We start from the raw sequence: 57,671 nt of genomic DNA on the forward strand, positions 1-57,671 counted from the left end.
GTTTATCGATGGTATACACATCGAGGAGGACTCTAATTCAATAGATCGCGAGAAGGTCGCCTGATGCTCTCTCATACACCACATTTGACTATATCTCCACTCCAGATGTTCTGAAGCTACTTGAATGCCCCAGTCTTTGGCTAGAATAAGATAATTATCGTTAGTTCAATCTTCAGGGTAAAGAGGTAATGGGCAAAGATGCCCAAAAAGATCAAAGATTTGAAGCGGCTATTGCAAAAGGCAGGGTTTGTGTTGCTGCCCAAGCGGGGTAAAGGAAGCCACTCTTACTGGATTCATGAACTCTTGCCTAAGCCAGTTGTTTTGTCTGGCAAGGATGGTGGAGATGCAAAGCCCTATCAAGAGAAGCGAGTAGCCGAAGCCTTAGAGACTATAGATCAGCTTCACAGGGAAGATGATAAATGAAGTACAGCATTCTTATTCAGTGGTCTGACCCTGATCAGTCTTATATTGCAAGCTTGCCAGAGTGGGGAAGATTTGCATCAACTCACGGCGATACCTATGAAGAGGCGTTAGAAAATGCCAGGGAGGTTTTAGAGGATCTCATCTACGCCTATGAGAAGACGGGGAAACCATTACCGTTACCGAAAGTTCTACGGGCTGCGTAATAGAAATGTGATTTTATATTTTGGCTGCACGAAAGATGCAAAGCCTAATATATTGCTGCGTAGTTTTTTGATCGTATTTATATTTATGATTAGATAATTATTTTTTTGATTTTTTAGTCATGTTATTTCATGCTTTCTTGATTTTTGACTCATTCTTGACAAAGGATATACTGTTTCTTGCTATAAAACCCAAAAAAATACACCAAAAACCATGGAATTCAACTTTAAAGAATATAAATATGGGATGAGTAGGAAAGAGGCAGAAATAGCTTTAGGAGAATTTTTAAAGTTGGACAATCCTGCCAAAATATTTGCAGTAAAAGGAGATTGGGGGGTTGGGAAAACACACTTGGTAAGAGATTTTCTATCACACGTTCAGAAAAGCTACTACTATGGTTCGGTTTTCGGAGTTTCAACTGTTGAAGATTTAAAGATGCAACTATGGAGCAATTTCAACTCAAATAGTGCAGTTAATCATCAGAATAAAAAGTGGAGTCTTAGAGATATACTTCCAAGGGCTAATAAGAACTCCAAGGATTTAGGGCAGCTAGTGGAAGCATTTCCTAAAATGGAAGATTATGGAATTGGTTTTACGCCAGCATTAATTACACTATTTAGTAATTTTATAATCAACAGTTCGCTCCAAGATAAATTAATATGTATTGATGATATAGAGAGAAGAGAGCAAAGTCTTTCACTGAAAAATATTCTAGGATTTGTTGAGAATTTAGCAAAACATAAAAACTGTAAGATTATTATTATTTATAATGAAAATAAAACAAACGAAGATCCAGAATCAAAAACAGTCTTGTCAGAATATAAAGAAAAAGTGATTGATTTTGAAATAAAATTAGATCCTAGCTTTGATGAAAACTTTTTTATAGGTTTTGGTGAAGGTGATCCTGACAAAGATTTAGTATTAGATTATTTCTCTAAAACAAGCACTAAAATTAATAACATTAGAGTACTTAATAAAATAAAGCTGAACATAGACAAGCTTAGACCAAGCATCAAAGATTTCTTGCCAGAAGTTCGAAAAAAAATTATCGATGAAGTTATCTTTATGACGCTGGCAAAATTTGACATTAGATTTCAAGTAGACCTTGATGCTTTAATGTCAATTGGTAGTTTTCAAAATACCTTCAATCAAGGTAGAGAGCCTGAAAGAGAACTGTACCTAAATGCTATTAATTTGGGGTACACTGGGACGATTGTCAGCGATGAAATATTTCGATTAATAGAAACATATATTTGTAATTATAAGACGATTAATATAGAGGGTAAAAAGCTTAATGATATAGAAGAAAATCATAAAATCGATCAAAAGTTAACTGAGGCTTATGCACCATATTCAGAATCTTTTGAGGCTTGTGAAAAAGATCTTCACAAGAGCTTAAATGCTTTTCTTGAAGAAAATAATAAATTCTTGAGCTTTCAAAAGATTGTAGGCCTTAAAGATATTTCTTGTGCTGTGAATCTAGACATTGAACACTACTGGAATAAATGGTTTGAATATCATATTAATCAAGCAAAAGATCTGGAGGAATTATATGATCTTCAGTCAATTCTTGAAGCAGGTGAATTTATCATAAATAGTAGTCTCCATGCCGATCTTTATCATAAAATTTCTCGCTTTTCGAAAGAGATAAGTATTGATTCAGTTTTGATTAAAATTGTAGAAGAACGAGGATGGTCTCAACGAGATGCTCACTATTTAGATAGTCAGACCTTGGATCAGTGGAAAGAATGGCTTCTAGTTAGGGATCCTGATAAAGTCTATATGATTCGCAAAGGTTTAGAGATGCCAGGTAAATCTTCTCAAACTTTAAAGCAGGCTATCATTGAACTAGCTCAAGATAGTGATTTAAATAAAATGAGAGCTGAGAAACTATATAAAATTTCTCTATAGAGAAACTTAATTGCGCCACCTTAAGAAACTGATATATCAATTGATTTTGAAACAGTCTCAATCTTAGAGGAGTAAATCAAAATCTATAGGCTTGAACAGTAAATCTCAACGAAGCCTTATCTCTGTAAGAGCTAGTACCGATGCGGGAAGCCTGAGGTTATGTCAGCTAACAAAAGTTATGTTTGAGCAATCCCATCGCCAGGCCGGAGATTTAATCGCTGAACGATACCGCCTTCTTTCTGTACTCGGTAAAGGAGGGGCTGGCATTACCTATGCTGCAGAAGATATTTATACCCAACAGGAGTTTGCCCTCAAAGAACTATCTCTAAAGGGCATGGGAGACTGGAAACAGCTAGAACTGTTTGAGCGCGAAGCCAAGGTTTTGTCTCAGCTCGATCATCCAGCCATTCCCAACTATATCGACTACTTTCAAACCGATACAGAAGAAGATCGGTGGTTCTATATCGTTCAGGAATTAGCCCCCGGTCAATCCTTAGCAGACTTGGTGAAAGAAGGATGGCGGGCGAGTCAAGCTGAAGTGCGTCAGTTAGCCTTACAGATTCTGGATATTCTGAAATACTTACATGAGCTAACCCCACCGATTATTCATCGGGATATTAAACCGCAAAATATTATTCGCAGTGAAGACGGTCAGATTTACTTGGTGGACTTCGGTGCCGTTCAAAATGTCTACCACAATACGATGGTAGGGAGTACGGTGGTAGGCACCTATGGCTATATGGCCCCTGAGCATTTCCGGGGGAAAGCCGTTCCCGCTACTGATTTGTACTCTCTCGGGGCAACGCTGCTGTTTCTGTTGACCCACTGCTCCCCTGCTGACTTGCCGCAAAAGCGGCTCAAGATCGATTTTCGCCAAGCCGTGCAGCTTAAGCCAGACTTCGCAGATTGGCTCGATCATCTGCTGGAACCTGCTGTGGAGGATCGGCTGGCCTCGGCCCAAGAAGCGATTGATTGGCTGAAAGCTCCTCCGCACCGTTCGCCCCACTCAGCCATTGCCCCACCCAAAGCCAAAGCCCTGCGGCGACAACCGATGGGCAGTAAGGTTAAGCTACAACGCACAAGGACCCATCTAAACGTTGACATTCCCCCTATTGGTTTACGGGGAGAAACCTTGGGAATTGGCTGTTTCGCTGTGTTTTGGAATGGGTTTATTTTTGTATGGACTGCAGGTGCCCTTGCGGCTGGCGCTCCTTTTATATTTCCCTTATTTTCCATTCCGTTTTGGATTGTCGGTCTCGGCATGGCAGGGGCAACCATCTTTGGGATGGCTGGACGCACCCAATTAGTTATTAATCCACAAACCTTTGAGTTAGTTTGGCAAGTCAAGTCTTTAGGGCTTCGATATCGGCGCAGTGGCCGCACAGAAGATATCGAAGGTATTAGGCTGACCACGGCTTATACCAGTAATGATCGCCCTGTTAAAGGCTGCACTCTACTGGAAGGCGTTAACTCCCATAAATTTGGCACTATGCTTAGTCCTAGTGAAAAAGCCTGGCTAGTGGAAGAAATTGGTGATTTTTTGATGTCTCAACAGGGCTGAATGATTAACTGGAAAACGGCTGATTGCTCTAGCGCACTCATCTATATATTGCGCTCAAGACACAATGGAAGCATTGCGTTGTTAACTTAGCGCTTTATGATTACGCAAATTTCACACCAGATTGGCGACCTTATCGCTGGACGGCATCGTGTTCAATCTATTTTGGAACAGGGTAGCACTGGCATCCCCTTCGATCGAGAGGTGGAATAGAGATTCATAATCTCGAACTCCAACACTCGTGTTTAGAAACACATTCAGACGCTAGTTTTGAGTTTTATATTTAATAAATCTCCTGCATTTATCTAGAAAGAATATAAAAAGTGAAAACGATAACTAAAGAAAGTGAAGATCTCGAGAGCTTCTAGAATAAAACATTGACGAATTCAGTCATTTCATTGGCTTAAAACATTAGCTTCAAGCCATACCAAAACACCTCTGTAATTGCAACACAGAGAATGCCAGAGCCATAATATCAAGCAAGAAAGCGAGCATTATTTTTTTCTTGCTTCATTCACTCAATTCCTAAGGCCGAAAATATTTTTCAGATATAAATAAAAATATATTACGCTTCCCTTTTTATTTAGATAGCCTGCGTAGTAATTTGCACTTGTGCTGCAAGGAAAAATGAGTCTTTTTAAGCAGTACTTGAATTTTATTTCGAAATACACAAGATCTAATTTTTCTAGTGTTCACTCCGTAAAATGAAGGAGCATTCATGAGTATTTTTACTGTCAGCAATACCAACGACAATGGTTCGGGTTCCCTCAGACAAGCTATCGAAGAAGCAAATGCTACGCCAGGGGCGGATCAAATTGAATTTGATCCGCTGTTAAAGGGACAAGAAATTACTCTTACAAGTGGTGAGCTAGACATTAGCGATGACCTAGATATTAGTGGTGGTAAAAACATCACCATTAACGGCAATCATTCTGCTCGTATTTTCACAATTGATGATTTTGATCCAACCACTCAAATCGAAGTCAGCATCGATCGATTAAAGCTAACAGGGGGAAGCTCTAGTGAAGGAGGGGGGGCTATCAACAATGCTGAAAACTTAAAGATCTCTCGTAGTAAAATTATTGACAATGAAAACACGAGTTTAGAACCCACGGATGGCGGCGGTGCGATTCGAAACGCCGATACGGGTCGCTTAGAAATAGACCAAAGTTTAATTGCCAAAAATCAGTCCAGTGCCTTTGGGGGTGGCATCACTAATTTTGGTGAATTGGAGGTCAGTGACAGCATTATTTTTGGTAATGAAGTAACTGGCGGTGGCGGTGGGGGCATTGATAATCGCGGTAGCTTAGCTCATATCTCAGGTACGATCATCGCTAAAAACGTTAATACCGTTAATCCTGCCGGTGGTTTTGGGAATGGAACGCCTGACAGTACAACGATAGTCGAAGACTCATTAATTACAGGGAATCAGGCCACTGACGGTGCCGGATTTTTTGTGAATGCAGGGAAGGTCGAACTCATCGACAGCTTAGTTGTCAAAAACCAAGCTCAGAATAATGGTGGCGGTGCAGCACTCGCTGAGGGGGCGATTCTAGAAATAGATAGCAGTTTGATTGCGTTTAATCGTGCTGAACTCAATGGGGGGGGGCTTGCCAACCTAGGGGGAAATGTCACCCTTGTCAGTAGTAAAGTTTTTGGCAATGAAGCTCTGACTGGAGACGGAGGCGGCATCTTTAATGACGGTGGTTCCCTAGATTTGAATTCGAGCTTTATTGTGGCCAACACCCCCAATAACGGAATTGGGTAGTTTAGTTGGATAGTTTAGTGAGATGATCTCAGTCCCCTATATTTGGGAAACTCAATAAATTGGGGGACTGAAGATATTCATACGGATGTACCTTATCGTTCAGTTAAAAGTTGGAAGGCTTTGGAAAGCGAAGAAAAAAAGACACCCTCTTCTGCCTCAAGAGAGTGTCAAGCTAGCGTCGTTTTGCCAAACTTAGTCCCGTTGTAAGACTTCTTGAATCTCTTGAAGAGTAGGACCGCCAAAGAAAATAACATTCCAAAGGATCGAGAATAAAATCGGTGCCAACACTAGGACAAGCCGGAGGTCTAGTCCAGCAATCACCTGGGGAGCGACTGCCTCATAGATGTCACTACGGTTGATAAACTGCATGGATGCGATCGCACCGATAAACCACACCAATGGCACTCCCAAGGTGTGAACGGCCAACCACCGAACCGTATAAATGGGATATTTCTGTTGCTTCTGAGGACGCTGAAGCTGGGTTCTAGCTGTCATATCTAATTTCTCCTAGTTATTAGCGTCAGGATTGAGTTTGAACTGGCGAAAATCATTGATTTGCTGTTTGCCAGCATACCGATCCGTCACAATTTGAATCTGAGACTCAGATTGAGAGAAATATTCATTAGGGCGAGGTGTCCCAAATACATCGTAAGCAAGCCCAGTACTGACAAAGAACCAACCCGAGATAAAAATAGCTGGAATATTAATAACATGGAGCTTCCAGAAGGATAAATCGGTGATTATCTCGCCAAATGGACGTTCACCAGTTCTACCTGACATAACCGTCTCCTAACTTAATTGAGAATAATTCTTACTCAGAATACTACTATTGATATTAATTTTCAATAAAGAAAAGGATAGAATTTCTGTTATATCTAAGAAGTCAGATAAGTAAAAGCTATAAATGGCAGTACTCTAAACTGATTGGCTCATAAGCTCATCCTCACTTTTAGCCATTAGATAACCAATTAATCGGTAACGATTATTATTTCTATTGAGAATTGTTGTAAATTTGGAAACATACTGAACCAACCTATAGCTCAGTGAAGCCGTGCAGTCATGATTGGCGTCTAAAGCTGGATATGACATTGATACTCCCTGTTTGAATTATCAAGTCGAGGACTTCTAATTCATAGATAGGTCTCGCAAAACATTGATCCCCGCTTAGCGAATCAGCGATTACCCCAAGTCCTCAGGCAAATTACCCCATTAGAATGGTGCATGTATACTACTAGTTCACTCAAAGCAGAATTAAATGAGAAAGGCTGGCGACTCACCCCACAACGGGAAATTATCTTGACGGCCTTTCAAGACTTACCAAAAGGTCAACATCTCAGCGCAGAAGACCTCTATGAGCTGTTACTGAAAAAAGGAACACCCATCAGTCTCTCGACGATATATCGCAATACCAAGCTGATGTCCCATATGGGGATTTTACGGGAATTGGAATTTGCGGAAGGGCACAAGCACTATGAATTGAATCAACCCTACCCCAACCACCACCATCACCTTATTTGCGTGAAATGCAATCAAACCATTGAATTTAGGAGCGATTCGATCCTGAAAGTGGGTAAAACCAAGGCAAAGCAAGCAGGTTTCCACCTACTAGATTGCCAGTTGACCATTCATGCCATTTGTCCCCCCTGTCAAACCCCCACTTACTCTGAATAACAATATCCTTGCTGTTCTGGGAGCATTAACGTTACGCTCATTAATAATGAAGATGTAACGACTATTTATGAAAGAGCTAGATACTCAAACAACCATCAAGTTATTGAATCAGATTATGGAGTTTGAGTTAGCAGGGGTAGTCCGGTATACCCACTACAGTCTGATGGTCACTGGGCCAAACCGATTACCGATTGTTGAGTTCTTTCAGGCACAAGCGAGTGAATCGCTGCTCCATGCCCAAGAGGCTGGAGAGATTCTCACGGGTTTAGAAGGGCATCCCAGCCAGCGCATTGCGCCCATCGAAGAGACCAACCAGCACGCAGTGCAAAATTTATTAGAAGAAAGCCTTTACCATGAACAAACGGCATTATCCCTCTATAAGCAGCTGTTGGATGTGGTTCAAGATGCAACGGTCTATTTAGAAGAGTTTGCTCGTACCAAAATTGGTCAAGAAGAACTTCATACTTTAGAAATTAGGAAAATGCTACGAGATTTCAGCTAGCCTAACGGGCAATCGCTGCAACCGTATTGCCATCTGCCACCTGACTTAAATTTCTAGGGCTTTTGACCCTCCTTCCTCTAGGGTTTTTAAGAGCTTTTTAAGCTGAAACCACACCAATAATCCACTAGACACCACCACCACTGTGGACATGGCAAAGCCAATCGCCCAAGTCACCGCAAATGTCGTTAAGGCCGAGCCCACAAAAACCCAGCTACAAACGCAGATACCCAAATAGGGGACAAACAATCGGACCTCGTAAACCTTGCTCAGGGGCTGGGAAGATCGTCCTTCTGACCATTCCTTGGTTTTTCGCTTGATAGAAACCTCAAACGCTTTGCCACAAGCCAGGCCACAAACTGCGGCAATCCCAATTAAGAAATAAGGCGGATCAGGAATTTCAAAAAGTACGTGCAAGGATAACACCCTGTGTAGAGAACAATGTAACGGAACATTCCATACTTCATCTGAGCCTCCCTTATTATAAATAATTCTCATTTAGCTCAGGAAGCAATACATCAGGATATGTTTTAGGGATCCCTCAAGAAGGAGAGAGTCAGGCAACGTCAAGCAAGCCAATGATGGTGAGGCTAAAACGAACGAACAAGAATAGAAATCTCTTTGAAATTCTAGAGGATTGACCTCGATCACTTACTTAATCGGGGCACTCGATTATCCTTTTCAATTCAGCAGAATTCTTCAAGTATTTCCTCTGAAGGAAAGACAAAAAGGCAGATCTAAAAAGACTTGGCAAAAATAAATATTCATAGAAATTTTGCATAAATCTCTGAGTTTACTCTGACAGCTTATTTAGAAGTTTAGGAAGTAACTTAGCAGACACTAAGGGGAAGTTTTATGACGGATCGTCGACAGGATTCTTATGCCGTCCGAGTTGAAGCAGCGGAACTGGCTAGAAGTCGGAATCACCCTAACCATCAAGCGAATGGCGATGAGCAACGATATGCGGGCGACCAATACTTCATGTCTTTTACAAAGGGATTACCTCACAATCCTGATACTGGATTGTTAGAAGATCCACAAGATTTTGTAGAATTTCGTCGTGCCATTGATGACGGCTTTATTGACCCTTTTTCTGATAGAGTTCGCCACGGTGCTTTATTTGTTGTGGGTGCTGGTGGAGTAATGCCTGACCCAGCCCCAACTAATGATTTTCGACAGTGGGAAGCACCCACAGCAGGGGTCGTTTTCGAGTTAGAGGGACCGGATGCCCAGGCGGTAACCATGCCCCCCGCGCCTCCCTTAGTGGATGCCAGTGGCAATGTGAATCCAGAGCTAGTTTTTGAAATGGCAGAAGTTTATGAACTCGCCATTCTGCGAGATCAGCCCTTCAATGACTTTGAGACTGGAACAGCCAATGCTGACATTACCAACTCAATTGCCCGCCTAAATGCGCTTAGTTATATAACCAATGGTCAACCTGGACGCCCTCGGAAAGTCGATAGTGCAGGCGAACTTGATCCACAAACGGTATTCCGAGGATCTTCTCCAGGGGTAGAGGTTGGTCCTTATCTGTCTCAGTTTTTACTGATCGGTAATACTGACCGTAATGGCAACGGTAGCGTCGATCAAGGTTTGATTACGTATGGTGTGTTGCACATCGATCAAAAAGTTCCCCTTGCCCAACCTGGGGAAGACTATATGCGGGAAATGGATGACTATGTCCTTGTTCAGCGCGGCATTAGGCCAGGTCCAGAAAATTATGTCCCAGATGGCGGGGCCTCTTCTCGCCCATTACGCCGCTTTATCTCAACGCCCCGAGATCTAGCCACCTACGTGCATTATGATGCGCTGTACGAAGCCTATCTCAATGCTTGTATTATTCTGTTGGAGATGGGAACCCCGTTCGATCCTAGCTTTGATCACTTGTCTGGTGTAGGGGCAGCCGCTAGTAGTGCGTCTACTCGACGGAATGCAGGTGGTTTTGCCCTGTATGGTGGCCCACATATTCTCAATCTGGTAACCGAAGTGGCAACACGTGCCCTAAAGGCCGTGCGTTTTCAGAAGTTCAATAACCATATTCGCCTACGGCCAGAAGCATTGGCCGCTCGCCTTGAACTCGTTCGACTCGGCTTACCTGCTCCTCCAGCGTTGATATCTAGTATGGGAACGTTTAGGGGAATATTAGAGAACAATAGTGGGGGGACATTAAATGCGATCGCAGCCCTTCCAGGTGTGGGGGCAGGCAGTTATTTCTTACCGATGGCATTCCCTGAAGGCTCACCGATGCACCCTGCCTATGGTGCTGGCCACGCTACAGTGGCCGGAGCCTGTGTCACGATACTCAAGGCATTTTTCGATACCAGTGCAGTACTGGCCGAATCAGGTGGAACGGTGACCTTTAAGCGATTGAGTAGCGGTGATACTCCAATTGCCTTTCGTGCCCCTGCTATATCTAACCCGCCTGGAGGGACGCTTGATGCCTCTACTCCAGATGAGTTTCTGACCTTAGAAGGTGAGCTGAATAAGCTTGCAGCCAATATTTCTATTGGTCGGGACATGGCAGGAGTTCATTACTTTACTGACTACTACGATAGTTTGCGCATGGGTGAGGAAATTGCGATCGGTATTCTAGAAGAGCAGGCCTTAACCTATTCAACGGATCCCTTTGTATTATCTTTGCCCACTTTTGATGGCGACGTTAGGAGGATTGGCAGCCGATGATCAATCGTCCTACTCGTCGTCCCTCAAGAATACGACCGCCACTGCGAGGGCGATCGGCGGCTGTCCCACCGTTGGGAGCTGAAGGATATGTTAAGCCTGTTGTTCGCTTGCGGCCACCAAGGCCCGGTGGATTTGTGGGCAAGCCCCCTCGCCGGTCAGAGTGCGATCAGATTCATCCTAGTTTTATCGCGTTTTACCACCAATGGTCCGGTCTTTTCAGGGTTTTGAATCGACCTTGGCAGTGGTTCGTTGGATTAATCCTGATTGTTATCCTAGCCGTGTATATCGGCACAGTAGTGGGTTAGCTCTATTCCCTGTTTTGATGGAAGCAGACATTGTCAGGTGGGAATTACTTCTCGTTTATGAGGATGTTCTGGATGCGATCGCTCTCCCGTATCAGCTCAAGATTCTTGTAGCCCAGGTCACAAGCAATCCCCTTGTGGGGATAGGGCCATAGCCAATTATGGGTGGGCGATCGATTGGAATGACCATCCACTTCCTTTCCCAAGCAAGGGATAGCAGGATGCGACACATATTCATCTATCGCAAGATTTTCTAGCTTGATGTGAAAAGGCCAAAAAAAGGAAGGTTATTGCAAAAAAGTGTAATTTTAAGGCTGAACAATCTAATTGTCAGTGTTTCAATTGCTAGCATCACTGTAGCTAATTAATTATGCGGTCTATTTGCTTTTTCTATAGAAATAAGCCAATTTTTTAGGGGTAGAACTCTTACAGAAAAGCATGCAAATTTGTTGGTATGGGAGCTTAGATTAGCTGAGATTATTCTCTGTGTAAAAGTACAAAAAAGTTGAGCTATATTCACATAGAAGAGTATGTCAGTATGTTGGAGTCGATTTAGTATAAAGAGAAGCTTAAGAAGAGCCTAATTGAGATTGTAGTGACAATAATAGAAGCCACATTCAGATAATCTTTAGAGGATAAATCTTTATGGCATCACGAAGAGGCTTCTTTGCTAAACTTTTTGACTTGTCCTTCTCAGAATTTATAGCTGTCCAGATCGCAGGTGTTCTCTATGGAATAGGGATTGTATTGATTGGCCTTATTTGTATCGTTTTGACGTTTGGAGGCTTAAGCCAAGGGATAGGACCTGGCTTAGGTGCATTAATAGCAATGCCTATCATTTTTTTGCTGTATGTGATCTTTTTTCGAATTGCCTTGGAATCCTTTATTGCTACAATTCGAACCGCTGAAAATACCAGTCGAATTGCAGGTTCAATCAACCGTTAGCCATTTGTATATCAGCTATCTGTGCTAAGAACTCTAGCAATTGTGGGGTAAAAAGCAATGCTCAGCTAGTCAATTCGTATGAATGGGCTGTTTGATATATTTTTAGACTTTCTATTGGAGTTGATACGGTATCCAGTCTTGAAATTGTCTAGCTGAGTTATGCTGAAGATTGTTTTATGGGCGTTGAGTAATGCTAGCGTGATTATCAAGAAGATATGTGTACTGCTGGGTAGACATTCTCATAGCAGACATCATTCAACACCATACAATCGCCTTTATGCAGTACTCGTTTATCCTGGTTGAGCCAGAAGTTCCAGAAAACCTGGGGGCAGCAGCCCGAGCGTTGAATACGATGGGACATGCGGATTTGCGGTTAGTGCGTCCTCGATGCGATCGCAATGCAGAAAAAGCTCAAGTTCTCGCCCATGGCTCCCAACATATTCTCAATGCAGCCCCCATTTATGAGCATCTCGCAGAGGCATTACACGATATCGAGCTAGCCTGTGCTACAACCGCTCGGCATCGTTATGAAAAATATCACTATATCTCTGCTCGGGAGTTGCCTCAATACTTACAAGCGAAAGGGGGTAGCGTGCAGCGGCTGGCTATCATCTTTGGGGGAGAACGCTCAGGTCTCAATCGGCAGGACATTAATTGCTGCGATCTGATCACAACCATTCCCCAGGAGATTGCTTATCCCTCTCTCAATTTGGCCCAGGCCGTAATGGTTTATAGTTATGTGCTGGCGGACGTACAAGCTGCGGTTCAGATCCAAGATCAGCGTCTTAATCGTCAACCCATGCCAGTCGAAGAATATGCTCATCTTAAGCAATCAACACTACAGTTGATGGGGCGAATTGGTTTAGCAGAACGCTATCAACAGTATGTGACCCATAGCCTAGCCTTGTTGGGTTATGAAGATCTCTATTTACTCCACAATATTCGGGCTTGTATTGACCGTACGTTAGATCGTTTGGAAGTTAAGCACAGTGGTCCCGATCATGCCGAATCCTGAGCATAGTGCTGAGCCATCTCCAAACGCAGCAACGGTAAGCTTCACGCCAATTGCCTATATTCGCTCTTGTTATCCCGAACGATTTGGTATTCCTAGACAAGCAGGACTCGTCACATCGGCCACCGCAACCATAGCTTTCCCCAATACGGATCTTCACTGGCATGCTTTAAGAGGAATTGAGAGTTTCTCCCATCTTTGGGTGATTTTCTGGCTTCATGGTCAAAACTTTACTCGATTTCGCCCCTTAGTGCGGCCGCCTCGCTTGGGAGGGAACAAAACCATGGGCGTGTATGCCACCCGCAGCCCCAACCGCCCCAACCCTATTGGTCTCAGTGCAGTTCCCTTAGATGGTGTAGAGCAAACCCCTGAGGAAATTTTGCTGCATATCCACGGGGGAGATTTTTTGGACGGTACGCCAGTATTAGATATCAAACCCTATGTGCCCTATGCAGATGCGATCTCATCCGCAACCAGTGCTTGGGCAGAAGATGTCGATCCCCTGTTGCCCGTTGAATGGAGTCTAACGGCACTGGCTAGCCTGGAAACCAGTCAAGGGATTCAGGTAGAAGCAGTTAAACAGGTGATTACAGATGCGATCGCACAAGATCCTCGACCGGGTTATGAACGAGGTAAAGATGGCAAACCCAATCAAGAATGGAATATGCGCCTAGCGGGGTTTGATATTTTTTGGAAAGTGGAAACTGGAGTCGCAGTCGTCACTCGGCTATATCAGATCCCCAATTACTCAGCTCCCCAATCACTTAGAACGCCGTAGCTGGTTACGTTGCACCTGTTCAATCACAGTATTGGCATAAAACTTGCGTGCCAAAAATAATTCACCATAAAAGAAACTCTCCTCCAAAGTAATTTTGGAGGAGAGACTATCATTCAAAAGAAAACAGAATACCCCTAATTTAGAATAGCGACCTCAGGTTCTGTAGTGGTTTCAGCTACCGAGACGTACTTCATGATGTACTCCACTGTTTTAGGCGTAATCCAGCCATGACTTGCAAGGATTTCTCCCAAGCGTTGGTCTGAAGTTAACTGTTCCTGTAATGCCTGATCAACCTGGGTTTGGCTGACTAAGCCTGCCTCAACCAAATGCTCTCCAAGCTGAGCATACACTTCAATATTTTGACCATTAGCCCAGTTGCTATTGACTCTATCAAGCACGAATTGAATGGTCCGCTCTTTTACCAACCCCTGACTCTGTAAGATTTCACCTAAACGAACTGAATCTGTCATTTCTTGTTCTGCTAAGGCTGCTTCAAGTTGTTCTGAAGTGAGGAGTCCAGCATCTAGAAGATGACGACCAATGGGTTGAGATGGTGCTAACTGCTCAGTAAAGAATTTCAATAGTGGCTGTACATGAACATCTTCTTTCCATTCACTAGCAATATCCTCAATTACATGATGCTCTGAAACTAAAATACCTTTACAATAGCGTCGAATGATTGGATGAATCCCTGAACTTAACTCAGCTCTCTTAAGATCATCCTTATGAATTCGCTCGACAGCGAAGGGATCAGGGCTTGCATTGATAATATCTAGGCCAAATTCAAGAGTAATCGTATAGTAATGATCATTCTGATTTAAGTCGCTATCTTGAACATAATCAACAGGTATATCTTGAAGGTATTGAGCAGAACCTCCATTATCAGGAATATTGATTACATCACAGAGATATCCAGTTTGTTGCCATAATCCAGAACTTCTATTCACCCGCTCAAGAATTATGTCTGTCATACTTGTAGGATTGATATCACACACTTTATAGGGAAGAGATTGATTATAATACTTCTTCTCTAAGATGTGATGAAGTGCTCGAATGTTATACCGGAAACCATGAATAAAACCAGATTGTTTCTTCTTAAAATCACGCATGTGCATCAAGACACCAGCAAAATAAAGCTCTGGGATATTGCTGGATTCCCATTCACAAGTTTGATTAGGAAATCTCTGATTTATAGTTAACTCAGGCTTGCATGAATCATCAAATATTGAGTCATCAAATTGGAAGCCAGCACATACTATGACACGATCGTAGACAAGAGATTCTTTTTCCCCATCAGCATGAGTATAATCGAAGTCAACAACAAATTCGCCATTTGAGTAATCAATTCTCTCAATAAAAGCATCAAGCAATACATTTTGAGATTTTAATTGATATGTATCTAGCAGATTATTGTTAATTGCTCGTAGATGACCTACATACTTCGTTTTCCAAGCCATAGAAATAGGATTTGGGCTTGCGATATGGATTAGAGAGGCAGTCCCAACTAAGTTGTCAGCAGTTTCGAATCCTGAATTGCCTTTGCCAATAATGAGAACACGTTGATTCGCAAAGTCATCAGGATCAACTGAAACATTGGCATAATTCTCTGTATATTCAATACCAGGAATATCTGGTATGTAGGGCTTTGAAGTTCCAGAAGCAACAATTAATCGTTTTGCTTTATATATATTACCTTGGCTATCTTTAACAATGAATCGTTTATTTTTCCTGATTTGTGTAACTTTACAGTTATATGTGATGTTTAAATTAAAGTATTCTGAAAAGTCTCCTAAGTATTTTACGAAATCACTAGTATTAGGGAAGTACTCTTTACTATAGTTCTTAAAAAGCATGTCTTTACTATCACTGAGTAAAGAGTTCCAATCCCATCTTAAATTAATTTCCGTATCATCATAACCTGTATATCTCTTATTTATTGAAATAAGCTTATTATGACGTGGATATTCTTTAAAGAAAGTGCCAGCAGCATTTCCTGCTTCCAAAATTTTGTAATCTCTGCCAGTTTTCTCAAGGAAATATCCTAGTTGTAGCCCTGCAGGGCCAGCACCGATAATTAAATAGTCATGTTCATCTGGTGAATTCTCCACCATACGTTTATGGCTTTGTTCCCTGGCATACATGAGTAATTCATTTGTAAATTCGGTAAAGACATCAAATACTTCATCAACCACTGCATAGGCTTGGGTAAGTTCTCTATCTGATAATTTAAGATTTTGAATAAAGAATTCAGATTCAGTTGAATCAGCAGCATGCCCTGATTCTGCCTCTAGATGCTGATCACCAAAATATCGATATGTTTTTTTAGTGGAAGATTCTAACTCCTTTGCAACGGGTGCTATATGAGATGCTGAAATTTGGGCAGTTGCTTCAATTACTTCAATAACGATAAGTTTCTGAATAGGGGTTGCATTCGAAGCACATTCAACCAGCTTCCGACATAATCGTCTCGTTCTTTGAGTTTCTCGTCCCCAGACAAATCGGAGAACATCCGTAAACCGCATTGATTTGTCTAGTCCCAATTTACGGAGATCTCCTAAGAACCATACCCAGTGGTGATCATCTTCATATGTATGCTTATTGATTAAGTGTTGTAGTTCATCATCAGTTGACTCATCTCTTAAAATGCATTTATTAAGTTCACCAAAACTCATAATAAAAGGAGCTGCACAGGGAGCAAACGAAAGTCTTAATTTAGGATCAATTGTCTTATCTTTAAGAAAATCAAAAAAAGGCAAGGTGGCAAACTGGTGTTTCTTTTCATCAATATATGCAAGGATATCTTTCATTAATGCAGTTCTCCCGAATAACAGCGTGACAATATAAACTACACAGAATTAACTTTAAAGAATGACTCTTTGCCTCAATAAAATTCAAGAAATAAGTTCAAGAATTAGAAAAATCTTAAGGACAAAAATCCTAAAAATTCTCAAATAGGATCATGATCTTTTAATCTATTTGAGAATTCATTAAAGATCAAAGATAATCATTCAATTATTAATTAAATGCCCCAATAAATAAAATATAAAATATAATTTTTAGGGCATCAATATACTGAATTTATGTGATTTATATCTTAGAACCATCCGTATTAATACCGATAAATTATAGTTGGTTATTTTTTGACTCCGAAAAATTACGTATGGATATTTTGAGATTGTAACAAAATGTAAAAGCATGTTATCGCGTCATAAGAATAAAGCCATATCTTGTATAGTTCAAAACAAAATAAACAAGACAAAAATCATATAGCGGAGTAAGATGCTTCAAAAGCATGTCAATGATAGTTCTTCCTAAATTTTATTAATGTTAGTGATTTTATTATGAAAGAAATATAATTTTCTAGTAAAAACAAAAAAATATTATGCAACAAAATATGACTTTATATATTAAATAATAACCTGTTTTAAAATTCCATTTATTGCTTTTTTGAATTTAAAGCTTTAAAGTGACTTTATACACAGTAATTCTCATTTATATAGAAGATATCTATAATAGCTAAAAGCTCCAATTAGCAAAAATTCTATAATGTAGACTGACACTTGCTCATCTGCAATCTTCTATACTATTATTTCTTCATGATTTTGCAAAAGCATTTTGTATTAGCATAGTTATTTTAGTTTGCTTCAGTTAATCTTAAATATCTAATTTTATTTTCAAAAATAATTATTTTTCAGAGGCAAATAGTACTAGTTTTAATCATTTAAATAATCTTTTAAATACAATTTAAAAACCTTTGTATTTCCTAGAATGAGAAATTTAAATCTCATTCTATTATTGATATTCAAAAACTTCATAGAATACACTTGAAGAGGAGTAAGATAAAAAATCTAAATTGAGATATTTATAGACAAATATCTATCTATTATTAGTCCAGCTAATAGATCATATAATTTAAATGCTCTTGAGATGGGGGATCTATATTATGCTGTAAGCATTAAATATAATATCCTCTAACAGGATATAAAAACATTAATTTTAAATAGTTTAGGTAGTTATTGTGATGCATGATTTTCCTGGATATTTACTTCAAAAAGAAATTTATTCTGGTGCTAAAACAGTTGTTTATCGGGCACTAAGGAAAATTGATCAAAACTCGATAATCCTCAAGACTATTCAATCAGAGTATCCTTCTATCACAGAAATTACTCAGTTAAGATATGAATATCAGGTGACTCAGAATCTTGATATTTCTGGGGTTGTTAAAGTGTATTCCCTAGAAATTAACAAAAGAAATATTGGAATAGTTAAAGAAGATTTCCATGCTTTAACGCTCAAGAGTTTCTTTAAAGAAGAAGATGTTTCTCTTTCTGATTTTTTAGAAATAGCAATCCAGCTATCACAAACACTATGGGAAATTCATCAAAATAAAATTATACATAAGGATATAAATCCTTCAAATATTTTAATTAATCCCCAGACTAGACAAGTAAAAATTATTGACTTTAGTATTGCATCTTTCCTGCAAACAGAAAGCTATCAAAGAGGCAACTATTCTATTTTAGAGGGCACTCCAGCTTACATGTCTCCAGAGCAAACAGGGCGAGTAAATCGTGTACTAGACTATCGCTCAGATTTATACTCTCTAGGCATAACTTTCTATGAATTCTTAGTAGGTCATCTACCATTTCAAACCTCTGACCTGCTAGAGCTAATTCATTGTCATATCTCTCAATATCCAACACCTCCTGAACAGATTAACTCAGATGTCCAGACAGCAGTGTCTGACATCATTATGAAGTTAATATCGAAAAATGCTGAAGACCGCTATCAAAGTGCTTTGGGATTGAAGGCAGACCTTGAATATTGTTTAAATCAGTACAGAAGTAGAGAATATATTCCACATTTTACTTTAGGCAAGCTAGATCGAAATAGTCAATTTCTAATTCCTCAAAAGCTGTATGGTCGCTCTGCTGAAGTTTATAAGCTACTTTCTGCATTTGATAGGGTTAGTAATGGTGTAACAGAATTAATATTAGTAAGTGGCTATTCTGGAATAGGGAAGACCTCAATAGTAAATGAAATTCATAAACCTATTCTCAGTAAAAGAGGTTACTTTATTCGTGGAAAATTTGAACAGCTACAGCGTAATATCCCTTATTTTGCATTCATACAAGGCTTTAGATATTTTTTAAGACAATTACTTACAGAGTCTTCTGAAAAAGTATGCTATTGGCAAGATTGCCTTCTTTCATCTTTGGGTAAAAATGCTCAAATTATTATTGATAATATTCCTGAACTAGAGTTAATTATCGGTTCTCAACCCCAAGTTCCAGAGCTCGGCCCTACTGAAGCACAAAATCGTTTTATACAAGTTTTTCAATCTTTTATTCGAGTATTTTCAAAATCAGAACACCCACTTGTGATTTTTGTGGATGACCTGCAATGGGTAGATTTAGCATCACTTAAATTGATAGAATTTTTGGTCACTAATCCTGATAATCACCATCTGTTATTGATTGGGGCTTATCGAGATAATGAAGTGAATAACTTACATCCTTTAGCACAATCTATAGATAATTTAAGTAGCCATAAAAGTATATTCAATCGTATTATCTTACAACCTTTAGATTTTTATGCTGTTCAAAATTTAGTTTGCGAAATTTTGAACATGAATTTTCAAAAAGCTAGAAATATCATAGAGATACTTTATAGTAAATCCGCAGGAAATCCTTTCTTCTTAAGTCAAATCCTACAAACTCTTTATGACGAAAATTGTATTTTCTTTGATTTCAAAAAAAGAGAATGGAGATGGAATTTAGAAAAAATTTACTCACTGAAGATTTCTGATGGAAATGTTATTGATTTAATTGTTAGAAATCTTGAAGCTTTACCAGTAGCCACTCGAGATATTTTAAAGTTAGCAGCATGTATTGGAAATCAATTTAATCTTAAAACGCTATCTATTATTTCTCAGTTAACTGATCATGAAACTGCTTCAAATCTTTGGCTTGCACTTCAAAAAGGATTGATTTTACCTTTAGGTGAGAACTATAAAATTCCATTAGTTATGGGGCAGAGTAATATTGATGATGGAGATGATATTAAGTACCAGTTTTTGCATGATCGTGTTCAACAAGCAGTTTACTCTTTGATACCTTCTAAAGAGCGTGAGAGAGTGCATTTAAGTATTGGAGAGCTGCTATTAGAGAACAAAGAAGAAAGTCTTAGGAATAGTAGCAAAGAATTATTCGATATTGTCAATCAAATGAATTTAGGAGTTAGTCTTTTAATTGATCAAGATAAGAGAAGTCGGTTAGCAAAATTAAATTTTGCTGCAGGTCAAAAAGCTAAGTTTTCAGCTGCTTATGAAGCAGCAAAAAGATATTTTGATCTAAGTCTTGAATTGCTTCCAGAATCGAGCTTAGAAGATGATTATAATTTCACTATGAATACATATCTTTCTGCTTTAGAGTTAGCATATATAAATACTAACTTTGATCAAGCTAATAGACTTTTTAATAAGATATTAAATAATGCGAATAAGCAAGAAGATATTGTTAAGGCATTTGAATTTCAAATTCCTTATTACTTTACACAGAATCAACCTTTAAAGGCTATTGAAATAGCTCTATATGCATTAAGACTCATAGGAATACATCTCCCCAGCAAGCCAAACAGTATTCATATATTGGTAGGTATTATAAGAGTTAATTTATTCCAAAAGAATAAATCCATATTAGATTTATCTAAACTACAGATGATGGATAATGCTAGGCACCTCTTAGCTATGAAGATTTTGATGGCAGTTGTCCCAGCAACCTTTGTTGCAAATCCTAAGCTTTTCCCAGTAGCAATATCAAAAATGGTAGAGCTTTCTCTCAGATATGGTAATTCACCATATTCTATATTTGCTTATAACAGTTATGGAACTCTTCAATGTGGACCATTACAAAATTTTGAAGCTGGGTATAACTATAGTCTCCTCGCTCTTGATTTACTGAAAAAATATAATGCTAATGAGTTCTCAGCTAAGGCATATATGGTTTTTAACGTTTTTAATAGACCATGGAAAGATCACATTAATAAAACAGTTAAATCTCTGCCTATTGGCATAGAAATGGGAATTGAATATGGAGATATTGAATATGCATTGCACTGCGCTTCATTCTGCAGTATTTTTAATTTCCTGAGTGGGGCTAATTTGGATTTTGTTGCAGAAAAACAATATCAATATAGTGAGTTTTTACTAGCTAATAAGCAAGAGTTTCAGCTATACCATAGTAATATCTGGAGACAAGTTGTTAATAATCTTTTAGACAAAAATCATGCTAGAGGAAAATTAGTTGGTGAAAATTATGATATTGAAATAGACTTACCTTTTCTTCTAAAGTCTAAGAATGATTTATGTATCGTAGCAAGCTATTTAGCAAACTCAATTATTTCATATATATTTAATGATTATCAAGAGTCGTTAAACTCAGCAAAACACAATAGAGATTTTATTGATAGTGTCCCAGGATTGATATATGTAGCAATTCATTATTTCTTCTTGTCATTGGCTTTTTTATCTCAATATAGAAGCTTGGATATGAATACTCAAAAATCAGCTTTAAAAGAAGTAAGAAGATACAAAAAAAAGCTTAAGAACTGGGCTTACAGTTGCCCAGAAAATTTTCTCCATAAATATCAACTAATAGAGGCTGAAGAAGCACGGATCCTTGGCAATGGGAACGATGCAATGGAGTTCTATGATCTAGCTATTAAGTCTTCTTCTAAATATGGCTATTTACATGAAGAGGCTATTGCTAATGAGCGTGCATCCGAATTCTATTTTGAAAATGGACGAGAAAAAATTGCTCAAGTGTATTTAGTTGATGCTTATTATGGATATGCTAAGTGGGGTGCAATCAGTAAAGCAAATCAACTACAAGAAAGATACCCAGAAGTTTTTTCAAGATTACAAAGATCTTCGCAATCTACCTGCTCAATTCAAACTACTGCGAGCTTTACAACAACAACTAGTTTACTCGACTTAGATTTAGCCTCTGTCCTTAAAGCATCTCAAGCTATATCAGAAGAAATTATCTTAGATCAGCTACTAGAGAAATTAATGAAAGTTTTGATGCAAAGTGCAGGGGCACAAGCTGGATTTTTGATCCTTCTTCGAGAAGAACACTTTATTATTGAAGCTTCGGCTACTGATCAAATTAATACTATTCGACAGTCAATTTCTGTCTCATCTAGTGGTCAAGTTCCGGTTTCTGTAATTAATTTTGTGGCTCGTACTTTAGATCCCATCATTTTGGGTAATGCTGTACTAGAATCAAGTTTTTCTAATGATTCCTATATTCAACATCATCAAACCAAGTCCTTATTATGTTTGCCTTTGCTTAACCAGGGGCACTTAATTGGCATGATCTACTTAGAAAATAATTTAGCTAGCGATGCTTTTCGAAGTGATCATTTAGAAACGTTGCGTTTATTATGTGCTCAAGCAGCTATTTCCCTTGAGAATGCCTATCTTTATGAGGATTTGCAGCAGTCACAAGCTCGAGAGCAAGCTGAACGAGAAATTAACGAATTAAAGTCCCGCTTTATATCAATGACGTCTCATGAGTTTCGGACGCCTTTGACAGCCATTCTAGGAACCACAGAATTGATCAAGCATTATGGTCAAAGTTGGGATTCTGAAAAACAGCATTCCTATCTTGACCGTATTCAAAAGAATGTTAAGCATATGACTGGACTTTTGGATGATGTCTTGGTTCTAAGTAAAGCGGATGCAGATAAAGTTGAGTTCAATCCAATAAAAATTAACTTAGATGGATTTTGCTGTAACTTAGTTGAAGAATTGCAGCTAAATACTAAGCCCAATCAAACTATTGAGCTTGCTATTCAAGGAGAGCATCTTAATCCCTATGCAGATGAAAAGATCTTGAGGCAAATCCTAAGTAACCTATTGTCAAATGCTATAAAATACTCGCCTGAAGATTCGATAATTGGGTTTGATGTGGTCCTATCGGATGATGAAGTCACTTTCTTCGTTCAAGATCAGGGAATTGGTATTCCAGAAGCCGATCAACAATATTTATTTGAGTCTTTTCACCGAGCAACTAATGTAGGGCAAATTCAAGGTACGGGTTTGGGCTTAACGATTGTCAAGAAATCTGTTGAGTTGCATAGAGGGACGATCACATTTGAAAGTATTGTCGATCAGGGAACAACCTTTATTGTAAAGTTGCCCATTACGGCGAAAGCTTTAGGTCTATCAGATTAACCCTTGGCCGCTTGCTCGAAGGCTTGAGCTGCTTTTTGAGTGGCATCAACCTGGAAGAGCTGTTTGGCAATGGTGGGCGATAGGGTAAATGTATCGAGTCCTTGGGTTGCTAGTTGGGTAATATCATCGATGCTGCGGAGACTGGCCACCAGTAGCTTAGTTGAACTATTGATTCCCTTGAGTCCTTGCTGCATCAAGGCAATTTGCTGCCGTCCATTCTGACCTAGATCCGTCATCCGGCCTAAGTATGGAGCAGCAAAATCTGCATGGAGGGCTGCCGCAATCAGCGCTTGATGCACTGCATAGACTCCCGTTAGCGTCACACGAATGTTTTGGCGGAGCAATTGGGTCGCTGCCTCTGTTCCCACCAGTGTAATCGGGACTTTAACCACCACACGTGCATCGATGGCTGCGATCGCTTGTCCACGACGGACTAAATCTTGAACCTCAGTGCCCCAAGTTTGTAAGTGGATTTCTTGGGCTCCCAATTGAAATGCGCGCTGTGCCAACTCCTTCAACTGTTCTAGGGTGCAGGGGAGCTGGGCACGCTCTAGCAGAGTTGGGTTGGTGGTGACGCCATAAAAGAGTCCTTTGGTTAACCAATACTCCCACTGAGCGGTTTCCGCAGTATCTAAGAAAAAGTTCATACCTATTAAGGGGATGCCCATGCAAAGCCTACAGATTCAGCATCATACCTGCTATTCGCTCTACACCCGCAAATCACTCACGCATGGGTGGAACCGAAAGGGGAGAATACTATGCGGGATAAATGCGGAGACGGCGATTTGGATCTTCGCCAAAACTCCGAGATTGCAGACGATAATGTTCGATGAGTTCATGCTGCATCTTGCGAATACTGGCAGAGCGCGGCAGGAGTTCGACGGGCTGTCGTTTGGGAATAACAATTTGTTCAACGGCCAGTCTGGCTTCTTCTAGGGCTTCGATTTCATCATCATCGCTACTACCTGCAAACAATTTCAGATCCACCAGCTCAGGCGTCCCTGGATCCTCCATATTGACCAGTCGCCGGAGTCCTCTGGCAATTTGAGGGATGGTGCTGGACTTGACGGTATGGATCGGAACTTGGCGATTTTTCGCTAGATTGCGCAGTTTAGAGTGATGCTTAAGGTGCGATCGCAACGCAAAAATCACATCCGCATGATCAATATCCTTAGTCAGTACAATGGGCAGGTTTAAGGTGGTAATCACCTGATCGAGTTGGGACCGACTCACAGCATATGGATATACGTGCAACGGCAGATCCTCGCCGTTGGGACCTGCCATATAGTTAAGGGTATTGCCATAGGGATCCTGTTGCTGCAGCGATGCATCGAGTAAGGTTTGAAATTCATTGAAATCAGTTTTCGCCGGAGCTGTGGGGGTTGGTACGGGCTTCATCCGTCCTGAAGACCTCCAGCCGCTGGGGGCCGATTCGATGGGGGTAGGGTCAGCCGTAGATAGCTCATGGGTAATGGTGACCTTGCCGCTGTCACTCACCGTGCGCACCTGAGGATTGGGAAGACGCCCCCGCAGCAGACTGTCAATGGTGTTGGCCACCTCTTCATGCACAATCCAGCGCGTCCGTTCCAACATTTCCACCGCAATCTCGAAGGTGGGCGGCGCTTTGCGTTCCAGAACACTTTTTTGACTGCCTCGTCGCCGGGCTTCATCATCCCCCAGGGTAACTGACTGAATTCCTCCCACTAAATCCGATAAGGTGGGATTTTTCATCAGGTTCTCGATCCGGTTGCCGTGGGCGGTACCAATCAGCTGTACCCCCCGTTCAGCAATGGTCCGGGCTGCTACTGCCTCTAATTCCGTACCAATTTCATCAATCACAATCACTTCGGGCATATGGTTCTCCACCGCTTCAATCATCACCTGATGCTGAAGTTCGGGACGGGCCACCTGCATGCGTCGCGCCCGACCAATGGCGGGATGAGGAATATCGCCATCCCCGGCAATTTCGTTTGAGGTGTCAATAATCACGACCCGCTTGAGCAGATCGTCCGCCAAGACGCGGGCAATTTCCCGGAGTGCAGTGGTTTTACCGACCCCAGGTCTGCCTAACATCAAAATGGAACGGCCACTTTCCACCAGATCTCGAATAATTTCGGTGGTGCCCAGTACGGCCCGACCCACTCGACAGGTGAGACCAATAATCTCCCCTTGGCGATTTCGCATGGCGCTGATCCGATGCAGGGTGCGCTCAATCCCAGCCCGATTATCGCCACTAAAATGACTGACGCGCTCAATGCAGTAGTCTAAGTCGGCACGGCTAATGGATTCAGTGGATAAATATTCGGCCTGATCCGGGAATCGAGCTTCGGGTTGGCGGCCCAGATCCATAACCACTTCGATCAATACAGGACGTTGGGGGTGGTTTTGGAGGTGTGATCGCAACGCTTCTGGCAAAATATCCAGGAGTTGATCGAGATTATCGGTAATGAGTTGGCGGTCTCCTAATACTTGTTCAACCATAGATAACGGTGGAGAATGCAGTAGTAATCAATAACAGGCTAGATAAAGAATCTAACAAACCCTAGAGAATTCCCCTTGATTGTTCTAGGGTAGAAAACAGGGGTGAATCTCGGCCTCGTTCCCTGATAGTGGGTAGTTGGGATACCCGATGATCGGGTTTAAGTGGGCTGACTAGAGATAAGGCTAGGGCAACCGCGTCTTGTAGCAATTCAGGTTGTGCTTCCAACTTGTGAGCAGCCTGTCTTTCCAGCTTAGCTTGCACCGTGGCTAGCTGCTGGCGGGCAAAACTCCCGTAAGCAATCCCGGCAACATAGGGCGGTGCGATGTCCGCACTCCTGGTAGCAGCATCTGCCCTTAAACGCGGATGCAGTAACCCTTTGGCTTTGAGTTTAGCAAGCGTATGTTGATTGGTGCCGCCGGCCAATTGGACATAGCCTGGCAAGTGCGCTTGCAACACCTTTTCCGCCAGGAGCACCGTGGCTCGGGTGGCTCCGTCACCAATATCGCCACTCATGGGGCGGCCATCCGTTTGCCACACCAACACACAGGGCAACGGTGACATGATGCGGTAGAGCTGGGTGAGATAGGCTAAGAGTCCGTCACCATCGCCACAGCTGACGGCCAGAAGCTGTAAATGCGGAATAAAGGGTTGCAGCGTTTGCCACAACTGCTGAAACTCGTCTTGGCGGCCGACTTGGGTATGGATCTCTAAGGCTTGTACACGACCAGACTGGATCCAGGGACCGATGGTTTCGGGGTGAGCCCGATGGGAGACCGTGGCAATCTGGTCAATGGGGCAAAGGGGTAAACAACGCCCACAGCCATAGCATCGATCATTGATCACGCCAGGACTGGGCAATGCGATCGCATCGGCCGGGCAAATGCTGACGCAGGGTTGCGGACAGTCTGACGGACAGCTCACCGGATTCAGGGTTGCTTTACGAAAATGGGGATCTTCCCCATCATTAAGGCTGACCATCAGCAGTGGTTGGGGCACCGTTGCATCGAGCTGTAGTGCGGTTGCGATCGCAGTCTGCGCCACCTGAATCACAGCTGGGTCCGCCGCCACATCAATACAGTCCGCACCGGCTAGCGTGTAAGCTAGAACCAAATTGTGGACAGCGGGTAGATGTTGGTAGCTAGCCCCGCAAATTAGCTTAAACCAGTGGCCTTGTTGCAAGGACTGCAGGGGAGAAGCAAAATCAATCACCCCTTTAGCCTAATCCGAAATGATCAGAGGCAGGTGAACAATTTCAGGCAATTTTAAGCTGCAGCAACAATATCTGCCAAAGGCTGCCATTCAACAGAGCGAGCGCCCCCTAGCTCCACCACCACTTTTAAGCGGGGTTCCGTCGCCGTAATGGCATCCAGATAAGCCAGCTCTTGTTGCGCCAGGCGCTTGCCATCATAGAGCCACAGGGCTAATCCCTTGGCTTGAGGGGGCAGATTCTCCAGTTGGTAGGTGACAAAGGGGGGCAAGAAATAGGTGCGGATCTGATTCTTCCCTAAGTGGGGAGGACGGACACCATGGATATCCGTAAAGTAGGAGGCTAAATCTCCCATCCCTGGGGCTGATACAAATAAGGTCAGATAGCCCGCAGCCCGTAAACGCCGTTTGTAGCGCCCCTCAAATCCCCCTTCAGAGGGAACATAAATTCCTACAGCACCCGACTTTTCTACCGTTCGAATGAATTTTTTACCAGTCAGCAGCAGGGGCATAAATCGAAAGTATCCTAAGTTGGGATGGACAGGTGGGATGAACGCAAAAATACTTACCCTAACTTACACGAAATCCAGGGGCACCGATCATCCCAATTGCCTTTTTTCAGGCCAAAAATGGATTCGGAGGGGTCGCTGCTCGCCACCTCCATACATCCGGTTCCAATGCCCCCATCCGAATTCTGGGCATCAATCTGGGTAGACTAAGGCTGATCCACCCCTTGTTTGCCGACCGATGCACATCCCTTCTCTTCCTAAAACCTGGCGGCAACGGTTATTTCAGCAACGAATCGCGCCACCAACTCCCCCGGAAGATTCCCTGGCCCTACGGATAGGGGTTCAACTGCTGGTCTGTGTGGGCATTATGGCCACGGATACGGCGGCGTCCACCCTCCACAGTGGATGGGCCATTCCCTTGAGTTTGATCGGGGCGACTTGGAGTTGGCGACAACGACATCGCCGCAATACCGTTGCCAAGATCGGCATTGCCTTGGGGATGGTGACGGTTCTGGCGGTGTTTTTGACCCGCCTGGTGGGGCAGGCTGGAGATTCACGTATTTTGCTGGCTGAACTCTTGATTCAGGTCCAAATCCTCCACGCCTTTGATTTGCCACGGCGAAAAGACTTAGGCTACTCAGCGGTAATCGGGGTCATTTTGGTAGGGGTGGCAGCAACGGTCAGTGAAACGATGCTGTTTGGAGGCTGGTTGTTGCTGTTTGTGGCCTTTGCTTTACCGGTCTTAATCCTCGATTATCGATCGCGGTTGGGGTTGACGGCATTGAAACGCCAATCTCTGAGTCTTCCACCTGCGCAGGTGGCCAAAGTTTTGCTCGCGGTCATCACCTTAGGATTGATTATTTTTGCGCTGCTGCCCCGCTTGCCGGGATACCAGTTAAGAACGCTACCTGTCAGTGCTGCGATTGATTTTGAAGGTAAGTTTGATGCGCGACAAATTGTCAATCCTGGCTATGGTCAAGGTGATGACGCTGCATGGGATGGAACGGGCCAAGATGGAAAAGAAATACAAGGTGAGATTGCCTTTGACGATCAGTTCTACTACGGCTTTAACCCCACCATCAACCAAAATTTGCGCGGTATCTTAAAACCAGAGATTGTGATGCGCGTGCGATCGCAAGCCCCCGGATTTTGGCGGGTCTTAGCCTTTGATCAATACACAGGCCAAGGTTGGCAGATGTCCCGCAACGATAAAGCCGAAACCTTGAAGCGCCCCTCTTGGTCCTATCGGTTTGCCATTCCCCAAGATCCACAGCAGGGTCGTACTAAAGAAGTGATCCAGACCTATTCCATTGTGGCCCCGTTCCCTAATCTGATTCCAGCGCTTAGCCAAGCTCGAGAGGTCTATTTCCCCACCCGTGAAATTGCCAGAGATCCAGAAGGGGGGCTGCGCTCACCGGTGCAGTTACAGGATGGTTTGACCTATTCGGTGATTTCGGATGTACCATATCGCGATCGCAAGCAGCTTCGACGTGCCCCTCGCCAGTATCCTCGGCAAATTCGCCAGCACTACTTACAAGTCCCTGCTGAAATAGCTTCTCAAGTGCGGGAGCAAACAGAGACCCTCTTGGCCAAAGCCAACCACTCTCCAATCTCTGCCTATGAGAAAGCCCTCTATCTCGCGCAGGCGCTGAAGCAAACCTATTCCCTCCAGCCCAATTTGCCGAGCTTGGCCCCTCAAGAAGATTTAGTCAGTGCCTTTTTATTCAAGTATGAGGGCGGATATCCTGATCATTTTTCCACTGTGCTGACCTTAATGCTGCGCTCTATTGGGATTCCAGCCCGCCTCGTTACGGGATTTGGTCCCGGGCAGTTTAATGCCTTTACAGGTTTGTATGAGGTCGAAAACGTTGATGCCTATGCGCTCACTGAGGTTTATATTCCTCAGTCTGGCTGGTTTACCTTTGATCCGATTCCAGGACACGATCTGGTTCCCCCCTCAGTCGATGACGACTATACCTTTTCCGTGCTGAAGTCTTTTTGGAACTGGGTTGCAGGCTGGTTGCCCTCGCCGATGATGAATGGACTAACCGCGATCACCGCTTGGATTGGCACCAGCTTGGCCCAAGCTTTAGGACTGTTGACCAGTAGTTGGCAAGGTTGGGCGGTCGGGCTACTGATGTTCAGCGGTTTGGCTGTTCTGATCTGGCTAACACCGCAAGGTTGGCGATGGTGGCGATACCGTCGGCGGTTAGCAAACTTACCCCCCATGGAACGACTCTACCAACAAATGCTTCACCTCTTAGCCCATGAAGGAATCCCAAAGCATTCCCATGAAACGCCATTTGAATATACCCATCGTCTGCGGCGAACGGCGACTCAACCTGTGGCCACGCTAATTTCAGACATTTCGCAGGCCTATGTTGACTGGCGCTATGGGCAACAAATTCGTCCTATAAGTCAGGTTCAACAGCAATTTCAGTCACTTAAGCAACAGGTACGATGGCCCAAGACCGATCAGCAGCCGTCGCAGCAGTAGCAGGAATGATGTAGATATAATCGATTTTTGATGACCGGTATATTGATAGTTATAGTCAATAACAAACGCAAATTTTGGGCAATGATATTGTTCATACTGGGGGTAAGCCTAAGGCTAGAACACCATCACTGAAGATTGAACCATCAACGCAGTAGCTAAAATTAAGTGATTTTACGCATATATTCTCGACTACAAACGGTCAATCCTAAGAATGAGGGCATGCACCTAAATAGAGTCGTTCTAGATCCAATCTGCCACTTGCCATCTTGCTGAGCGGGTAACTGCCAAAGCTCTGATTACCAACTACCAAATCAGTTTGTCTATGACCTACACTCCAAGTCTCCCAACGCCTACACAGCAGGACAAGCCACAGATCTCGCCTGCAAAAGTGTTACAGAAAGTTATTTCTGAGCAACGTTCTGGTCGCATCACCATCACAGATGCTCGTGATCCATCCATTAGCTGGCGGGTGTATTTAGGTGGTGGTCAGATGCATTTTGCAGAAAGCACGATGGGCCATGCAGAACGGCTACCCTATATTTTTAGAAAGCACCTTCCAGACTTTCAATTAGTCGAATCGTTGCCCCACAACACCTCAGAATACGCTCTCCTCTGTCAGTATTGGCAATCTCAAAATTTATCTCTGAATTTCTTCCGAAAACTGCTGGCTGTCCTCACCCAAGAAGCCTTAATGCAGTTTTTAGCCCTTCCCCAAGGCTATTTAGACTTTGAACCCAATGTGGGCTTGGATCCTCTCCTTTTATCTGCCCCTTTTAGACAACTGGTATTACCGGTTCGCGATCAGATCAATCAATGGTCTCAATTGCAGTCTGTGATTGCCTCTCCCTTTCAGAGACCTCGCTTGGAAGATCCGGATCAGTTTCTCAAATTGGCCTGGCAAGAAGGTAGTAGCGGTCGGCATCTACAAAATATGACCAATTTACTGGAGCAAAATCTCTGCTTTTATGAATTGGCGACTCAAGCTGATATGGATGTATTAGCGCTGGTGAGCGCTTTTGCACCCATCGTTCAATCCGGGGCTGTTAGTTTGCATCCTTATCAAATTATTGAAGAAACGGTGCGTCCCGTCGTGGCTTGCGTAGATGATAGCCAAACCATTCAGCAATTTGTGAAATTATCTCTAGAGGCCGAAGGGTTTGATGTTCTACAGCTGATGGATCCTAAACAAGCATTAACGGTTTTGATTGAGCAGCGACCCAATCTGATCCTTATGGATATCGAAATGCCTAAGATGGATGGCTATGAGCTGTGTCGTATGGTTCGCCAAGTTGACATGTTGAAGGAAATTCCGGTGGTGATGCTAACGGGGCGGGAAGGAATTATTGACCGCATGCGCGCTCGGATGTCAGGATGCACCGCTTACTTAACCAAGCCGTTTAATCCCCAAGAATTATTGGCACTGGTACAGAAACTCACTGCTGAAGGTGCTGCTGTTGCCCAGCAAGTCTAAAGCCACATGGGTTAGGCAAGCACCATTCGCACCAAAAGCTACAAGCGTTAAAAGCCTACCGTTGGTGGGCAATAGTACTCCAGGCTGTTAATGGGATATGGCTCCCAAGGTGCCGTTTGTACCTTTGACGCCCTCCTACGCTTGAAAGACGCAGGATTCAGCGCTACTGGCGTAGATTGCAGAGCTAAGCCCTGACTGATGTCTACTCGCACTCTAGACAACGCCCTGCCTAGTGGTTAAAACCAACAATCAGAACTGGTTTTCTTCCTTTAGGTCTGACAGAAATGGAATCCCGGATTTTACCTCTGGCGATTCTGCTTCCCAGTTAAACTGCCAAGGCTAGCTGCTTACGGTACGTTTAGCCCTTTACCTAGAAAACTTCTCTCTAGAACCTGCAGAGGTCTAAGTCTGTCGAAGAATTTTTTTATTTTATCGCGCAATAGATTTAAGGTACTTAAAAGTACAGGCCCGTTTTTCATCCCACCCATCAATGTGGTGGGCTTTCAAACTTTAGGAGCTATGTAATTCGCGGTCACGTCTCAACAGGGTGGTGAATCGTCTTACGGGCTGGGCCAGTCTGGCATGTATCAGTCGAGCTGCGTTTTTGGGAGTAGAGATTGTCGTTAAAAATAGCAACTTTTTGAAGTGGCTAGCTGGGATAGTCCTGTATTGAAGAGGTTGGCATTTTTAAAGGTTGTTTACAAAGTACTACAACCCTTTATAATGTTTCCAAAGAAAAATTTCTCACAAGACAACCCTTTACGGACTCTTTGGTTTAATGGATAGCTATCTCAAAAAAACTCTCCTAGCTGTTGCTTTAACCGCTAGCGCCTTCGGTCTGGCAGCGCAGTCAGCCTCTGCCATTACGCTTTGGAATGAAAATGTAAACGGTGATCTTTCTGATGAGGGGCTTCACCCCACCTCAGTGGGTTCTCTTAATTTAGGATCAAATTTATTAACGGCGAACTTCAATGCGGGGACAGACAATCCTGCCCCTGACTACTTCACCTTCACCGTGCCCCATGGTTTGGCACTCAACGGAATTGAGCTTAAGTCTTGGAATAGTAGCCCCGTTTTCGAAGATATTGCATTTATTGCAGTTCAACGAGGATCTATCTTCGACTATGAGGTGCCTGAGGATAGGGGTAGTGCTGCTGGATTATTAGGTTGGTCGCACTTGCGTAGTACTCAAGTCAATACCAATAAGATATTTCAAGAGATCTCGACCTCTAATCTGGATCACGTCACCTCGGGGACAGCCGCTTTTTACGAGGAAGAAGCAGCGAGTAACCCCTATGATGGTCTAGCGCTAGCACCGGGTGATACCCCTGAGTTGCTAGAAGATAATCTAAGAGGCTTAACCGAACAATGGGCACCCGGTGCTGAAGGGTTTAAAGCGCCCTTACCAGCGGGCGATTATACCTTTTGGCTACGCCAAGGATCAGATGTAGATATTTCAGCCCAACTTGATTTCAATACAGTGGTATCCAGCAATGCTGACGAAGTACCTGAACCCTTGAGTATTTTTGGGACGGGACTCGCACTGGGGTTTGGATACGTCTTTCGTCGGAAAAAGCAGCAGCGCCAGGTGAGTTAATCTGTGGCTGATTGAAGAAGTCGTTGTTGGATGGGCTGCTGTTGGCGGTGACAGCAACCCATCCACGTCGCTACTGAATCTGCTTTAGACTGGTACCACAGTTTCAGGCGATCATGCTATGAGAAGCAAACTAGTTCAGTGCTTGCTAATGGGGTGTTGTCTCACTGCCTGTCAACTGCAAGCGAGTCAAGTTTCTTCTTCCTCATCCCCTCCAGAACAGGGAAAAATCGAAGCCTTACAAGCAAAATTTGAGCAAGAAATGAAAGCTCAGCTTGCTCAAAAAGCTCTGGCTGACCATAGCATGAGTGAGATCTCTGATATTGCCTTAAAGGCCTCCCAAAAAGTATATGGGGCGCACCCGCAGCTGATGAAGCAGCAGGTCTTGTTTGATTTGCAGCAGTTGCCAACGCTAGACACCAAGACTTTATCGGACTATCAAGCGAAAGAATCCCTAGATCTCAGGGACATTCTCAAGGCAATGTCCAGCTCTTCTAACGTCCGACCTGAGGCCAACGATGAGGACTATCTGTCTTTGTTTTATGGCAGAAAGCCCGAATTCATTGCCCATGCTGTGAAGAATATCTTATGGACCAGGCACCTTGGTGCCAAGGCATTTGGACAGCGGGCAATTATCTCCCAGTTTTTGCCGGATAAAGTCTATCGAATGGAGTCTAATGACGCCCCTCAACTGGTGGTCCAAACCTTTGAGGATGATTTATTTGTCATCACAGTCCAAGTGACTGAGTCTGGGCTGCTCAAACCTTTGAATGTGGAATGGATGCAGCCCGAAAACGCTCAGGATAAAACCACCTAGCGATCTTCAGCTATTGCCATCCAGCTAAATTAGAGATGAGCTGCTGATTGAGATGATCTGGGATTGAGTTCGGGGGGGGAGCTTCGGTTTCGCGGCTGACCAAAACTGAACAAGGGGCATGATGCATAACGTAGTTGCTAACACTCCCTAATAGCCATTCACTCAGGCCAGCGCGCCCTCTGCTTCCTAGTAAAATTAAATCCGCCTGCCATTCTTTGGCGACTTCACAGATGGTTTCACCTGGAGAACCTTGTTTCTGCGTGAACTCAACGGAGATCCCTGCTAGCTTGGCTTCGTCTGCTTGAGCTTGCAGAATATCTTGTGCTGTTTGGGTATATTTCTCCCACTGCTGTTGGTAGACCTTAATTGAGGTGGCCGATAACCCCGGATAGTAGTACATACTCGGGAATGGGGTAGGTGTGTCAGGCGCGTCTTGATCATCGATGGATAACACATGCAACAGCATCAAGTTAGCTTGGGTCATGCCAGCTAAATCAAGGGCTTGGTCAAATACTGAAATGGCTGCTTCTGAATGATCGAGAGCAACTACAATTCTATGAAACATAACGGATACCTCCAGGGGCAGTGGGGAAATAAAAGAATTAAGGAGACTGAGACGGATGGATGAGGGCTTCTGCTTGCGCGATTGCTAACAAGGTTTTGAGGACTGAATCTGGGTTGAGGCTGATGGAGTCAATGCCTTGCTCCACCAGGAAGTGCGCGAATTCGGGGTAATCACTAGGGGCTTGGCCGCAAATACCTACTTTGCAGTGATTTTGCTGGGCTTGCTCAATCACTTGTTGAATCAAAGCCTGAACGCTGGCATGACGCTCATCAAACAGGTGAGCCACTAAGGCCGAATCTCGGTCGATCCCCAAGGCTAATTGGGTGAGGTCATTAGAGCCAATTGAAAAACCGTCAAAGACCTGACTGAATTGATGGGCCAGGATGACATTGCTGGGAACTTCACACATCACATAAACTTGGAGGCCATTTTCTCCCTGCTCCAAACCATATTTCGCTAGTTCAGCGATGACTTTACGCCCTTCTTCAGGTGTGCGGCAAAATGGAACCATCGGGATGACGTTGGTTAAGCCCATCTGATCTCGTACGATCTTTAAGGCTTTACATTCCAGGCCAAAGGCACCTTGAAAGATGTCGTCGTAGTAACGAGAGGCTCCTCGCCATCCCAACATGGGATTTTCTTCCTGGGGTTCAAACTGCTTGCCACCTAGTAAGTTGGCATATTCATTACTTTTGAAGTCTGAAAGCCTGACAATCACAGGCTTAGGATAAAATGCCGCTGCAATCATCCCCACCCCATGCGCGAGCTGATCGACAAAGAAGTCAGGTTTGTAGGGGTAATGGCGTGTTAGATAAGCAATTTCTTGTTGAGCGAGGGGATCTTCAAGCTGATCGAAATGGAGCAAGGCCAAGGGGTGAGCTTTGATGTGGTTGGCAATGATGAATTCTGAGCGAGCCAGTCCGACCCCATCACAAGGGAGTGCTGCCAGTTTAAACGCTTGCTCTGGATTCCCCACATTTAGCAGAATCTGAGTGTGCGTTTTCGGGAGCTGTTCCAGGTGGGTTTCTTGAATCGTAAAAGAGAGTAACCCATCATAGACTCGACCTTCTTCCCCCTCACAGCAGGCAACGGTGACCAGGCGACCGTTGGGAATCTTGCCAGTGGCGTTCCCACAACCGACAATAGCAGGAATGCCGAGTTCTCGGGCAATAATCGCAGCATGACAGGTGCGTCCGCCTTGGTTTGTCACAATGGCTGCCGCTTGCTTCATAATCGGCTCCCAATCGGGATCGGTTTTGGGGGTAACCAGGACTTCTCCCGGTTGAAAGGCACTGATTTGACTCACATCCTGAATAATCCGAACGCGCCCCTGGCCAATCATTTCCCCCACGGCCCGACCAGAACTGAGAACTAGCCCTGTTCCCTCTAAGTGATAGGTTTTGAGTAGGGTCTCAGATTTTTGCGACTGCACCGTTTCCGGTCGGGCTTGGACCACATAGAGTTCCCCGGTGAACCCATCTTGTGCCCATTCAATATCCATGGGGGTATAGGTACCCCGGATAGCAGAATAATGATCTTCAATGGTGCAGGCCCATTGAGCAAGGGTGAGAATTTCGGTGTTGGTCAACGTAAATTTTTGGCGATCGCACTCTGGTACGGGCACATTTTGGGTGAGTTTACTGCCCTCCTGGTCGTAGACCATTTTGAGTTCTTTACTGCCGAGTCGTTTGGATAAAATCGGCTGATAACCCTGTTTAAGTGTGGGTTTGAACACCAGATACTCGTCAGGATTGACCGCCCCTTGGACCACGTTTTCCCCGAGCCCATAGGCCGCCGTGATCAATACTGCTTGGTCAAATCCTGTCTCCGTATCAATCGAAAACATAACGCCAGAAGTGCCGGTGTCCGATCGCACCATTTGCTGTACCCCGACCGCCAAGGCCACATTAAAGTGATCGAACCCTTTTAAAGTGCGATAGGAAATGGCGCGATCGGTAAATAGAGAGGCAAAGCACTTGTGACAGGCTTCTAATACGCCGCGAATTCCTTGCACATTGAGATAGGTTTCCTGTTGACCGGCAAAACTGGCATCAGGCAGATCTTCTGCCGTCGCGCTAGAGCGAACCGCCACATCTAGAGATGAATTCCCGCCACAGTGCTGGCACAGCCTGGTATAAGCTGAACTGATAGCCTGTTCTAGTGAGGGTGGGAAGGGGGTGTCAAGAATCAGTTCTCTAACCTGCTGCCCCCGAGAGCGGAGCTGAGCAATATCCTCAACATCCAGAGCCAACAGAAGCTGGCGAAGCTGCGGTTCGACTTGAGATTGCTGAATAAAGTGTCGATAGGCATGGGCTGTTGTCGCAAAACCCGTCGGAACCTTTACCCCCTGTGCCCCTAATTGCTGAATCATCTCCCCTAAGGAAGCATTCTTGCCCCCTACCAAGGGGATATCGTTGATGCCGACCTCGTCAAACCACAGGACTAGAGGCTGTCGCTTGGCCTCGGCCTGTGGGTGAGTGGAGGAAGGATGGAGCATTGCTGTTTCCTGCCATTTAGATTGGAGGACTTCACACCTCTCTTATAAAGAGATAATTTGAGAAACTTGTGAGGATGGCCTGAAAAGTTATGGATCTTGAATATGGCCAGAGATTGAAGGGGTGGGGCTTGCCGAACCCAGTAACAATTCTGGTAACAGCGATCGGGAAGCTAAGACTTTTAAGATACATTGGGACCCATTGAGCCCGTTGAACACTGATGTTCTTGAAAGATGCGAGAGATTACCAAATTTTATTCCTCAGCCTGTTTTTAGTTTTAGGGATTGGCACTAAGGATTGGACATTACGACCGGAGATGATTGGGGTTGCGATCGCAACCACTCTTCTGATCCAAAGCTTAGCCGCCTTGCTGATGCATTTGTACCTCAAGAGAACCCAAAACACAGATCGAGCCTTTAATCCATCACTGCGTAGCGCTTTGATCACAGGCTTAGGACTGAGTTTATTACTGCGGACAGATCATTGGACCACCATGGCTTTGGCGGCAACGCTTGCGATCCTCAGTAAGTTTTTGTGCAAGTGGCAAGACAAGCATTTTTTCAATCCTGCCAACTTTGGCATTATTGCTGTCTTGGTCCTGACTCAAGATGCTTGGGTTTCGCCAGGGCAATGGGGTGAAGTGGGGTGGTATGGCCTTTTATTTGCGGGGACCGGCGGACTAGTCTTGCACCGTGTGGGGCGATGGGATACTTCCGTCATGTTTTTAGCGACTTATGCCACCTGTCTGTCGCTGCGGGATCTATGGTTGGGATGGACTTGGGATGTTTGGTTCCATAGCTTGTCTAGTGGTTCTTTAATTCTGTTTGCCCTATTTATGCTTACCGATCCCCGCTCGATCCCCAATGCGCGTTCGGCCCGCTTACTGTGGTCAGGCAGTATCGCGGTTGTGACGTTTGTGCTGCAAACTCAATTTTTGCTGTCCACGGGAGTTTTCTGGGCACTGTTTTTTTTGGCCCCTTTGACGCTCTGGTTTGATCAGATTTGGGAGGCTCCTAGATTTACCTGGGATACTCCGGCAACGCTAGCGATATCCCCACACCCCTTAACTAGAAATGATCCCTGACAGGAAGTGGCGACGGAGTATTCGCCCACGCCTTGATATTTAACCGCCACTTCCCGTTCTTCAACCTTGTATTAACCTGAGAATGTTATGGATGAGAGGGCCAGAATATTCTTGCTTTTTTTCGTGCCGATCCAAGCTACGGTCTGTCCTAAGCGGAATTCTGAGTGTTATGATTGCATCACAATAAATCCTTGAGGAAAATGATCCTGTATGACGTCGACACCTGTTTCCCCGGTGGTGCTAGTCATATTAGATGGTTGGGGTTACCAAGAAAACACCGACGGCAACGCTATTGCTGCTGCTAACACCCCAATTATTGACAGCCTCTGGACAGCTTATCCCAGTACGTTCATCCAAACCTCTGGTAAAGCCGTGGGCTTGCCAGTGGGGCAGATGGGTAACTCTGAAGTGGGGCACCTGAATTTAGGTGCAGGTCGGACCGTTCCCCAGGAACTGGTCCGCATTGCTGATGCCATTGAAGATGGTAGTCTAGCCACCAATCCCGCCTTAGTGAATGTCTTTGACCAAGTCTCTCAAAATCACAGCAAACTCCATCTGATTGGGTTGTGTTCTCAGGGCGGTGTCCATGCTCACTCGGAGCATCTATTAGCCTTGCTCAAGGCAGCCAAAGAAAAGAATATTTCTCAGGTCTGTATTCACGCTATTTTAGATGGACGAGATACCCCTCCTAAAAGTGCCAAGGACGAAATTCACCGCCTCCAGCAACAGATTGCTCATATTGGTGTTGGGCAAATTGTGACCTTAAGCGGTCGTTATTTCGCCATGGATCGCGATCGCAGATGGGATCGGGTTCAGCAGGCCTATGAGGTGATGGTGAGTGATCAGATGACGGTCCCTCGGGACTGGTCTGCTCTAGATGCAATCACAGATGCCTACGATCACAAAACCACTGATGAGTTTCTGCCGCCCACCCGCATTGCCCCTGGCGCAATCGAGGCAGGCGATGGCGTTATTTTCTTTAACTTTCGTCCCGATCGAGCCCGCCAACTGACTCAAGCCCTAGTCGATCCCAATTTCAATGGATTTGAGCGAGCGCAAGTGGAGGGACTTCACTTTGTGACCTTTACACAATACGATCCAGACCTACCGACGAATGTGGCTTTTAAGCCCCAAAATCTAGACAATATTTTAGGTGAGATTGTCGCCAACCATGGTCTCAAGCAGCTGCGATTAGCTGAGACTGAAAAGTATGCCCATGTCACCTATTTTTTTAATGGTGGCATTGAAGATCCCTTGCCTGGAGAGGATCGGGTACTCGTCCCCAGCCCCATGGTATCGACCTATGACCAGGATCCACCGATGTCGGCGAGTAAGGTCACCGCAGAAGCGATCGCAGCCTTAGAGAAGCGCGTCTATTCCTTGATGGTAATCAACTATGCCAATACCGATATGGTGGGGCATACGGGCATGATGGATGCCACGATCAAAGCCGTTGAAGCCGTGGATAAATGCATCGGTCAACTGCTGAACCAAGTGGTTAATGTCGGTGGCACGCTGCTAATTACGGCAGACCATGGCAATGCTGAACGGATGTGGGATGAACAGGGCAATCCCTGGACGGCCCATACGACCAATCCTGTGCCTCTGATTTTGGTAGAGGGAGAAGGTCGAAAAATCCCTGGTCATGGTACGGAAGTTCAATTGCGGGCAGATGGCCGCTTGGCCGATATTGCCCCCACGATCTTAGATATTTTGCAGCTTCCCAAGCCAGACGAAATGACGGGAACAACCTTAATTCAAACGGCGGATTTCGAAATTCGCCAGAATAAGAGTCCTGTCCGGATTCATCGCTAAAGGTTATACTTTGTGAATATGTCTTGCCCATTGGATGGGCTGACCGTCGTGCGGCTATTGATTTGCCGTCAGTATTTTTTATCGTTTACTAGGGTTTCAGTTGGATGCTGACTAACGTAATTCAAGGCGTATGGTTCTTCTCGGCCGTGGGGCTGATTGCCTTGGTACTGTTGCATAGTCCCAAAGGAGATGGGTTGGGCGGTATTGGTGGCCAAGCCCAACTGTTTACCAGTGCCAAAAGTGCAGAAAAGACCCTTAATCGGATCACTTGGACCCTCACCTTAATGTTTATGGGGTTAACGGTGGTTCTCAGCGCTGGCTGGCTCGGTTAACGGATTGGTTTGAGTCATCATGCGATGGCCTAGCCTAAGGAAGTGGCCTGCGGTGATCGGCTTAGGGCTTCTGGGCCTGTTAGCCGCCATTGTCATCCATCTAGGATGGGCTGATTCGAGTCGTGCTGCTCTCCAAGCACCTGATGCCCAAGTACATCTACTACCAGCGGCACTAGCGCAGTGGCAAGATCCCCAGCAACAAGGGGATTATTTTGATCAGATCAAAGTGACTCGGGTGGGGTATTTGATCTGGAGCCAATTCCCCGTCAAAGTTTATGCTCAGCCTGCCCCTGAGTCTTTGCCCTTAATCCAAGAGAAATGGCCCCAGGCAGTTGACCAGGCCATTCAAGCTTGGCAAGCTTATTTTCCCCTGGAAGTGACGACTGATCCGAACCAGGCCAATATCAGTATCTCGGCGGTTGATCCCACCCAACGAAGCCAGGGCCGTATTCGCTCGGCAGAGACCCGCTTTAAGCTCTATGTGGATGACCAGCAGCGGTTGGCCCATCGCTTCACCATTCAAGTCCGGGCAAACCAAACGGAGACCTATATTGCGGCGGCGGTTCGCCATGAGTTAGGCCATGCTTTGGGGATTTGGGGTCACAGCCAGTTAAAAACCGACGCCCTCTATTTTTCTCAAGTGCGCACCCCTCCTCCTATTTCTGCGCGGGATATGAATACCCTGAAGCGGGTCTATCAACAACCAACTAGGCTAGGCTGGCCCGTGCAATCATCGGATGCTGCACCCTAGCGGGCTATACTCTCAGTGCGATGCTGATCTGAGAAAACCGTGGATTTATATCAACAAGGGTTACAACCTCTTTTGTTTTCGGCTTTGAACGCCGATCCAGAAACAGTCCATCGTCAATTGATGCGGACCTGCGCCTGGCTGGATCGGAATGTGGATCAGGGGTTGACTCAAGGTCTGCAGCAGCGGTTAGCTTCCTCTTTACAGGTGGAAGACCCTCGACTCTCGCAGTCCTTATGGGGCCTTTCATTTAAGAACCCGATTGGATTGGCGGCGGGATTTGATAAAGATGGCGTGGCAACGAATATTTGGCCCCGTTTTGGCTTTGGATTTGCGGAAGTGGGAACCGTTACCTTCCATGCGCAACCGGGTAATCCTCGACCTCGCTTGTTTCGTTTACCGGCAGATCAGGCGGCGCTGAATCGAATGGGCTTTAATAATCAAGGGGCTGCCGCGATGGCGAAGGTGATTGCTGCATCGCAGGATCGCCAAGCTCGTTCTTATCCCCTAGGGATTAATTTGGGTAAGTCGAAGGTGACACCCCTAGAACAGGCGGTGGGCGACTATGTGGGGAGCTTTCGACTCCTGAAAACCTATGGGGACTATTTTGTGGTGAATGTGAGTTCACCCAATACGCCAGGGTTGCGATCGCTCCAAGCCGTCGAACAATTGGCCCCCATTTTGGCAGGTCTGCAGGCCGAGAATACGGAAGCCAAACCTCTGCTGGTAAAAATCGCTCCAGATCTAGAGTGGGAAGACATTGCTGCGATTGTAGACTTGGCGCAAGCCCATCAGCTTGCCGGTATTATTGCCACCAACACAACGATACGGCGGGATCTGAAAACAGAGCAGATTGCCGCTACGGGAAATGCACCTAGGAATGAAGCAGGTGGGATAAGTGGTGCCCCGGTGCGATCGCGTTCCACAGAGGTAATTCGATTTATTCACCAGCAGACCCAAGGCCAACTACCGATTATCGGTGTGGGCGGCATCTTTACCGCTGAGGATGCTTGGGAAAAACTTTGTGCTGGAGCTAGCTTATTGCAGGTTTATACAGGCTGGGTTTATGAAGGCCCCTGGATGGTGCGCCGGATTTTGGCAGGCTTGCTGGCAAAAATGCATGAGGAAGGTAACCCGCAACTATCTGAAATTGTGGGGCAATAGGATGACAAGAAAACGAGTGATATAGGGACTTCTTTCATAAGCTGTGTCCGTTCATAATCCAATAGAGTGCATGCTAGACAGCAAGATAAAGCTATCTAAAAAATTGCAATCATTATTCATTTGTGAAACGGAATTATATTCTTTGTAAACAATTTTGCTCGGTGCTGTTATGACTCATTCAAAGCAACGATATCGCAAGTTGTTAGTTGCCTTTGTCTGCACACTTTCAGCAACTGCTAGTCTGGCCATTGTGTCTCAAGTCTGGCTCCAAAGAATGATGAGAGGGCAATCTCCTTCGGCCAGTGCGGTTAATATTGCGGGGCGACAGCGAATGCTCTCTCAACGCATTAGTCTGTTAGCCAAATTCTATAGAGAAGGGAACTTAGCAACAAAACCCGAACTCTTAAAGCTGGTCTCCCAAATGGAATCCTCTCATGAGGCACTCCTTCAGGGTAATGCTGACCTGAACCTCAAGCACCAGCTTTCGCCAGCCTTACAGCAGCTCTATTTCGAAGATCCGCATCGTTTAGATCAGCGTACCCGTGCCTATCTAGAGGCTGTGAGAACCTTGCTCCATTCCAGTAGCGAGCGTGAACGCAATGCCGTCTATCGCCAGATCGAATATACAGCTCGTTCCAGCTTGCTCCCCCATTTGGATCGGGCAGTAGCGATGTTTGAGCATGAAGCCACTCAAAGTATCGACACCTTTACCCAAACACAACTACTCATCGACGGCCTATTGTTATTGATTCTCATTCTTCAGGCTCTTTTTATCTTTCGACCGTTAGTCAGAACCGCGAAGCTTGAGCAACAGCTACAGAAAGCCAAGGCAGAACTGGAAACTCGCGTCCAAAGGCGAACTCAGCAACTCCAAACAGCCAACCAATCCTTACGGCATATTCAAGAACGACTAGAACTAGCTATAGAATCTTCAGACGCTGGCTGGTGGCACTGGCAGGTCCAAACAGGAGAGTTGGAATGGAGTCCTTCCTATATTCAGATGTTTGGTTTTGAAGAGGGAGAGTTACAAGCGAACTACGATACCTGGAAGAGCTTGGTTCATCCTGAAGATATGGTTTGGATCCAAGAGAAGCTCGATGCTCATCTCCAAGATAGCTCTGGTCCCTACGCCTTCGACTATCGAATGCAGACTAAGTCAGGAGAATGGAAATGGATTTCCAACTTAGGTAAAGTGGTCGAAAGGGATAAACAGGGCCAACCCCTGCGAATGGCGGGGATGCATATTGATGTGAGTGATCGCAAGCAGTCTGAGGTTAAGCTCCATCAAATCAATGCTGAATTGCAAGTTGCCAAAGAAGCCGCAGACACCGCCAGCCGAGCCAAAAGTGAATTCCTGGCCAATATGAGTCATGAACTGAGGACGCCCATGAATGCCGTCATCGGTATGACGGGTTTGCTTGCCCGAACCTCTCTCACTCCTCAGCAAAAAGACTTTGTAGATACCATTCGGGGGAGTGGCGATGCCCTGTTAAACCTGATCAACGATATTCTTGATTTCTCTAAAATTGAAGCTGGGAAGCTAGAGTTTGAAGAACAGCCCTTCAATCTGAAACTTTGTATTGAAAATGCCCTGAAGTTGTTTGCTCCCAAAGCCTTTGAGAAAAATCTAGAACTGGCTTATTTAGTAGAGCCAGACTTGCCTTGTGGCATCATCGGCGATGTGACCCGGCTCCGCCAAGTACTGGTCAATCTCCTTAGTAATGCCGTCAAATTTACCGAGACTGGAGAAGTGGTTGTCCAGGTCAAAGAGGTGACTGATGAGTCCGCGCTCAACTCAGATCTTTCTTCGTCTGCCCAAGCTGATCATCATCTCCTCCAGTTTTCAGTCAAAGATACGGGCATTGGCATTCCCCCAGATCGCATGCACCGATTGTTTCAGTCCTTTAGTCAGGTCGATACCTCCACCACCCGCAAATTTGGCGGCACGGGTTTAGGGCTGGCGATTAGCAAGCGGCTATGTGAACTGATGGGCGGACAAATCTGGGTAGAGAGTGACCTAGGGGTAGGAACGACTTTCTCCTTCACAATTTCAGTGAAAGCTGCGACCACTATTGAGCATTTTCCTGATCTCGATCTACAGGAACTAGCAGGCAAGCGGCTTCTTATTGTGGACGATAATTTGACCAACCGTAAAATCTTGACCTTACTAGCAGAGACCTGGCAAATGCGGTCTTATGCAGCGTCTGGAGGACCAGAAGCACTAGAGCTTTTGCAACAAGATTCTAACTTCGATCTGGCGGTGGTTGATATGCAAATGCCTGATATGGATGGTGTGACCTTGGCTAAACAGATTCACGAACTAGCACTAGAGCCAGATATTCCTTTGATTATGTTCAGCTCCTTGGGAGTGGAAGCCGTTTCAACGGCTACAGGCAAAAGCTATTTTTCTGCCCTTCTGAACAAACCTATTCAAGAAGCCCAATTAGGAGCTGCTATGGTCCGAGCAATAGCAGATCAGCCCCATAAAATCAATCCCACGGCAGAACCCAGCCCTGCCCTACCGAACCCCAATCTTCAGTCTTTGCGCATCTTGCTAGCTGAGGATGTTGTGGTCAATCAAAAGGTGGCTTTATTGATTCTCAAACAGCTGGGGTATGAGGCAGACGTGGCGAACAATGGCTTGGAAGTTTTAGCTGCGCTCCATCGTCAATCCTATGATGTGGTCTTGATGGATGTGCAGATGCCGGAGATGGATGGCCTGACAGCAGCGCGTCAGATTCAAGAGTCTGGGGCGTTGGAAACACGGCCCTATGTGATTGCACTGACGGCAAATGCAATGCAGGGGGACCGAGAAAAGTGCTTAGAGGCTGGGATGCAAGATTATGTGAGTAAACCCATCCGCAGTGAAGAGCTAAAGCTGGCGTTGGAACGATATATAGCGAAGGGAAACTGAGTCATATTAAGGTAGACAGAGTATGGCTTATGGTAAGAACTCAGCCTATTAGACTGGTGGCAGCTCTGCAATTTTGGCTACTCAGGACTGACAGACTTGAAAAAGCTGCTCTACTTTTTGCAGATCTTTGTTTCCTGGAGCTTGCTCCACCCCACTGGATAGATCGATCCCTGGGGGGGTTAGAGTCGTTACTGCTTGATTCACATTATCTGGCGTCAAGCCTCCTGCAAGGAACCAAGGAAGCTGGGGAGCAAAGGTTTTGAGCAGTGTCCAATCCCAAGTATGTCCTGTTCCACCTAAGGCTTGAGGTGTATAAGCATCGAGGAGCAGGGTATTCGCAATCGCTTCATAGGGCGTGATCTGAGCCAGGGTTTCAGCACTACGAACCCGAAACGCTTTGATCAACTCAACCTCGGGTAGTTTCGCTTTGACTTGCTGGCAAAATTCGGGTGACTCATCTCCGTGGAGTTGAACTCCGGTTAACTGGCCAATTTCTACGGTTTGTTGAATCAGGTCTAGAGCCGCATTGGCAAAAACACCAATCCGACTTAGGGGGTCTCCCTTTAGGGTTTGCTTGGGTAACGCTTGGGTAACTGCCTGAATCTGCTGGGGTGTGACGTAGCGGGGAGACTGGGAGACACAGATAAATCCGAGGGCATCGGCACCTAAGGTTGCGATCGCAACCCCTTGCTCTAGTTGAGTAATGCCACAAATTTTGACTCGCATAAAATCCCCTGCATCCCATGTATTTCCTTCAGCATAAGGTGGGATCACTTTTATGGCGAAATGTTAACTCTTAAAACAAAACAAAATTTTGCGCCAGTTCAATTTTTATAATTCTGTCAGCGACGTTACAGATTTTGAGATTTAGTTCGTTTCGCTGTTTTTAGGAGAACAATTTTGATGCATCCCATACTTTTGACGACCTTCGAAAGTCATCCCTGGACCGTTAACACAGGGATACTGATGCTGTTTCTTAACTTGCTCATGGTGTTCTTAGGGCGCTACACCATCAAGTATGCAGGTCAGGGTCCAGCTTTGCCTTTTGCTGTACCGGAGTTTATGAAAGACTTTGGTCTTCCAGAAATGTTGGCGACAGGTGTGTGTGCCCATTGGATTGGGGCTGGCATGATCCTAGGCCTGCGGTCTGCCGGAGCCCTATAGGGTCTTACTTATTTTTTCTAACTATCATTGACACGACTTATCCCTGTTGTTTACCCTCGCCAAGGTTAGATTGCGGGGATTTTTGGTGGTTGGTTATTCCCATTGGTGAAATATAGTCGTTTCAACGACTGATCAAAATTGCCGTCTTAGCCTTATTCACTTAACCTGTGGCTAAACTCTAGCCAGAGCCTACTGGACATGTCCCAAACCCTAGTGATCAAAATTGGTACATCAAGTCTAACCCAACCCGATACGGGACATTTGGCCTTAGCGACCATTGCTGCCTTAGTTGAAGTTCTCAGTCAACTTCGGGACGTCGGTCATCAGGTGATTTTAGTGTCTTCTGGGGCTGTCGGCATTGGTTGTGCAAGATTAGGGCTAGCAGAACGTCCCCAAGCCATTGCCCTCAAACAAGCCGTTGCAGCTGTGGGGCAAGGGCGGTTAATTCGCATCTATGATGATTTCTTTACCAGTTTGCAACAGCCCATTGCTCAGGTTCTGCTGACTCGCGGCGACCTGGCTGATCGCAGTCGGTATATCAATGCCTCCAATACCTTGCAAGAACTGCTCAAACTGGGCGTGATTCCGATCGTCAACGAGAATGATACGGTGGCCGTGGATGAACTCCTTCGCTTTGGTGATAACGACACCCTATCGGCCTTGGTTGCTGGCTTAGTGCAGGCGGATTGGCTGTTTTTGCTCACCGATGTTGATCGCCTATACTCTGCGGATCCGCGTACCCAGCCTGATGCCCAGCCCATTAGTCAGGTCAAGAATATCGAAGAGTTGGTCACGCTCAAGGTGAGTGCAGGCGATCGCGGATCTCAGTGGGGAACCGGAGGGATGGCAACGAAAATTTCGGCGGCTGCGATCGCAACCAATGCGGGGGTGCGCACAGTGATTACTCAAGGCAAAACACCAGAAAACATCCCGAAAATTCTAGCCGGGGACAGTATGGGAACCCAATTTCATCCCCATCCTCGCCCTCATAATGCGCGGAAACATTGGATCGCGCATGCTCTTGTCCCCACAGGCAAACTGATTTTGGACGATGGTGCAGCGAAGGCGATCACTCACTCAGGGAAGTCTTTACTCGCTGCGGGCATTACTGCCGTTGAAGGCAATTTTCAAAGTCAGGAAGCAGTGAGCTTCTATAATTCTGCTGGAGAAGAAATTGCCAGAGGATTGGTCAACTATAGTAGTGATGAGTTGCAGCAGATTCAAGGGAGACAATCAGAAGACATTCCGCATGTGTTAGGGTATGCCGGGTCAGAAACCGTTGTTCATCGCGATAATCTGGTGATTACAGGATAATTAGTCTATTTTATGAAATCGACGCATCATTACACACGCGCAACTGTTCGCAGGAGTGTCCTGTGAGTTCCTGGCCCCGAAAGATTTTTATTAGTCGCCGTTCCCCTCGCTTAAGAGCGGGATGGCGAATTTTGAGCCAAAACGTATTCGAGCTGGCGTTCTATGTGTTCCTCAGCTTTATTTTCTTCCGCAATATCTCAAGTACCAATCAACAAGCCGTAGTCTTCGATCAAGCCCTTGTCTTTGATCGACTTATTTTTCTAGCTGCAACCACACTCTCTATTTTTCTAGCCCGTCGTTACCTGGATCGACGGCCTTTTGATTCCTTAGGGCTTGAAATCAATCCTTGGATGCTGTGGGATTTATTGTTTGGCTTCGTGCTGGCAGGTCTGTTGATGGCCGGAATTTATGGCTTTGAATTTCAGGCAGGATGGCTGCAATTTACTGGGTATCGTTGGCAACAAGACTCCATCGAAACGATTGTGTCAGAAACCTTTACAGGCTTTCTTGTTTTAGGCATCTGTCCGGCTTGGCACGAAGAACTGACCTATCGGGGCTATTGGCTGCAAAATATAAAGGAAGGGTTGAATTTGGCCTGGGCAATCACCTTGACCTCCATGATTTTTGCGGTTCGTCATCTGAGTAATCCTGCTGCCAACGCCCTCTCCACACTGGTGGTCTGCCTGGTGGGATTATGGCTTGCTTATGCTTGGTTTATCACCCGTCAGCTTTGGTTGCCGCTGGGTATCCATGTTGGTTGGAATTTTTTTGAAGGCATTGTTTTCGGCTTTCCGGTGGGTGGGCAGAGTAGCTACCATTGGATTGAACAAACAGTCATAGGGCCTGCTTGGATCACGGGAGGGATCTTCGGTCCTGAAGCGGGTCTAGTGGGGGTTGTGGCGATTACTCTAGGGATCCTATTCGTGTTTGGTTGGAGCCGCTGGCGACTATTGTGGACGAAGCCGTCCCCCACTTAGGGGCTTATCCCTTAAGATCCCCGATCTGATTGATGCCTTGGTAACCAAAAATTGCCTCGGAAGAATGGTAATGCTTGAATTCCAACAAGTTGTGGAAGGGATCCGCTAAAAAAAAGGTGTAATGTTCCAGGGGCGAATCTGGAAACCGACGTCTCGGAGATTGATAAAATTCAAGTTGATGGTGTTTGGCCCGGTCAACCAACGCTTGCCAAGCGTCAAGTTGAGAAAACACGAGGCCAAAATGTCGGGGATAGATCCCCTTTTGCAGCGGGACCGAATCACGTGTTACATGGGCGACTAATTGATGACCAAAGAGGCTCATGATCAAGGATTGAGGACTTTCTCTACCTAACTCACATCCCAACCCCTGATGATAAAAGGTTTTCGTATCAGGGATATTCGTGACAGGAAAAGCGAGGTGGAATAGGATGAAGTCATCAGTAGACCGTTGTTTTTCCATAGGTTGAGTACGTCCCAAGAATGATTTTGGATGAGATTGGGAGTTGGAATCCCTGGTTGATGGCCGTCTTGTTTAATACAGGACTGGGGCTGCTAGGTTGGCGATTGGTCTCCAAACTCTTAACGCCTGCAGGATTAGGACATGCCTGGATCTTGGGGGTGGTTGTTTGGGGAACATTGGGTTGGCCAGGGTATAGTGTCGTTCTATTCTACTTTTTGGCTGGGTCGACCGTGACGAAAATCGGCATGGCAGAAAAAGAAGCCGCAGGTATCGCCGAAAAGCGTTCTGGTGCTAGAGGACCAGAGAATGTCTGGGGGTCTGCTGCTAGTTCTACCCTATGTGCCCTGGCCACGCTAGTCCTCCCGGTTCAATATCGACCTTTGCTGTGCTTGGGATATGTGAGTGGGTTCAGTACCAAACTGTCCGATACAACGGCTAGTGAAATTGGCAAAGCCTATGGTAATCGCACCTTTCTGATCACCACATTGCGGCCCGTGCCTCGAGGAACTGAAGGGGCTGTTAGTTTAGAAGGGACCTTAGCAGGACTGCTGGCATCAGTGGTGATTGCGGTCTTGGCCTGGGCAGTGGGTTTAATCGCACCCGTTGGTGTGGGATGGTGTGTGATAGCTGCTTTGATTGCCACCAATTTGGAAAGTGTAATTGGAGCCACCGTGCAGTCCCAGTTCACTTGGCTCACCAATGAAGTGGTGAATGGCATCAACACTCTGATTGGGGTCGTTACTGCGATGGGACTGTCCTTCGCCTGGGCAGAACTTATCGGAGGATAGCGCTTCCATTCATCTGCAGATGTTTGGAGGCTGGAAATGCGATAGGATATGGCATCAATAGACGGGGGCCAAAAAAGGATGGCTTCGAAATCTGGGATTATACCGATGGTGCTGGCTGCGGTTGTGGGCGGATCCGGGGCACTATTGGTAACGCAACTTTACTTCAGTATTTGGATCGAACCCTCAGTCACGGCTGAGAAAGCGCCGCCTGTGTTAGAGGTCAAAACCCCTGTTGCCGATGCGACAGCTCAAGACCGACCGGAGGTCACCGCCCAAAAAACGCCGCCGCTGTCCATTGACCCGCGCACCGATGTCCTTCGCATTAGCAATCAAACCCAATTTCCGATTCGCGTGGTGCTGCGCAGTCATCTCAATCCCAACCATCCCAGCCCCCCCGAAACACCTCATTTCAAAGAGCCGGTTCACTGGGACTTTGCCCCCCAAGAAGGCAGTATTGGTGGCCTCAAGGTCTCCGTGCCTTCAGGTTCGCTCCAGCTCTATCAAGGCGATGTCTTGATGGCCTTTGCTCTGGATGGCTCGCAAAAATATTGGGGGCCTTATGTGGTGGGAGACACCCCTCAACCGACCCTCAAGCAGACAGATGCCGAGTGGCATTTAGTGATTTCACCCTAAGCCTGCAGGGCTAACAGTTGAGGCATCAGAGCCTTAAAGGCTTCCCCCCGATGGCTGATCTGGCGTTTGGCGGAGGCTGATAGTTCAGCAAAGGTTTGCTGCTGAGAGGGAACATAGAAAACGGGGTCATAGCCAAATCCGCCCTCTCCCTGAGGGGCCTGCAGAATTTCTCCCGGACAAATCCCTTTCGCTTGGCAAGCTACGCTGCCATCTGGTCGGGCCAACGCAATCACGCAAACAAATTGAGCACTGCGATCGGTCTTTCCCTGGAGTTCTGTCAGCAGACGTTGAATCCGATCCGTATCGGTTTTGCCATATCGAGCCGAGTAAATGCCGGGAGCACCATCTAAGGCCATGACTTCTAAGCCAGAATCATCAGCAATGGCCCATTGCTCTAGCTGTTGGGCCACTTGAGTGGCTTTGAGAATGGCATTTTCGCTAAAGGTGGTGCCGATTTCTTCAATCTCTAGATCCGGGGGCATTAGCTGTAAATCCCAGGGTAAATCGGCGAGATGTTGCTGCATCTCTTTCAATTTGCCAGGGTTTTGGGTAGCCACAATTAAGGGGGGCATATTGTCCAATTCCTCTATGAATAATCAATTCCGTTTTCGTTGCGACCAATCAGCATAGGATAGGAGCGACGATTGCTGTAATGATGACTGACCATGCCTGCTTTTTCTGACATTGAGAGTATCTATACCGATGGCGCTTGTTCGGGGAATCCTGGGCCAGGTGGATGGGGGAGTATCATCTACTTCAAAGATGGATCCTGCCATGAAATAGGTGGGTTTGTTCCCCAAACGACCAATAACCGGATGGAATTGCAGGCTGCGATCGCAATCTTAGAATTGTTGCAAGACCAACCATTACCCAGGACCATTCCCCTCTATACTGACAGCGAGTACGTCAAAAATGGCATTACTAAGTGGTTGGCAGGATGGAAACGCAAAGGCTGGAAAACGGCTAAAGGTAAAGCGGTTCTCAATCAAGATTTATGGCAACAGCTCGATCAACTTAATGATGCAACCATAGACTGGCGTTATATCCGCGCTCATGCAGGCCATGAAGGCAATGAGCGTTGTGATCAGATCGCCCGTGCTTTTTCCCAGCATCAAACGCCTAACCTTCACCAAATTACCCCCAGTGCCATGCCAGACGCTTCCGAATCGAATCAACATCCCCCCGATCATTCAGAACATCCTGCCAGTGAATCGCGGATCTCTCATCTACAGGATCTCGTCGAAACCTTGGAAATTGCCGATCATGTTGCCAAAGAAGGGTATCTGATCACCAGTTCTGAACTTGCTGATCTGATGGCTGTTCACGCCAACGCCGTCACCAGTCGCGGCGATGAATGGGTGTGGCGGAATTGGCTGATCTCCCGAGTCAGGCGGGAAGGCAACCAAATTCTGTGGCAACTGGAACGTCTTAACTCTTAAGATCTCGGCCCCCAATATTGGCCCAAAAAATAAGTGAGGCTGCAAATGCAGCCTCACTTAAAAACCGTGCAGATAGACGTTAGTCAGATCCACCCGTGATTTTGTCCTTGAGTTGCCGATAATCTGTGACCAACTTCTGGCGAGTTTCGGCATACCGTAGATAATGCCAAGCGAACCAAGCAGAGTATCCTAAACCAATCAGTTCTAGGAGCGGTGCAACCAAAGGAATGGCATTGAGGACGTCCAAAACCCCGTCAGCTACAGCCACAGAGACCAAGGCCGCTAGAATAATGGCACCCGTCGTTAAGGGCTTTTTGTAGATATCAAAGGTTTCCCCCACCTGTTTGGGAAAAACATCCACAAAATCGCGTAACTTTTCGCCAATCTCTTTAACGTCAATCGTAGTGGACTCGTCCGCAGAAAGACGTGACAAGCTTCCAGAGGTATCAGTGTTTACATCCAATTCGGCAGTCGTCTTTGTTTCCTGGTCAGCATCCATGGTGTTTTTATTGGGAATAACAACTTCAAAAAAATTTATCGGTCAGAAATAAAACTATATCTCAAGATCATCTGCTTAATCAGGGTTAAGCCTAACATGGCCCTTCGCATCATAGATTGATTGCTTACGGCAGAGATGTGATTTAACCATGTTACCCATTTTTTTACCCAGGGTATCTCTAGCTTGAAGGCGGATTTCACTACCCCTTGCGCCTATATTTCTAGAGTGCCTAGTTCATCTTTAGATTCAGTCTGCTGCAGGCGCTGCTCCCGTAAAAGGGGGATCTGGTACAAATCATCTTCAATCGCCAGCGGATAAATAATCCAGGCCCGTCGAAACGGTTGAATTAAGGCTTGTACCAGGACCGAAATGTCACTAATTTCAATCAGACCTTGCTCGGTTAGTAAATTGATACCTCGTTGGTATAGGGTATAGCCCCGAGTTAAGGCCACTTGTAGTCCCGTATAGTATTCGGGGCTCCAGCCTTGCGCTCGCACTAACGCCTGGCTATGAGATAAACACGCTTGTTGTTGATCGGTCGTTAGATCGGTAATATCCATGGCCTTAAGCAACTCTCGATTGAGATGACGGCAGCATAAATCACTCAAAAGGGCATCGTCACTCTGCTGCCATTGGTGCAGATGGTAGGTGAAAACAATATCATCCGCCGCTAGATAATCTTGCAAAGATAAATTGCCATCGGTCTGGAATAACCAGGCTCGAACCGTTGAATCCGCACTAATCTTCCCCACTTTTAACAGTTCCTTGGCCCGCCGAAAGGCCTGGACTAAGCCCCAGGCAGAGGCCAGATTTTTGGGGTGATTGTAAATCTGGGCATACATAAAGTAGCGGACCACCAGATAATGCTCAATGGCCGCTTGGCCTTTCTGGGCAACCACTAATTGCTGGGTATGGGGGTCATAATCCAAGGCCATTAGAATCCGGTCTAAATCGAGCTGGCCATAGGACGCCCCCGTAAAGTAGCTATCTCGCAGCAGGTAATCGAGGCGATCGCAGTCAAGCTGACTCGATACCAATTGGCTGACCAGGGGCGGCTCAAAGGTTTTCAAATAAACCTGCTCTAGCTGAGCGGCTAACTGAGGATCAAACTGATCGAGTAATGTCCGCACTCGGGGCGATTCCCTCAGAATCGTGCGAGTCCAAGTCTCGTGGTGGCTGTGAAAAATATCTTCCCCCGTATGACTAAAAGGACCATGGCCAATATCATGCAGCAAGGCCCCGCACAGCACGAGGGCTCGATAGGGTTTGAGTTGGGGATACACTTGCATCAGCCGATCAAAGGCCAGCCGGGCCACATGCATCACACCTAAGGAATGGGTAAACCGAGACCCTTCGGCCCCATGAAAGGTCAGACTCGCGGTTCCCAATTGACGAATTCGACGGAGTCGTTGGAACTCGGGGGTATCCACCAACTGAATCAACAGAGATTCGATTGGATCGTCCGTTGATAAGGTAATACTCCCGTGCAAGGGATCGTGGTACGTCCGACTAGGTAGAGGTTGCACTGGCAATCACCGCTGGTTCTGCCAGAAGTTTGAGGGCCTGCTGATATTGAGTATCCGCATCCGTCCCCACTTGGTCACTCCGCAGGGTTTTGAGGGCAACGATTTTATCGGGTTTGATGCCCACCTTGTTGATATTGCGATGACTGGGGGTCTCATACTTAGCGATGGTAATGGCTAACCCTGAACCATCGGAGAGATTAAACAGGGACTGAATCGAGCCTTTACCAAAGGTTTGCTCTCCCACGAGTTTGGCTCGGCCATTGTCCTGTAAGGCCCCGGCTAAGATCTCACTGGCACTGGCGCTGCCTCGATTCACGAGCACCACGAGTGGTGCATCCGTGAGTGAACCAGCCCGGGCTTCAAAACTATTACGGATGCCCTGTCGATCAACGGTATAGACAATCGGACTGGGTTCCAGCCACATCTGAGCAATTTCAACCCCCGCTTGTAGTAAGCCGCCGGGATTGTTGCGCAGATCTAGAATATAGCCGTCAGCCCCTGCGGCTTCGAGACGATTAATCGCCGCCTGCATCTCTTGCGTGGCGTTGGCATTGAATTGGCGCAAGCGAATAAAGCCAATCGCTTGACCATTGGATTGGGAGCGTAATTCAGCAAACACTGGGTTAATGGCAATGCGATCGCGTTTAATCGGAAACAGCAATACACCCTGCTCAGGCCGCTGCACTTTCAACGTCACGGTTGATCCAATCGGACCTCGCATCCGCTCAGCCGCTTCATCCAAAGACAGATCTGTGGTGATGGTATCGTCAATTTTGAGAATTTGATCTGCGGCCTGGAGACCTGCACTAGCAGCCGGCGATCCTTCAATCGGAGCCAGTACTTCTAAATAGCCCGACTTTTCATTTTGAATGATTTGCAAGCCAACTCCCGTCAACTCACCAGATGTACTAGTCTTTAAGCTTTGGTATTGCTTCGGCTGCAAAAGGCGAGTAAATGGATCGTCCAGACTATCCAACATGTCGCGAATAGCCTTGTAAGTGGCCTCCCGATCGGGCAATTGGCCCGCCAACGCCTTTTGACGCACCGATCGCCAATCTTGGTGATTGAAGGAGTCATCCACAAACGCTTGATCGACTAGGCGCCAGGCTTCGTTATAGAGCAACTGCTCCTCCGTCAAGGCTGTGGCAGGAGGCACAACCACTAGGGTGAGGGCAAATTGGAGAATAAATATATAGCTAACAATACGTTTAATCATTTGTAAATTCTAACGATATTCGGCTTTATCTTGCCCTCATCGCTCCTCTAAAGCCCTTTGTAACGTCGAATTTACGTTGAATTGTTCTCCAGTAATTCTCAAAAATGAGTTCAATTGAGGCGAGCTAGCAAAATACCTCTGTGATTTTCTGAAAGGGGTATAGGCACTGTGTTACATTTTTTATGAAGAGCGATACATTTTTTGGAACCCCTAGCTTTATGAGCAAAGTGTACGACTGGTTTGAGGAACGCCTTGAGATTCAGGCGATTGCCGATGACGTCACCACCAAGTACGTGCCGCCTCACGTCAATATTTTTTACTGTCTGGGTGGAGTCACCCTAACTTGCTTCATTATCCAGTTTGCCACTGGATTTGCCATGACCTTCTACTATCGGCCAACGGTCACTGAAGCCTTTAACTCCATTCAATACATCATGACTGAAGTCAACTTTGGCTGGTTGATTCGGTCCATCCACCGCTGGTCTGCCAGCATGATGGTCCTGATGATGATCCTTCACGTCTTCCGTGTTTATCTAACCGGCGGATTCAAAAAGCCCCGCGAACTCACCTGGGTCACTGGCGTTATCCTAGCGGTGATTACCGTTACCTTTGGTGTGACAGGTTACTCTCTACCTTGGGACCAAGTCGGTTACTGGGCTGTCAAGATTGTTTCTGGTGTACCTGAAGCAATTCCTGTGGTTGGTTCTTCTATCGTTGAGCTGCTACGTGGTGGCACTAGCGTGGGTCAATCTACCCTTACTCGTTTTTACAGTTTGCATACCTTTGTCCTACCTTGGTTGATTGCAGTGTTTATGCTGCTTCACTTCCTGATGATTCGGAAGCAAGGTATTTCTGGTCCTTTGTAAACTCTTTTTTAGGCTCTGAATCGGGTTTTCTGTTTTCGGAGTCTCAGACTTTTGACGCAAGTCTTTGTGAGAACCCTCACCTGCTGACCCAAAAATAGAACGGAGAACACTCGCAACCATGGGAAAAATACTCAAGCAACCTGATCTAAGCGATCCTAAGTTAAAGGAAAAACTGAAGAAAGGCATGGGCCATAATTATTATGGTGAGCCTGCCTGGCCAAACGACCTTCTCTATGTTTTCCCCATTGTTATTATGGGCACCATATCGTTGGTCATTGGTCTAGCAATTCTGGACCCAGCAATGATCGGCGAGCCTTCTAACCCCTTCGCGACGCCCTTAGAGATCTTGCCTGAATGGTATCTATACCCTGTCTTCCAAATTTTGCGGACAGTTCCCAGTAAGTTATTAGGTGTTCTAATTCAGACCACCATTCCTTTGGGATTAATGCTGATTCCCTTCATTGAGAATGTAAATAAGTTCCAGAATCCCTTCCGCCGACCCGTTGCAACTAGTGTTTTTCTATTCAGCGTGGTTGTGACCTTGTGGTTGGGCATTGGTGCCACATTCCCCATTGACAAATCATTGACATTGGGATTGTTTTAATCTTTTAGCCCTCAGCTTTGTAAGCCATAGGGGTATTTAACTTCTGAGCATCCATTTGCAATGTGCAAATGGATGCTCTTTCTATTGGGGAATACAACGAAGCTACTCTCTTTGGCGCTATCTAGGGCAATGCTAACGCTCTAGGTATTAATTAATCTTATATCTCTACACTTCCTCAAATGGGGGATCCTTCAGTCTGAATATTCATTATTTTAATTTCAAGAGATTAAAAATCTATTCCAATTCAATCCCTAGAAAAGTTTCTGGCAAACATTTCTAGGGATTATTAAAAATTGTTAATTTTACTCATAAATGGGACTGACAATTCCCAGAGGGCTGTGCTAACTTGGAATTCAAGGAATTAGAAAAACTGATATTCTCACTTTGCAAGCGTAATAAAGAGTATTTGCTGCTCTTTTTACTTGCTTAGCGGGCCTTCTGTCTCGAAACCATGTAACGTTTCTACGCAAGTTTTTCGTCTGCCTTGGGTGTTGGGAGTAATAAGTATAAGCTTGGCTACTTTGGTAGTTAGCTTATTGGTTTGTAATGAGAATTTTCATAATTCTCATGTCTTGAAAGAATAGCCTGCCCCAGGTTGCCGTACCACGGAAGAGAGGAGCTGATCCTGTCTATCGTGGGTGCTTTGCATGTTTAATCAAGGGCTAGGTTTGCCTCATCTGTTGATCTCATTCATCCTGAGTCCACCTTTACCTTCCCTCTTACACTCCGACACTGCCATGCTAACGATTCCTTTTCCCGTGTTAATCTTGACGATCGCATCTCTGTATCTCTTATCCATCCATTTTTTGCTGCGATTACTGCATAATCGCAATCTATTTCGTAGACCTTGAGTCAAAGACAATCGCAACAGCTAGAGACCAGAAGCCTGATTGAGCCTGACTTTGGTTAGGTAACGGCAGGGTGTGCTGTGCTAAGCGGCACACCCTGCTAATTTTATGGGAACAAGAGGTAGGCGGGTCAAAGGTTGGGTTATTTGAGGGACCCAACCTGGATTGAGTACAATTGGAGATATAGAGTCTCTCTATTCATTTTTTCAGTTCCACCTATACATTTGGTTATGTCTTCTGAAGTTCAGGTTGAAAAGCGCAAACTTAAAAATCCTCCTCTAAATATTCATGTCCTTGGCGATCGTGTGCTTAGACAATCCGCCAAGCGCATTTCCAAAGTGGATGATGAGATTCGGGAACTCGCTCGTCAAATGCTACAGACCATGTATAGCGCGGATGGGATAGGTCTGGCTGCTCCACAAGTCGCTGTTGGTAAACAGCTGATTGTTGTGGATACCGATCCAGAAGAGCCTGCTAATCAGCCCATTATTCTGATTAATCCTAAAATTCGTCGTCATAGCGCTGACGTAGCTTTAGGCCAAGAAGGTTGTCTCAGCATTCCTGGCGTATATCTAGATGTCCGTCGACCGGCCCAGATCGAAGTGGCCTATAAAGATGAGCAAGGCAGACCGCAAGTGATTGTTGCTGCCGATTTA

48 protein-coding genes and 1 pseudogene (1 of these 49 running past the window's edge) are annotated in these 57,671 nt (G+C 45.4%); 32 read left to right on the plus strand and 17 right to left on the minus strand.

All coding sequences use genetic code 11. The features are described 5' to 3' along the window. Positions 1–198 precede the first annotated feature (198 nt). The 5 genes from Q0986_RS04740 to Q0986_RS04760 all read left to right on the plus strand — a co-directional run bounded on the left by Q0986_RS04740 (position 199) and on the right by Q0986_RS04760 (position 5,861). Positions 199–423: a type II toxin-antitoxin system HicA family toxin gene (locus Q0986_RS04740; protein WP_299404864.1), complete on the plus strand. Its 225-nt coding sequence runs from the start codon at positions 199–201 to the stop codon at positions 421–423. Then, entirely contained in the window at positions 420–626 is a 207-nt protein-coding gene (locus Q0986_RS04745; protein ID WP_299404866.1) for a type II toxin-antitoxin system HicB family antitoxin, read from the plus strand. Before Q0986_RS04740 ends, Q0986_RS04745 begins: the two co-directional genes overlap by 4 nt. Positions 627–837: 211 nt before the next feature. After that, positions 838–2,535 carry a P-loop NTPase fold protein gene (locus Q0986_RS04750; protein WP_299404871.1) on the plus strand — a complete coding sequence of 566 codons (1,698 nt, stop codon included), beginning with the start codon at positions 838–840 and terminating at the stop codon, positions 2,533–2,535. Positions 2,536–2,713: 178 nt separating this feature from the next. After that, on the plus strand, positions 2,714–4,096 hold the full coding sequence (locus Q0986_RS04755) for a serine/threonine-protein kinase (protein ID WP_299404875.1): 1,383 nt from the start codon (positions 2,714–2,716) through the stop codon (positions 4,094–4,096). Between the two features lie 715 nt (positions 4,097–4,811). Then, entirely contained in the window at positions 4,812–5,861 is a 1,050-nt protein-coding gene (locus Q0986_RS04760) for a hypothetical protein (protein ID WP_299404879.1), read from the plus strand. Between the two features lie 351 nt (positions 5,862–6,212). Here the strand turns inward: Q0986_RS04760 and psbF are convergent. Together psbF and psbE are read right to left on the minus strand one after the other, a co-directional pair. Beyond that, positions 6,213–6,356: pseudogene (psbF, locus tag Q0986_RS04765) on the minus strand (cytochrome b559 subunit beta); the annotation flags it as partial. A 12-nt stretch (positions 6,357–6,368) separates the two neighbouring features. Then, the gene (gene psbE, locus Q0986_RS04770) at positions 6,369–6,641 is read right to left on the minus strand and encodes a cytochrome b559 subunit alpha (protein WP_299404882.1); all 273 of its coding nucleotides are present in this window, start codon (positions 6,639–6,641) and stop codon (positions 6,369–6,371) included. Between the two features lie 441 nt (positions 6,642–7,082). Here psbE and Q0986_RS04775 point away from each other — a divergent pair, with 441 nt between their 5' ends. After that, entirely contained in the window at positions 7,083–7,532 is a 450-nt protein-coding gene (locus Q0986_RS04775) for a Fur family transcriptional regulator (protein ID WP_299404886.1), read from the plus strand. A 67-nt stretch (positions 7,533–7,599) separates the two neighbouring features. Further along, the gene (locus Q0986_RS04780; RefSeq protein ID WP_299404891.1) at positions 7,600–8,034 is read left to right on the plus strand and encodes a ferritin-like domain-containing protein; all 435 of its coding nucleotides are present in this window, start codon (positions 7,600–7,602) and stop codon (positions 8,032–8,034) included. Between the two features lie 45 nt (positions 8,035–8,079). On the opposite strand, the gene Q0986_RS04785 is transcribed toward Q0986_RS04780, so the two are convergent. Further along, entirely contained in the window at positions 8,080–8,457 is a 378-nt protein-coding gene (locus Q0986_RS04785; protein ID WP_299404895.1) for a hypothetical protein, read from the minus strand. A 429-nt stretch (positions 8,458–8,886) separates the two neighbouring features. On the opposite strand from Q0986_RS04785, the gene Q0986_RS04790 reads away from it, so the two are divergent. After that, positions 8,887–10,713, plus strand: coding sequence for a vanadium-dependent haloperoxidase (locus Q0986_RS04790; RefSeq protein WP_299404899.1), 1,827 nt, complete (start codon positions 8,887–8,889; stop codon positions 10,711–10,713). Beyond that, positions 10,710–11,018, plus strand: coding sequence for a hypothetical protein (locus tag Q0986_RS04795; protein WP_299404903.1), 309 nt, complete (start codon positions 10,710–10,712; stop codon positions 11,016–11,018). The genes Q0986_RS04790 and Q0986_RS04795 overlap by 4 nt, the downstream gene beginning before the upstream one ends. A 44-nt stretch (positions 11,019–11,062) precedes the next feature. On the opposite strand, the gene Q0986_RS04800 is transcribed toward Q0986_RS04795, so the two are convergent. Further along, positions 11,063–11,245, minus strand: a complete 183-nt coding sequence (locus Q0986_RS04800; protein ID WP_299404908.1) for a hypothetical protein — start codon at positions 11,243–11,245, stop codon at positions 11,063–11,065. A 415-nt stretch (positions 11,246–11,660) separates the two neighbouring features. Here Q0986_RS04800 and Q0986_RS04805 point away from each other — a divergent pair, with 415 nt between their 5' ends. From Q0986_RS04805 to tsaA, 3 genes are all read left to right on the plus strand, one after another. Beyond that, positions 11,661–11,960 carry a DUF4282 domain-containing protein gene (locus Q0986_RS04805; protein WP_299404912.1) on the plus strand — a complete coding sequence of 100 codons (300 nt, stop codon included), beginning with the start codon at positions 11,661–11,663 and terminating at the stop codon, positions 11,958–11,960. 277 nt (positions 11,961–12,237) lie between these two features. Then, on the plus strand, positions 12,238–12,975 hold the full coding sequence (locus Q0986_RS04810) for a TrmH family RNA methyltransferase (protein WP_299404916.1): 738 nt from the start codon (positions 12,238–12,240) through the stop codon (positions 12,973–12,975). Continuing rightward, positions 12,962–13,750 (plus strand): tRNA (N6-threonylcarbamoyladenosine(37)-N6)-methyltransferase TrmO, encoded by a 789-nt coding sequence (gene tsaA / locus Q0986_RS04815; RefSeq protein WP_299404920.1) that lies wholly within the window; start codon positions 12,962–12,964, stop codon positions 13,748–13,750. Before Q0986_RS04810 ends, tsaA begins: the two co-directional genes overlap by 14 nt. 134 nt (positions 13,751–13,884) lie before the next feature. Here tsaA and Q0986_RS04820 read toward each other — a convergent pair whose 3' ends face one another. Beyond that, on the minus strand, positions 13,885–16,557 hold the full coding sequence (locus Q0986_RS04820) for an NAD(P)-binding domain-containing protein (protein ID WP_299404924.1): 2,673 nt from the start codon (positions 16,555–16,557) through the stop codon (positions 13,885–13,887). A gap of 1,214 nt (positions 16,558–17,771) precedes the next feature. On the opposite strand from Q0986_RS04820, the gene Q0986_RS04825 reads away from it, so the two are divergent. Then, on the plus strand, positions 17,772–22,988 hold the full coding sequence (locus Q0986_RS04825) for an AAA family ATPase (protein WP_299404927.1): 5,217 nt from the start codon (positions 17,772–17,774) through the stop codon (positions 22,986–22,988). Here Q0986_RS04825 and Q0986_RS04830 read toward each other — a convergent pair. The 4 genes from Q0986_RS04830 to Q0986_RS04845 all read right to left on the minus strand — a co-directional run bounded on the left by Q0986_RS04830 (position 22,985) and on the right by Q0986_RS04845 (position 27,188). Further along, positions 22,985–23,635 carry a transaldolase family protein gene (locus Q0986_RS04830; RefSeq protein ID WP_299404932.1) on the minus strand — a complete coding sequence of 217 codons (651 nt, stop codon included), beginning with the start codon at positions 23,633–23,635 and terminating at the stop codon, positions 22,985–22,987. The two genes, Q0986_RS04825 and Q0986_RS04830, sit on opposite strands and share 4 nt — an antisense overlap. Before the next feature lie 109 nt (positions 23,636–23,744). After that, positions 23,745–25,469 (minus strand): R3H domain-containing nucleic acid-binding protein, encoded by a 1,725-nt coding sequence (locus Q0986_RS04835; protein WP_299404937.1) that lies wholly within the window; start codon positions 25,467–25,469, stop codon positions 23,745–23,747. 61 nt (positions 25,470–25,530) lie between these two features. Next, positions 25,531–26,679 carry a circadian clock protein LdpA gene (gene ldpA / locus Q0986_RS04840; protein WP_366918517.1) on the minus strand — a complete coding sequence of 383 codons (1,149 nt, stop codon included), beginning with the start codon at positions 26,677–26,679 and terminating at the stop codon, positions 25,531–25,533. A 53-nt stretch (positions 26,680–26,732) separates the two neighbouring features. Then, entirely contained in the window at positions 26,733–27,188 is a 456-nt protein-coding gene (locus Q0986_RS04845; protein ID WP_299404943.1) for an NAD(P)H-quinone oxidoreductase subunit N, read from the minus strand. Positions 27,189–27,423: 235 nt separating this feature from the next. Here Q0986_RS04845 and Q0986_RS04850 point away from each other — a divergent pair, with 235 nt between their 5' ends. The 4 genes from Q0986_RS04850 (at position 27,424) to Q0986_RS04865 (ending at position 33,564) form a co-directional block, all read left to right on the plus strand. Further along, complete coding sequence (locus tag Q0986_RS04850; protein WP_299404947.1) at positions 27,424–29,682, plus strand: DUF3488 and DUF4129 domain-containing transglutaminase family protein; 2,259 nt, start codon at positions 27,424–27,426, stop codon at positions 29,680–29,682. 322 nt (positions 29,683–30,004) lie between these two features. Next, positions 30,005–31,153, plus strand: a complete 1,149-nt coding sequence (locus Q0986_RS04855; protein WP_299404951.1) for a response regulator — start codon at positions 30,005–30,007, stop codon at positions 31,151–31,153. Between the two features lie 778 nt (positions 31,154–31,931). Further along, a complete protein-coding gene (locus Q0986_RS04860; RefSeq protein ID WP_299404955.1) occupies positions 31,932–32,750 on the plus strand; it encodes a PEP-CTERM sorting domain-containing protein in 819 nt (272 codons plus the stop codon). Positions 32,751–32,868: 118 nt separating this feature from the next. Further along, positions 32,869–33,564 carry a hypothetical protein gene (locus tag Q0986_RS04865; RefSeq protein WP_299404959.1) on the plus strand — a complete coding sequence of 232 codons (696 nt, stop codon included), beginning with the start codon at positions 32,869–32,871 and terminating at the stop codon, positions 33,562–33,564. 10 nt (positions 33,565–33,574) lie between these two features. Here Q0986_RS04865 and Q0986_RS04870 read toward each other — a convergent pair whose 3' ends face one another. Further along, positions 33,575–34,129, minus strand: coding sequence for a universal stress protein (locus Q0986_RS04870; protein ID WP_299404963.1), 555 nt, complete (start codon positions 34,127–34,129; stop codon positions 33,575–33,577). Between the two features lie 37 nt (positions 34,130–34,166). Then, positions 34,167–36,626: a phosphoenolpyruvate synthase gene (gene ppsA / locus Q0986_RS04875; RefSeq protein ID WP_299404967.1), complete on the minus strand. Its 2,460-nt coding sequence runs from the start codon at positions 36,624–36,626 to the stop codon at positions 34,167–34,169. A 218-nt stretch (positions 36,627–36,844) separates the two neighbouring features. Here ppsA and Q0986_RS04880 point away from each other — a divergent pair, with 218 nt between their 5' ends. The 6 genes from Q0986_RS04880 to Q0986_RS04905 all read left to right on the plus strand — a co-directional run bounded on the left by Q0986_RS04880 (position 36,845) and on the right by Q0986_RS04905 (position 44,681). After that, on the plus strand, positions 36,845–37,708 hold the full coding sequence (locus Q0986_RS04880) for an RnfABCDGE type electron transport complex subunit D (RefSeq protein ID WP_299404971.1): 864 nt from the start codon (positions 36,845–36,847) through the stop codon (positions 37,706–37,708). Between the two features lie 210 nt (positions 37,709–37,918). Continuing rightward, positions 37,919–39,523, plus strand: a complete 1,605-nt coding sequence (gene gpmI / locus Q0986_RS04885; protein WP_299404976.1) for a 2,3-bisphosphoglycerate-independent phosphoglycerate mutase — start codon at positions 37,919–37,921, stop codon at positions 39,521–39,523. Positions 39,524–39,627: 104 nt separating this feature from the next. Beyond that, positions 39,628–39,855 (plus strand): preprotein translocase subunit SecG, encoded by a 228-nt coding sequence (gene secG, locus Q0986_RS04890; protein ID WP_299404978.1) that lies wholly within the window; start codon positions 39,628–39,630, stop codon positions 39,853–39,855. Positions 39,856–39,874: 19 nt separating this feature from the next. Continuing rightward, the gene (locus tag Q0986_RS04895; RefSeq protein ID WP_299404982.1) at positions 39,875–40,606 is read left to right on the plus strand and encodes a peptidase; all 732 of its coding nucleotides are present in this window, start codon (positions 39,875–39,877) and stop codon (positions 40,604–40,606) included. Positions 40,607–40,645: 39 nt separating this feature from the next. Next, positions 40,646–41,767 carry a quinone-dependent dihydroorotate dehydrogenase gene (locus tag Q0986_RS04900; protein ID WP_299404987.1) on the plus strand — a complete coding sequence of 374 codons (1,122 nt, stop codon included), beginning with the start codon at positions 40,646–40,648 and terminating at the stop codon, positions 41,765–41,767. Positions 41,768–41,936: 169 nt separating this feature from the next. Further along, a complete protein-coding gene (locus Q0986_RS04905) occupies positions 41,937–44,681 on the plus strand; it encodes a response regulator (RefSeq protein WP_299404991.1) in 2,745 nt (914 codons plus the stop codon). 81 nt (positions 44,682–44,762) lie between these two features. Here Q0986_RS04905 and Q0986_RS04910 read toward each other — a convergent pair whose 3' ends face one another. Next, positions 44,763–45,407, minus strand: a complete 645-nt coding sequence (locus Q0986_RS04910) for a phosphoribosylanthranilate isomerase (protein ID WP_299404994.1) — start codon at positions 45,405–45,407, stop codon at positions 44,763–44,765. 177 nt (positions 45,408–45,584) lie between these two features. Here Q0986_RS04910 and psaK point away from each other — a divergent pair, with 177 nt between their 5' ends. From psaK to Q0986_RS04925, 3 genes are all read left to right on the plus strand, one after another. Then, positions 45,585–45,845: a photosystem I reaction center subunit PsaK gene (gene psaK, locus Q0986_RS04915; protein ID WP_299404999.1), complete on the plus strand. Its 261-nt coding sequence runs from the start codon at positions 45,585–45,587 to the stop codon at positions 45,843–45,845. A 198-nt stretch (positions 45,846–46,043) separates the two neighbouring features. Next, positions 46,044–47,159, plus strand: coding sequence for a glutamate 5-kinase (gene proB / locus Q0986_RS04920; RefSeq protein WP_299405004.1), 1,116 nt, complete (start codon positions 46,044–46,046; stop codon positions 47,157–47,159). A 62-nt stretch (positions 47,160–47,221) separates the two neighbouring features. Continuing rightward, entirely contained in the window at positions 47,222–48,136 is a 915-nt protein-coding gene (locus tag Q0986_RS04925; protein ID WP_299405009.1) for a type II CAAX endopeptidase family protein, read from the plus strand. Between the two features lie 4 nt (positions 48,137–48,140). On the opposite strand, the gene Q0986_RS04930 is transcribed toward Q0986_RS04925, so the two are convergent. Beyond that, positions 48,141–48,596 (minus strand): VOC family protein, encoded by a 456-nt coding sequence (locus tag Q0986_RS04930; RefSeq protein WP_299405012.1) that lies wholly within the window; start codon positions 48,594–48,596, stop codon positions 48,141–48,143. 23 nt (positions 48,597–48,619) lie between these two features. Here Q0986_RS04930 and Q0986_RS04935 point away from each other — a divergent pair, with 23 nt between their 5' ends. Together Q0986_RS04935 and Q0986_RS04940 are read left to right on the plus strand one after the other, a co-directional pair. Continuing rightward, on the plus strand, positions 48,620–49,384 hold the full coding sequence (locus Q0986_RS04935) for a TIGR00297 family protein (protein ID WP_366918518.1): 765 nt from the start codon (positions 48,620–48,622) through the stop codon (positions 49,382–49,384). Between the two features lie 78 nt (positions 49,385–49,462). Then, positions 49,463–50,017, plus strand: coding sequence for a hypothetical protein (locus Q0986_RS04940; protein ID WP_299405018.1), 555 nt, complete (start codon positions 49,463–49,465; stop codon positions 50,015–50,017). On the opposite strand, the gene rdgB is transcribed toward Q0986_RS04940, so the two are convergent. Further along, positions 50,014–50,589 (minus strand): RdgB/HAM1 family non-canonical purine NTP pyrophosphatase, encoded by a 576-nt coding sequence (rdgB, locus tag Q0986_RS04945; RefSeq protein WP_299405023.1) that lies wholly within the window; start codon positions 50,587–50,589, stop codon positions 50,014–50,016. The genes Q0986_RS04940 and rdgB overlap by 4 nt on opposite strands. A 93-nt stretch (positions 50,590–50,682) precedes the next feature. Here rdgB and rnhA point away from each other — a divergent pair, with 93 nt between their 5' ends. Next, positions 50,683–51,456, plus strand: coding sequence for a ribonuclease HI (rnhA, locus tag Q0986_RS04950; protein WP_299405028.1), 774 nt, complete (start codon positions 50,683–50,685; stop codon positions 51,454–51,456). A gap of 79 nt (positions 51,457–51,535) precedes the next feature. Here the strand turns inward: rnhA and Q0986_RS04955 are convergent, their stop codons facing one another. From Q0986_RS04955 to ctpA, 3 genes are all read right to left on the minus strand, one after another. Beyond that, positions 51,536–51,955: a CAAD domain-containing protein gene (locus Q0986_RS04955; protein ID WP_299405033.1), complete on the minus strand. Its 420-nt coding sequence runs from the start codon at positions 51,953–51,955 to the stop codon at positions 51,536–51,538. Positions 51,956–52,167: 212 nt separating this feature from the next. Beyond that, a complete protein-coding gene (locus Q0986_RS04960) occupies positions 52,168–53,481 on the minus strand; it encodes an HD domain-containing protein (protein WP_299405037.1) in 1,314 nt (437 codons plus the stop codon). Further along, on the minus strand, positions 53,465–54,697 hold the full coding sequence (gene ctpA / locus Q0986_RS04965; RefSeq protein WP_299405042.1) for a carboxyl-terminal processing protease CtpA: 1,233 nt from the start codon (positions 54,695–54,697) through the stop codon (positions 53,465–53,467). Before ctpA ends, Q0986_RS04960 begins: the two co-directional genes overlap by 17 nt. 218 nt (positions 54,698–54,915) lie before the next feature. On the opposite strand from ctpA, the gene petB reads away from it, so the two are divergent. The 3 genes from petB to def all read left to right on the plus strand — a co-directional run. Beyond that, on the plus strand, positions 54,916–55,563 hold the full coding sequence (gene petB / locus Q0986_RS04970) for a cytochrome b6 (RefSeq protein ID WP_299405047.1): 648 nt from the start codon (positions 54,916–54,918) through the stop codon (positions 55,561–55,563). A gap of 118 nt (positions 55,564–55,681) precedes the next feature. Continuing rightward, complete coding sequence (gene petD / locus Q0986_RS04975) at positions 55,682–56,167, plus strand: cytochrome b6-f complex subunit IV (protein ID WP_299405052.1); 486 nt, start codon at positions 55,682–55,684, stop codon at positions 56,165–56,167. A gap of 1,078 nt (positions 56,168–57,245) precedes the next feature. Then, positions 57,246–57,671: the 5' portion of a peptide deformylase gene (def, locus tag Q0986_RS04980; RefSeq protein ID WP_299405057.1), read on the plus strand. Its footprint extends 144 nt past the window's final position; only the first 426 of its 570 coding nucleotides appear in the window; it begins with the start codon at positions 57,246–57,248; the stop codon falls past the right edge of the window.

Origin of the sequence: Acaryochloris sp. IP29b_bin.148, assembly GCF_028285565.1 — a bacterium.
Taxonomy (GTDB): domain Bacteria; phylum Cyanobacteriota; class Cyanobacteriia; order Thermosynechococcales; family Thermosynechococcaceae; genus Acaryochloris.

Bases quoted from the DNA above. Each gene is read 5' to 3' on its own strand.
- Q0986_RS04740 (WP_299404864.1), top strand. From the start codon at position 199: ATGCCCAAAAAGATCAAAGATTTGAAGCGGCTATTGCAAAAGGCAGGG.
- Q0986_RS04745 (WP_299404866.1), top strand. From the start codon at position 420: ATGAAGTACAGCATTCTTATTCAGTGGTCTGACCCTGATCAGTCTTAT.
- Q0986_RS04750 (WP_299404871.1), top strand. From the start codon at position 838: ATGGAATTCAACTTTAAAGAATATAAATATGGGATGAGTAGGAAAGAG.
- Q0986_RS04755 (WP_299404875.1), top strand. From the start codon at position 2,714: ATGTTTGAGCAATCCCATCGCCAGGCCGGAGATTTAATCGCTGAACGA.
- Q0986_RS04760 (WP_299404879.1), top strand. From the start codon at position 4,812: ATGAGTATTTTTACTGTCAGCAATACCAACGACAATGGTTCGGGTTCC.
- psbE (WP_299404882.1), bottom strand. From the start codon at position 6,641: ATGTCAGGTAGAACTGGTGAACGTCCATTTGGCGAGATAATCACCGAT.
- Q0986_RS04775 (WP_299404886.1), top strand. From the start codon at position 7,083: ATGTATACTACTAGTTCACTCAAAGCAGAATTAAATGAGAAAGGCTGG.
- Q0986_RS04780 (WP_299404891.1), top strand. From the start codon at position 7,600: ATGAAAGAGCTAGATACTCAAACAACCATCAAGTTATTGAATCAGATT.
- Q0986_RS04790 (WP_299404899.1), top strand. From the start codon at position 8,887: ATGACGGATCGTCGACAGGATTCTTATGCCGTCCGAGTTGAAGCAGCG.
- Q0986_RS04795 (WP_299404903.1), top strand. From the start codon at position 10,710: ATGATCAATCGTCCTACTCGTCGTCCCTCAAGAATACGACCGCCACTG.
- Q0986_RS04805 (WP_299404912.1), top strand. From the start codon at position 11,661: ATGGCATCACGAAGAGGCTTCTTTGCTAAACTTTTTGACTTGTCCTTC.
- Q0986_RS04810 (WP_299404916.1), top strand. From the start codon at position 12,238: ATGCAGTACTCGTTTATCCTGGTTGAGCCAGAAGTTCCAGAAAACCTG.
- tsaA (WP_299404920.1), top strand. From the start codon at position 12,962: ATGCCGAATCCTGAGCATAGTGCTGAGCCATCTCCAAACGCAGCAACG.
- Q0986_RS04820 (WP_299404924.1), bottom strand. From the start codon at position 16,557: ATGAAAGATATCCTTGCATATATTGATGAAAAGAAACACCAGTTTGCC.
- Q0986_RS04825 (WP_299404927.1), top strand. From the start codon at position 17,772: ATGCATGATTTTCCTGGATATTTACTTCAAAAAGAAATTTATTCTGGT.
- Q0986_RS04830 (WP_299404932.1), bottom strand. From the start codon at position 23,635: ATGAACTTTTTCTTAGATACTGCGGAAACCGCTCAGTGGGAGTATTGG.
- Q0986_RS04835 (WP_299404937.1), bottom strand. From the start codon at position 25,469: ATGGTTGAACAAGTATTAGGAGACCGCCAACTCATTACCGATAATCTC.
- Q0986_RS04845 (WP_299404943.1), bottom strand. From the start codon at position 27,188: ATGCCCCTGCTGCTGACTGGTAAAAAATTCATTCGAACGGTAGAAAAG.
- Q0986_RS04850 (WP_299404947.1), top strand. From the start codon at position 27,424: ATGCACATCCCTTCTCTTCCTAAAACCTGGCGGCAACGGTTATTTCAG.
- Q0986_RS04855 (WP_299404951.1), top strand. From the start codon at position 30,005: ATGACCTACACTCCAAGTCTCCCAACGCCTACACAGCAGGACAAGCCA.
- Q0986_RS04860 (WP_299404955.1), top strand. From the start codon at position 31,932: ATGGATAGCTATCTCAAAAAAACTCTCCTAGCTGTTGCTTTAACCGCT.
- Q0986_RS04865 (WP_299404959.1), top strand. From the start codon at position 32,869: ATGAGAAGCAAACTAGTTCAGTGCTTGCTAATGGGGTGTTGTCTCACT.
- Q0986_RS04870 (WP_299404963.1), bottom strand. From the start codon at position 34,129: ATGTTTCATAGAATTGTAGTTGCTCTCGATCATTCAGAAGCAGCCATT.
- ppsA (WP_299404967.1), bottom strand. From the start codon at position 36,626: ATGCTCCATCCTTCCTCCACTCACCCACAGGCCGAGGCCAAGCGACAG.
- Q0986_RS04880 (WP_299404971.1), top strand. From the start codon at position 36,845: ATGTTCTTGAAAGATGCGAGAGATTACCAAATTTTATTCCTCAGCCTG.
- gpmI (WP_299404976.1), top strand. From the start codon at position 37,919: ATGACGTCGACACCTGTTTCCCCGGTGGTGCTAGTCATATTAGATGGT.
- secG (WP_299404978.1), top strand. From the start codon at position 39,628: ATGCTGACTAACGTAATTCAAGGCGTATGGTTCTTCTCGGCCGTGGGG.
- Q0986_RS04895 (WP_299404982.1), top strand. From the start codon at position 39,875: ATGCGATGGCCTAGCCTAAGGAAGTGGCCTGCGGTGATCGGCTTAGGG.
- Q0986_RS04905 (WP_299404991.1), top strand. From the start codon at position 41,937: ATGACTCATTCAAAGCAACGATATCGCAAGTTGTTAGTTGCCTTTGTC.
- Q0986_RS04910 (WP_299404994.1), bottom strand. From the start codon at position 45,407: ATGCGAGTCAAAATTTGTGGCATTACTCAACTAGAGCAAGGGGTTGCG.
- psaK (WP_299404999.1), top strand. From the start codon at position 45,585: ATGCATCCCATACTTTTGACGACCTTCGAAAGTCATCCCTGGACCGTT.
- proB (WP_299405004.1), top strand. From the start codon at position 46,044: ATGTCCCAAACCCTAGTGATCAAAATTGGTACATCAAGTCTAACCCAA.
- Q0986_RS04930 (WP_299405012.1), bottom strand. From the start codon at position 48,596: ATGGAAAAACAACGGTCTACTGATGACTTCATCCTATTCCACCTCGCT.
- Q0986_RS04940 (WP_299405018.1), top strand. From the start codon at position 49,463: ATGGCTTCGAAATCTGGGATTATACCGATGGTGCTGGCTGCGGTTGTG.
- rdgB (WP_299405023.1), bottom strand. From the start codon at position 50,589: ATGCCCCCCTTAATTGTGGCTACCCAAAACCCTGGCAAATTGAAAGAG.
- rnhA (WP_299405028.1), top strand. From the start codon at position 50,683: ATGCCTGCTTTTTCTGACATTGAGAGTATCTATACCGATGGCGCTTGT.
- Q0986_RS04955 (WP_299405033.1), bottom strand. From the start codon at position 51,955: ATGGATGCTGACCAGGAAACAAAGACGACTGCCGAATTGGATGTAAAC.
- ctpA (WP_299405042.1), bottom strand. From the start codon at position 54,697: ATGATTAAACGTATTGTTAGCTATATATTTATTCTCCAATTTGCCCTC.
- petB (WP_299405047.1), top strand. From the start codon at position 54,916: ATGAGCAAAGTGTACGACTGGTTTGAGGAACGCCTTGAGATTCAGGCG.
- petD (WP_299405052.1), top strand. From the start codon at position 55,682: ATGGGAAAAATACTCAAGCAACCTGATCTAAGCGATCCTAAGTTAAAG.